Here is a 45,040-nt window from a genome sequence, read left to right as displayed (position 1 = left end):
AAGTCAAAGACGCCGAGGCCGCCCGCACCATCGCCGAACGCCATGTGTTGGAGGCCGGACGCTCGTTGGCGGCCTGGCTGGACGCCCAGGCCGCCACGAGCTGACCAGCTACCGGCTCCGCACCTCGGCTGCCGCAGCGACCATGTGCTTGAGCGACTCGGTCACCTCATCGGTGGTGCGGGTCTTCAGCCCGCAGTCGGGATTGACCCAGAGACGTTCGGCGGGAACGGTGTTGAGTGCCTCCCGCAGCGACGTGGCGATCTCCGCTACACCCGGCACCCGCGGTGAGTGGATGTCGTAGACCCCCGGCCCGACACTGTTGGAAAAGCCCGCCGCGTTGAGGTCACCGAGCACCTCCATGTGCGATCGGGCCGCCTCGATCGACGTCACGTCGGCATCCAGATCTGCGATCGCCCCGATCACCTCACCGAACTCCGAGTAGCACAGGTGCGTATGGATCTGCGTGGAGTCGGCGACGCCGGAGGTCGACAACCGGAACGCCTCCACCGCCCACGTGAGATAGGCCGGTTTGTCCTTGGACCGCAGTGGCAGGAGTTCGCGCAGTGCCGGCTCGTCGACCTGAATGATCGCGATGCCTGCCGCCTGCAGATCCACTGTCTCGTCGCGGATGGCGAGGGCAACCTGAAAGGCGGTGTCCGCCAAGGGTTGGTCGTCACGCACGAACGACCAGGCCAGAATCGTCACCGGGCCGGTCAACATGCCCTTGACCGGCTTCGCGGTGAGCGACTGCGCGTAGGTGATCCACTCGACGGTCATCGGATCCGGCCGGGCCACATCGCCGTACAGGATCGGCGGCCGGACGCACCGGCTGCCGTACGACTGCACCCACCCGTTGTGGGTGGCGAAGAAACCGTCGAGCTGCTCGGCGAAATACTGCACCATGTCGTTGCGCTCGGGTTCACCGTGCACCAGTACGTCGAGGCCCAGCTGCTCCTGCAGCGTGATGACGTCGGCGATCTCCGCCTTCATCCGGCGCTCGTACTCCGCGGCGTCGATCTTCCCGGATCGCAGCTCGGCGCGGGCAATACGGATGGCCGAGGTCTGCGGATAGGACCCGATGGTGGTGGTGGGCAGTGACGGCAGGTTGAGCCGGTCCTGCTGAGCGGCGCGGCGCTGCGCGGCGGGCCCGCGTGTGGTCCCGGAGGCGACGATCGTCGAGATACGGGATCGTACCTGGGCGTTGGTGATTCGCGGATCCGCCTTACGGGACGCGATCGCGGCGTCGGATGCCCCGACCTCGGCTGCGATGGCATCGCGACCGTCCTTCAGGCCACGTGCCAGCGCCACCACCTCGGTGACCTTCTCGAACCCGAATGCCAGCCAACTACGCAGTGCTGCATCGATATCCGGCTCGGCATCGAGGGTATAGGGCACGTGCAGCGTCGAGCACGACGTCGACACTGCCACCGCTCGGGCACTGCCGACCGAGGCGGCCAGGGTCCCCAGTGCCCTGTCCAGGTCTGTGCGCCAGATATTGCGGCCGTCGACCACCCCGGCGACCAGGAGCTTGTCGGACAGCTCGGGGACTGCGGCCAGGGCAGCGCCGGAGCCGGCCACCAAGTCGACACCGACGGCCTCGACCGGAGTACGGGCCAGCGCAGGCAGGGCATCGGTCAACTCACCGAAGTACGTCGCGACGAAGATCGCGGGCCGTTTGGTCAGATCACCCAGCCGGGCGTAGGTGCGCTCGGCAAGTTCGGCGGCGTTGTCCAGGATGTCGGTCACCAGAACTGGCTCGTCGAACTGGACCCAGCCGACACCCTCGTCGGCCAGTGCCCCCAGCAACTCGGCATACACGTCGATCAGCTCGTCCAGCCGGGAGATCGGTGCGTCAGCTCCGTCGACCGCCTTGGACAATGCCAGGAAAGTGATCGGCCCGACAATCACCGGACGAGCCGGAATCCCTTGGGCTCGCGTCTCTTCCAGTTCGCCGAGCACCTTGTCCGGGTTGAGGGAGAACGTGGTGTCCGGCCCGATCTCGGGGACGATGTAGTGGTAGTTGGTGTCGAACCACTTGGTCATCTCCAGCGGCGTGATCTCGTCGTTCCCCCGGGCCGCGGCGAAATAGCGGTCGAGGTCATCGGAGATGCCGGCGACCCGGGCCGGCAAGGCGCCGAGAAGAACCGCGGTATCGAGCACCTGGTCGTAGTAGGAGAACGTGTTGACCGGCACTGAGTCGAGCCCGGCCGCGACCAACGACTCCCAGGTGTCCCGGCGCAACGTTGCAGCGACCGATTCGAGTTCGTCGCGCTCCATCCGGCCCGCCCAGTACTTCTCGACGGCGCGTTTGAGTTCCCGGTGGGGACCGATCCGGGGCGATCCGAGGATGGTGGCGGTGAAGGGTACTGCGGTTGTGCTCATGACGACGTCCTTCAACGTGCGAAGAGGATGGCCACCGCCAGGAGACATCGAACCGAACACAGCCACCCGCCACGGTGAACCGCTTCGGCCACTGCCCATTCCGCGAGGCGATGCACCACCGGACGCGGCGCGCCCGGTACGGCTGGCAGGTCTTCGGACTCACAGGCGCGCACGAAGATCGTGCACCTACTGGCCGTCGCTTCCCAGCCCGTCGGGCCAGTGCTGATGACGGCGGTCGTTCCTGCATACCGCTGCGGGACAGTCCCGGATTCTCACCAGGTTCCCTCTCACGTCGCACCTGGAGCAGCGTGCGACGCTCGATGTCGCCCCAGCCGAAACCGGACCGACAAACCAACTGCGCTGTCCACGATACCCGCCATGGTCGCTGCCGGAACGCTCACCGCGGCATCGCAGCCCGGATCGCCTCGACCACATCGCCGGCCTGCGTCACCGTTGCGCGCGCGGGCTTGCAGGCTTGGACATCGATCACGAGATTGGCCGCGACGCCCAGCGCACGTTCACAGCTGCGCGTCTGGTCCCCGTCGACGCGGGTGAACGGCAGCGTGAGTTCGGAGTCGGTCTGGGTGAGGTCGCCGCTCGTCCACTTGGGCAGCGGCTCGCCGTTGAGGGTGATGTTCACGTGGTGATCGGTGCATTGCGACCAACGCATCGCCGACCGATCGAAGAAGTCGGTGGCATCCTGCGTGGACGGATAGATGGCCACCGACTGCACCAAGAGGTTGTCCCAGTGGTCGTTGTCCGGCGCCCGCAGTAGCACCTGACGCATGGCGGTCCAGTGATCGCCGTAGATGGCAGCCTCGTCGACTTGCCAGGCACCGAGACAATTCAGGTTGGGCAGCAGGTTGCGATGATCGCTCATCGCGGTGACCGGCGGGTGCGCCGTCATCCCGTCGATTTCCATCAGGGCGTCAACCTGGTGCGCATCGAGCAGCAACGACTCGAGTGCGGACTTGGGTACCTGGCGCGGTAGCCGCTGGGGCTGATCGCCGCCGGCCGCGCAAGCGGTCGTCGCCTGCACGAGAACGAGCGTTGAAAGCACCACCCGGATCAGGGTTCTTCCCGTTGCCGCCACGTCAGGCATGGGTCCCGGCCGCAGCGCAGGCCAGCTGCGCATTACCGGCGTCGTTGTTGAGCTGCGTGGCCGTGTCGTTGAGCGATTGCCCACCGCTGTGCAGACCCATCTTCAGCAGAAGCTTGGTGGCGCCGAAGGACCATGCCCGCATCGGATTGGCAATGTCCGGCGAAAGTCCCGGTGTGCCGGCGGCATTCAATGCTGACGCGGCGGCCTGACGCAAGGCGGTCCGGCCACTGGTGTTGGTGGTGCTGACCCCCGGATCCGCATAGTCGGGCCGCGCCACACCTTCGATCGAGTCCGCGAAATCGCCGTAGAACGTCGAGGCGGAATCGAGCGCGTCGGCGAAAGCCGTACACGCCGTGACCGCCGGCGCCGCAGGGTCATCCGCGACCATGACCGGGTCGGCTACCGGGTCGGTTACGGGATCGGCAAGGGCCGGCGCCACGGCGGCCAGCCCGATGCCGAACGCCAGGAGAAGCGATACCCATGCTCGCTCATGGACCTGAAGCCTCAACGTTTCCTCCGTCAGTCGGTGGCAGTTCGACGTATGCGCACGCCCGGACGCACACGGTCGGTGGTGCAGATGTCCGGAAGGTGAACGATGGGCCAACCCGGCCCCTATCCCGGCTGTCCATTGGACGCAACCTCGACCAACATCCACTGCGTCTCAATTACGTTGCCGCCCAGCTGTTCTCCAGAACATTCACAGGTTCCGGCATTGAGCTGGATGGAATCACGGCGGTCAACGTTGGCCCACCGTTCACCGTTCGGAAACCAGACCGGTCCATGCTTCGTCGCGACAGATTCCTTGGACCCCTTGACTTCTGACGACCACGACGCGTCGCGGACCATCTGGGTTCAAACCATGAGAGGCGTAAGTTCACGCATGTTGAGTCGTTTTGCCACCCTGGCTGCCGTCTGCATGTTGACCCCGGTGGCAATTGCGCCCCTGGCATCGGCGGATCCACCCCCGCCGGATCCCGCGGCTCCTGCCGCGGCCGCACCGCCGGCCGACAACGGTGCCGTTCCGTCGGCGCCGCCCGGGGCACTGGACACCCCGGACGGCTGGCACGTGACGGTGGTGGGCGCCAACGAATCTCTGTTGCCGGTGGCCCCGCTGACCACCGCCGTCTCCTCGCGCGAATATCTGGTCGGAGGAACTTTCACCGGCAAGGTGTCCGGAGGAGGAAAGACCAAGCTGACCGGCGGCACACTGGAGGCCGGAGCCCAGATCGGCTGCGGCATCATCACGGACGAAACCGAGATCAACCCCGGCATCAGCTTCACGCCGGGTATCAAGATTCCGTTCACCGGCTCGGCCGGTGATGTCAGTGGTGGCACCGGCATCAGCCTGCAGGGCAAGGTTTATCTCAAGCCCGGCACGGTCACCATCGTGCCGATCGACAAGAAGTCGTTCAAGGGCACCGGTACCCGCGTCACCATCTCGGGCGTCCGCGTCAAGTTCGACCAGTGCGCCGGTCAATCGTTCATCCGCACCTATGCCACTCTCACCAGCTCCACCGACAACACCGACGACGTGGTCACCTATCTTGGCGTGACCAAGGCCGTCTGACCGCGACACGGTAAGAGAACAAACATGATTCGCATCGTTCACGACACCGATCGCTCAGATCGGACCCCCACGAGAGGCACACGTTCGGCCATGTTGAATCGTTTCGTCACCTTCGCTGCAGTGTGCATGTTGGCCCCGGTGGCCCTTGCCCCGTCGGCCGCCGCCGACCCGCCGCCGGCACCGGTGGACCCGGCCGCACAACCGGTCGACGCCGGGCCGCCACCGGACAACGGGGTGGTCGCCTCCGCCGAACCGGGCGTGGTCACCACCCCGGACGGATGGAAGCTCACAGTGTCGGCGGCCAACGAGAGTCAGCTGCCCGTGGCACCGCTGACCACCGCGGCCTCGTCACGCGAATATCTGGTCGCCGGAACCTTTAACGGGACGGTGACCGGCGGCGGCTCGACCTCTCTGACCGGCGGCACGCTGGACACCGGTTACCAGATCGGCTGTGGCATCGAACTGGGTCAGGTCCGTCTCATCGGCTCGATCGGCCTGAGTACGTCCGGCTCGACACTCGCCGGTCTCGTTCCCACCGGGGTGAGCATGCCGATGTCAGGCACGCTCGAGATCCATCCCAAGCCCGGCACGGTCACCACGGTGTCGGTGGACAAGAAGTCGTTCAAGGCAGCTCCGGTGCGGGTTACGTTGAAGGATGTCCACATCAAGGTCGACGGTTGCGTGGGCCAGTCCTTCCTTCGGTCGTACGCGACGCTGACCAGTTCAACCACCGACACCGACGATGTGGTCGCCTACTACGGCGTCACCAAGTCGGTCTGACGCTTCACCGTGACAACGAAATACGCAGCAGCCAAAGACAAGCTGGCAGTCCTCGCGGCAGCCGGGCTGGCGATTGGCGTCGCGGTGGTGCATCCGGCCATCGCGGCCGCCGACCCGGCTCCGACACCCGCCGTCCCGCAACCCGGTCCGGAGGTGCCGCTCATGGGTGCTCCGTTGGGGCCCAACGGATTGTCGGTGCTGGGACAGACCGGTACGGAGACGGGGCCCGGCCGCCTGGGCGTCCCGGACGGCATCGACATGAGCCCCGGCGCCCTGCTCGGCCAGTACGCGGTGCCGTCGGCCCCGGGTGGAGCACCACCGACGGAGGCACCCAACCTCCGGGCATTCAACAACGGAAACTTCTTCCCGCAGAACGAGAAGCCGTCGGCACCCGGTGAAGGCACCGTCGTCGGTGTCGCACCCGGCCAGGAGAATTCCGACATCTCCGGGCTGGACTGGATGCGGCAGATGCACACCCTGTACCGCAACGGGAACCTGCGTGGTTCGATGCTCGGGCAGCTACCCAAAGAGCAACTCGGAGAACCACTTCCGGGCACCGCGCCGCCGCCGGGGACCAACATCCCGCCAGGCCTCGGGGAAAACCTGCCGGACCCGGGCGCCGGCCAACCATGAATCTCGTCACTTTCCGTTAACCTTCTGGACATCCGTAATACACTGAGGAGTGACGGCCGGGGCCACCACGACAGCGACGACACGAGATCCGACCGCCGGGAGGATCGAGATGTTGACGTGCGTGCGAAAGTCGGTGTCCGCCGGTGTGGCTGTGCTCGCGCCGGCGATGGCGATCGGTATGGCCCCGTCCGCGATGGCGGACCCGACGCCCGGTGGTCAGCCCGCCGACCAGATCATCCAGGAGCTGGATTCCGACGGCTACACCGTCGCCATCAACTGGGTGGGCGGTACCAGCACCTTGCCGTTGTCGAGATGCCGCGTCAACGCGATCCACAACCCCAATCGTGGAGAGCCGGCCCTGGCACAGTCGTCGGTCACGGTCTATGTGGATGTGCAGTGTCCCGACGAAGGCTCGAATTCCTGACCGCCACGGCACCGGGTTTAGGCTGAGGGCCGTGCCGGATTCAGTGTTGGTCAGCGTCGACGATCACGTCGCCGTCATCACCGTCAACGACCCCGATCGCCGCAATGCGGTCACCTTCGAGATGTCCGCGGCCCTGCGTGCCGCGGTCGAGGACGCCGAGGCCGATCCCGATGTGCATGCGGTGATCGTCACCGGGGCAGGCAAGGCGTTCTGTGCGGGCGCCGACCTCACCGCGCTCGGGGCGGCCACCGAGGATGGCCTGCGTGCGATCTATGACGGGTTTCTGGCGGTGGCGAATTGCACGTTGCCGACGATCGCGGCGGTCAACGGCGCCGCGGTGGGCGCGGGGTTGAACCTGGCCCTGGCCGCCGACGTGCGCATCGCCGGCCCGGCGGCCCTGTTCGATCCGCGGTTCCAGAAACTCGGCATCCATCCCGGCGGTGGCGCCACCTGGATGTTGCAACGGGGCGTCGGCCCGCAGGTGGCCCGGGCGGCGCTGCTGTTCGGCATGCGCTTTGACGCCGAGTCTGCGGTGCGCCACGGGTTGGCCCTGTCGATCGCCGAGGACCCGGTGGACGCGGCCCGCGCTCTCGCGGCGGGCCCGGCAGGGGCGCCGCGTGACGTGGTCATCGCCACCAAGGCCTCGATGCGAGCCACCGCCAACCCCGGCGTGGTCGACCTCGATCAGCATCGCCTCGCCGTCGACATCGAACTCGGTCCGCAAGCCCGATCCATCGAATCTCCCGAATTTGCTGCGCGTTTGGCTGCCGCCAAACGCCGGTAGCCGCTACGGCCCTGAGCTACAGGTCCAGGACGGCCAACTCGGGCGCCTCGATCAGCGTGCGCAGATCGCCCAGGAATGCCCCCGCCTGCGCACCGTCGATGATCCGATGGTCGAACACACACGTCAGGGACATGGTGGGGCGGGCCACCACGGCATCGTCGATCACGACCGGACGAGGCTTGATCGAGCCCATGCCGAGGATCGCGGCCTCCGGATAGTTGATCACCGGGACACCGTCGTCGATGCCGAGCGCGCCGAAGTTCGACACCGTGAACGTCGACCCAGACAATTCGGCCGGACCCAACGTGCCGGCCCGGGCCGCGTCGACGAGCCGGGCAACCGTACCGGCCAGCTTTCGGGTGGTCATCGTCTGCGCATCCCGCACCACCGGAACCAGCAGGCCGCGTGGTGCCGCCACCCCGAAACCCAGGTGCACGGCCGGATGCCGGTGGATCTGGGGACCGTTACTGGTCACCAACCAGGTGGAGTTCAGCAGCGGATGCCTTTCAAGTGCCGACACCAGCAGCCGCAGCACCAACACGAACGGCGTCACCGGCAGTTCGGCGTCGGCCACCGCGATCCGCTCTCGCAGCCGCAACAACGCACTGCAGTCGACATCGACGCGGGCGTGGGCATCGGGAATATCCTGATGCGACAGGGTCATCCGCCGCGCCATGACTGCCTGCACGCCGCCGACATCGACGATCTCCGAACTGCCCGCGGCGGCCAGCACATCGTCGCGGGTGACGATGCCCTCGGGCCCCGACCCTGGCGACAGCGTGTCGAGGTCTACGTGCAGTTCCGCGGCCAGCTTCCGGACCGGTGGTTTGGCGCGCGCCCGCCCGCGCAGACCGTCCGAGGCCGACCGGCGCCGACTGGCGTCCATGGTGTCGTCGGTGCCGTAGCCGACCAGCACCGACTTGCGAGGTGTCGAACCATTTTTCGCGGGTGCTGTTGCCACTTTGGCGGGTTCGGCCGGTTCATCTGTGGCGATCCGTACCAACATCGATCCGACGGTCAACGTCTCCCCCGCCGCGCCACCGAGTTCTGCCACCTGGCCGGCGAACGGACTGGGGATCTCTACCTCGGCCTTGTTGGTCTCGACGGTGCACAGCGTCTGGTTGAGCTCGACCCAGTCGCCCACCGCGACACTCCAACTGGTGATGGTGGCATCCTGCAGTCCCTCACCGAGATCCGGGACCAGGAACTCCCGGTTCACGGTTGACCCATCGCACGCTCGACACAGTCGAGTAAGCGGTCGACGCCGGGCAGCCACACCTTTTCCAGCCGGGCCGGCGGGTATGGTGTGTCGAAACCGGTGGCGCGCAACACCGGTGCCTGAAGGTCGTAGAAGCACTCTTCGGAGATGCGGGCGGCCAGCTCAGCCCCGAAGCCGAGAGTGCGGGGCCCTTCGTGCATCACCACGGCCCGGCCGGTGCGTCGTACCGACGCCGCTACCGTGTCGAAGTCCAGCGGGTTGAGCGAGCGCAAGTCGACGACTTCAAGGTCCCAGTCTCGTTCGGCGGCCAGGTCGGCGGCATTGAGCGCGGTGGCCACCAACCCGCCGTAGGTGATCACGGTGACATCGGTCCCGTTGCGGCGCACTGCTGCCCGGCCGATCGGCGGTGCGGGGCTGCTCGTATCGACGGGTTCGCGCGCCCAATAGCGTCGCTTGGGCTCCAGGAAGATCACCGGATCGGGACAGCTGATCGAATGGCGCAGCAGCCAGTACGCGTCCGACGCGGTCGACGGAACCACCACCTTGAGGCCGGCCGTGTGAACCCAGTAGGACTCCGTGGACTCCGAGTGGTGTTCGACCGCACCGATGCCACCGAAGGACGGAATCCGCACCGTGACGGGCATGTCCACGTCGCCGTGGGTGCGCATACGGTACTTGGCCAGGTGGCTGGCTATCTGGTCGAAGGCCGGATAGCTGAAGCCGTCGAACTGGATCTCGGGTACCGGAGTGAACCCGCGAATCGCCAGACCGATCGCCACCCCGATGATCGCGGATTCGGCCAGTGGAGTGTCGAAACACCGTCCTTCACCGAAGGTTTCGGACAGGCCCTCGGTGACTCGGAACACCCCGCCGAGGGTGGCGACGTCCTCGCCGAACACCAGTACCCGTTCGTCGGCGGCCATCGCATCGTGCAACGCGCGGTTGATGGCGGCGACCATGGTCAGCTCGGTGGCCGCCGTCATGGGTTTCAGTACGGGCTCCCACGGTTCCGGCGAATCACCTTGGGCCGCAGGCCGATCGATAATCTGAGTCATGTCACGCCTCCTTCGCCAGTTCCGCCGACAACTCATCACGTTGACGTGCCAGATCAGGGGTGATCTCGGCGTACACGGTGTCGAAAATCTCGGTCGGATCGGCGTCGGGTGCTCCGACGATGGTGTCGCGCAGTTCGGCGCACAACCGCCGGGACCGTGCGGTGACCCGTTGTTCCAGGCGCTCGTCGAGCACGCCGATGGTGTGCAGGTACGCGCGATATCGTGCGATCGGGTCGCGGGGCAACCACTCGTCGACTGCGTCAGCCGACCGGTAGCGGGTCGGATCGTCGGACGTGGTGTGCGGGCCCATCCGGTAGGTGATCGCCTCGATGAGCGTAGGGCCGCCACCGGCTCGGGCCCGCTCGGCGGCCTCGGCCATCACCAGGTAGCAGGCCAGGACATCGTTGCCGTCGACACGAATGCCGGGCATGCCGTAGCCGATGGCGCGGTGCGCGATCGAGGGGCCGACCTGCTGCTTGTGCACCGGCACCGAAATCGCCCACTGGTTGTTCTGCACGAAGAACACACACGGCGCGGCGAACACCGCGGCCAGGTTCAGCGCTTCGTGCGTGTCGCCCTCGCTGGTGGCACCGTCGCCGATGAACGCCACGGTCACGGAGTCCTCGTCGAGGCGCTGGGCCGCCATGGCCGCACCCACCGCGTGTAACGCGTGCGTGGCGATCGGGATCGCGATCGGCGCGACGCATTTGGCGGTGAAATTCTGCCCGCCGTGCCACACGCCCCGCCACACCGCACCCATCTGAGCCGGGGTGATGCCGCGCAGCAGAAATGCGCCGATCTCGCGGTACTGCGGGAACAACCAGTCGGTTTTGCGCAGGCAGGCCGTCGCCCCGATCTGCGCGGCCTCCTGCCCCCGACACGAGGCGTACAGCGCCAGCTCACCCTGGCGCTGCAGATTGACGAACTCGGTGTCCAGGTCGCGGGTGACGACCATGGACTCGTAGAGCCAGGCCAACGTCTCGTGGGGCAGATCGCGGCTGTACCGCGCCTCATCGGTGGGTGATCCATCGGCGTCGACCAGACGCACCGGATCAAGATCGACGCTCGTTACCTCGGCAACCGGCGTCGCAGATGACTCAGCCATACCGCCTCCTTCTCGGGTGGCGGCATGTTACGCCGCCAGTCCATGAGGTGCTCAGTACAGCGGCGGCACGTGCAAAACCCCTGGTGAGAGGCCTCCGGCTAGGTGCCTGGGTGTGGCGCTAGCTGGACGATCCGCTCGGCCCGTCGCAGCACTGGGGCATCCACCATTATGCCCTCGAACGCGAAAGCACCGCGCTGATCGGCCGCGGCGGCCAACACGTGTCGCGCCCACTGCACCTGCTCATCCGAGGGTGCATAGCCGTCCCGGATCACCGCGACCTGAGTGGGGTGCAGGGCCACCTTGATGTCGAATCCGACCGCGACGGCGTCGTCGACCTCACGGCGCAGGCCGTCGAGGTCCTTGATGTCGATGTACACCGAATCCAGTGCGAGCTTGCCGTAGGCCTTGGCGGCCAGCAGCGACTGCGACCGGATGTGCTGGGCGACCTCGCGATAGCTGCCGTCGGGGTAGCGGTTGGCGGTGCCACCGAGGAACCCGAACAGATCCTCGGCTCCCCAGAACACCCCGACGGTGTTGGCCGCTGCGGCGGACTCGGCGATCTTGAGCGCACCCAACGGGCTCTCGACGATGAACACCACGTCCAGCGGTGCCAGCGCGGTGATCTGCTCGGCCGATTCGCATTTGGGCAGCATCACGGTCGTGTACGGGGTGCGTTTCAGCGCTTCGAGATCCAGCCGCTGCTCCTCGGTGTCGGCCGGGTTGATGCGGATGACGGTGCGGCCGGGGTCGAGCGGGGTGTTGACGATCGCTTCGCGCGCCGCGGGCTTGTCCCCGGCGCCGTCCTCCAGATCGAGGATCACGACATCGGCTGCCGCTGCGGCTTTTTCGAAGCGTTCCGGTCGGTCGGCCGGGCAGAAGATCCAGGCCGGGCCGGCGTTGTCCAAGGGCACTTAGCTCTCCTCGCTGGGCTTCTTGCGCATCATCGCCTTGCGGGTGGCGGTGGCGACGACGTCACCGTGCTGGTTGCGTCCGGTGTGTACAAACGTCACGATCCCCTCGCCGGGGCGGCTCTTGGATTCGCGCTTCTCGGTGACGACGGTTTCGGCATACAAGGTGTCGCCGTGGAACATCGGCTTGGGAAACGCGATGTCGGAGAAGCCGAGGTTCCCGACGGTGGTGCCCTGGGTCATCTGCGTAACCGACAACCCCACCAGGGTCGCCAACGTGAACATCGAGTTGACCAGACGGGCGTTGAACGGCGGCTGCTCGTCGGACCAGGCGGCGTCGAGGTGAAGCGCCTGGGTGTTCATGGTGACGGTGGTGAACAGCACGTTGTCGGCCTCGGTGATGGTCCGGCCCGGCGCGTGCACGTAGCGCACGCCGGGTTCCAATTCCTCGTACCAGAGCCCGCGCTGCGCGATCACTTTCGCTTCGCTCTGGGCCTCGATGTTCGCTTCACTCTGGGCCTCGATGTTCGCTTCGCTCTGGGCCTCGATGTTCGCTTCGCTCTGGGCCTCGATGTTCGCTTCGCTCACAGACCCGCCTCCCGCGCGATCAGCATCAGCTGCACTTCCGTTGTCCCCTCACCGATTTCCAGGATCTTGCTGTCCCGGTAGTGACGTGCCACCGGGTATTCGTTCATGAATCCGTAGCCGCCGAAGATCTGGGTGGCGTCACGGGCATTGTCCATGGCCGCCTCGCTCGAGACCAGCTTGGCCACGCAGGCCGCCTTCTTGAAGGGCTTGCCGGACAACATGAGTGCCGCGGCGTCGTAGTAGGCGGTCCGGGCGGCGTGCGCCCGGGCTTCCATCCGGGCGATCTTGAAGGCGATGGCCTGGTAGGTCCCGATCTTGGCGCCGAAGGCTTCCCGTTCCTTGGCGTACTTGACGCATTCGTCGACGCATCCCTGCGCCGCGCCCACCGACAACGCCGCGATGGCGATGCGCCCTTCGTCGAGGATGCGCAGGAAGCCCGCATAACCCCGGCCGCGCTCACCGAGCAGGTTCTCGGCCGGCACCCGCACGTCGTCGAAGCTCAGCGGATGAGTATCCGAGGCGTTCCAGCCGACCTTGTTGTACGCCGGTTCCGCGGTGAAACCCTCGGTGGGCACCGGCACCAGGATCGACGAGATCTCCTTCTTGCCGTCGGCGGCCTCACCGGTGACGGCCGTGACGGTCACGAGCTTGGTGATGTCGGTGCCGGAGTTGGTGATGAACTGCTTGGAGCCATTAATAACCCAAGTTGATCCATCCATTTTGGCAGTGGTCTTGGTGGCGCCGGCGTCACTGCCGCCGCCGGCCTCGGTCAGGCCGAACGCGCCCAGCGCCTTTCCGGAAGCCAGCAGCGGCAGCCACTCTTCCTTCTGCGCATCGTTGCCGAAGCGGTACACCGGCATGGCGCCCAGCGACACTCCGGCTTCCAGCGTGATGGCCACGCTCTGATCGACCTTGCCGAGCTCCTCGAGCGCCAGGCACAGCGCGAAGTAGTCGCCGCCCATCCCGCCGTACTCCTCGGGGAACGGCAGACCGAACAGTCCCATATCGGCCATCCCGGAGACGACCTCGTACGGGAAGCTGTGATCGGCGTCGTGTTTGGCTGCCACCGGTGCCACCACACTCTGCGCGAAGTCACGGACGCTCTTGGCCAGCTCTGCATATTCCTCGGGCAGGTTCCCGGTAGACAGATAGTTATTCATCGGTCGATTCCTTTTGCGTTGCCTTGATTCGGGCCAGCGGCTGACCCACTTTGACCTGGTCGCCGACGGCGACGAGTAGTTCGGCCACACCGTCGGTCGGTGCGGTCAGGGCGTGCTCCATCTTCATCGCCTCCACGGTGACCACCATCGTCCCGGCGCTCACCTCGGCGCCGTTCGTGACGCCCACGGCGACAACGGTTCCCGGCATCGGGCTGACCAGTTCAGCATCCCCGCTGTGCGCGTCGTCGGGGCGCACCGGCGCCTCGCGGACTTCCTCGACGATGAAGCTACGCCCGCCGCCGGAAAGCCAGAGCTGGCCGATCCCGGCGCTGAGCTGCGTGGCGACCAGATACTCGGTACGCAGGCCGTCGAGGGTCACGGTGAACTGATCGTCGACGAAACCGGCACTCACGGTGTGGGTTTCGCCGTTCTCCACCGTGGCGGTGGCCTGTTCCGGGGTCCCGGTGAGGTACACGTGGTCAGTGCGGGTGCCGGCCCGCAGCCGGAATGCGGCCGGGGCGCGCTCGCCGACCCGCCACCCGGTCGGCCGGGCCCACAGGTCATCACCGGCCTGCGACCAGTCGCTGATCCACTGGTAGGCCGCCGCGGCGATCAACTCGGCGTCGCCGAGGACCTCGGGGGCGAAATCCGGCGCCCTTCGGTCCAACAGGCCGGTGTCCAATCGGCCCGCCGCCACATCGGGATCGGCCAGCAGAAAGCGCAGGAACTCGGTGTTGGTGGTCAGACCCAGTACCGCGGTGTCGGCCAGGGCCCGGTCCAGCTTGTGCAACGCCGATCTCCGGTCGGGGCCATGGGCGATGACCTTCGACAGCATCGGGTCGTAGTCACTGCCGACGACGGCGCCTGCGACCAGACCGGAATCAACCCGCACCCCGGGACCCGCGGGCTCACGCAGCCCGAGCACCGGTCCACCGGTGGGTAGGAAGCCGTTGGCCGGATCCTCGGCGTAGACCCGGGCTTCCACGGCGTGCCCGGTCATGACGATGTCATCCTGACCGAACGTGAGCTTTTCGCCGGCCGCAATGCGAACCTGCTGTTCCACCAGGTCGATGCCGGTGACCATTTCGGTCACCGGGTGTTCGACCTGCAATCGGGTGTTCATCTCCATGAAGAAGAACTCATCGGGCGCATCCGCGGACACGATGAACTCCACCGTGCCGGCGCCGGTGTAATCGACACTACGCGCGGTGTCGCAGGCCGCCGCCCCGATGCGTGCCCGGGTGGCCGGATCCAGCAGCGGCGAGGGAGCCTCCTCGATCACCTTCTGATGCCGGCGCTGCAGGCTGCACTCACGCTCCCCCAGATGAATCACGTTGCCGTGACCGTCGGCGAGCACTTGCACCTCGATATGCCGGGGCCGCAACACGAATCGTTCCAGAAACAGGGTGTCGTCACCGAAAGCGGCCGCGGCCTCGCGACGGGCGCTGATCAGCGCGGCAGGCAGATCGGCAGCCTGCTCGACCACACGCATGCCCTTGCCACCACCACCTGCCGACGGCTTCACCAGGACCGGGAAACCGACCTCGGGTGCGCCTGTGACCAGGTCTTCGTCGGTCAGCCCGGGACGTGAGATGCCGGGAACGACGGGCACGCCGAACGCCGAGACCGCGGCCTTGGCGGCGATCTTGTCGCCCATCGTGGCGATGGCCGGCGCCGGCGGGCCGATGAACACGATGCCCGCGGCCTGCAGCGCTGCGGCGAATTCGGCGTTCTCGGAAAGGAATCCGTATCCGGGGTGGACCGCCTGAGCGCCGGTGCGCCGCGCGGCAGCGACAACGGCGTCGATGTCGAGGTAACTCTGCCGCGCCGCGGCAGGTCCCAGGCGGACAGCCACATCTGCTTCCAAGACATGGCGTGCTCCGGCATCGGCGTCGCTGAACACCGCGACCGACCGGATTCCCATGGCCCGCAAGGTGCGAATGACCCGGACCGCGATCTCACCACGGTTGGCAACCAGGACAGTGTGGAACATCGGGCTTGAAGTCATCATCACATCCTGAAGACGCCGTAAGAGACCGGCTCCAGCGGAGCCTGGCCCACAACCGAAAGAGCAAGTCCGAGCACGGTCCTGGTGTCGGCCGGGTCGATCACCCCGTCATCCCAGAGCCGAGCGGTCGAGTAGTACGGGTTGCCCTGATGCTCATACTGGGCGCGGATCGGCGCTTTGAACTGTTCTTCCTCTTCGGCGCTCATGTCGCCGCGCACGGTGGCCAGCACGGAGGCGGCCTGCTCACCGCCCATCACCGAGATGCGGGCATTGGGCCACATCCACAGGAAGCGCGGGGAGTACGCCCGGCCGCACATGGAGTAGTTGCCCGCGCCGTAGGAGCCACCGATCACCACGGTCAGCTTCGGCACCCGGGCACAGGCCACGGCGGTGACCATCTTGGCGCCGTGTTTGGCGATACCGGAGGCCTCGTAGTCTCGGCCGACCATGAACCCGGCGATGTTCTGCAAGAACAACAACGGCGTCTTGCGCTTGTCACACAACTCGATGAAATGTGCGCCCTTGAGCGCGGATTCGCCGAACAGCACTCCGTTGTTGGCCACGATGCCGACCGGATGGCCGTGGATGCGGGCGAACCCGGCGACCAGAGTGGTGCCGTACTCGGCCTTGAATTCGTTGAACTCACCGCCGTCGACGATGCGGGTGATCACCTCGTGCACGTCGTAGGGCACCCGCGAATCCACCGGAACCACGTCGTACAGCTCGGTCTGATCGGCGACGGCGTCCACGGTGGGCGCCACCGCCCACGGCGGCGCCTCGGCCGGGCCCAGAGTGGCGACGATGTTGCGCACGATGCGCAGGGCGTCGCGATCGTCGTGGGCCAGGTGATCGGTGACCCCGGACGTCTTGGAGTGCAGATCCCCGCCGCCGAGGTCCTCGGCGGTGACGACCTCACCGGTGGCGGCCTTCACCAGTGGAGGGCCGCCGAGGAAGATCGTGCCCTGGTTGCGCACGATGACAGCCTCGTCGCTCATCGCCGGCACGTAGGCCCCGCCGGCGGTGCATGAGCCGAGTACCGCGGCGATCTGCGCGATGCCCTGCGCGCTCATCGTGGCCTGGTTGTAGAAGATCCGGCCGAAATGCTCACGGTCGGGGAACACCTCGTCCTGACGCGGCAGGAAGGCACCGCCGGAGTCGACCAGATAGATGCACGGCAGCTTGTTCTGCAGCGCGATCTCCTGCGCACGCAGATGCTTCTTGACCGTGACCGGGTAGTACGTGCCGCCCTTGACGGTCGCGTCGTTGGCCACGATCAGGCATTCCCGGCCCGAGACCCGGCCGATGCCCGCGATCATCCCGGCACCGGGACATTCGTCGTCGTACATCCCGTCGGCAGCCAGTGCGGCGATCTCCAGGAACGGGCTGCCCGGGTCCAGCAGCCCGTCGACGCGGTCCCGGGGCAGCAACTTGCCCCGGTCGACGTGGCGTTGACGGGCCCGCTCGGGGCCGCCGAGTGCGGCGGTGGCGAGCTTGGCGCGCAGTTGCTCCACCAGCGCCAGATGCTCGTCGCGGTGCGATGACAAGGCAGCTCCCATTTCGGTTAATGACAACTAACTCGTGATAGGTTAGTTTTCATTAACTGAGTTGTCTACCCCCGGAGGCGCCATGTCCGACAGCGCCGTCACCCGCCGCAGCAAGGCCAAGTCCGATCGCCGCAGCCAACTGATTGCCGCCGCCGAACGGCTTGTGGCCGAACGCGGTTACCTCGCGGTGCGGCTGGAGGACATCGGCGCGGCCGTCGGCATCAGCGGACCCGCCATCTACCGGCACTTCCCCAACAAGGAAGCCCTGCTGGTCGAGTTGCTCGTCGGCATCAGTACCCGGCTGCTCGCCGGGGCACAGGACGTCACTGCGGCCGACGACAATCCGGCCGACACGTTGGATCGTCTGGTGGACTTCCACCTCGACTTCGTCTTCGGCGAATCCGACCTGATCCGCATCCAGGACCGCGACCTGGCCCACCTGCCGGACACCGCCAGACGTCAGGTCCGCCGGTCCCAGCGCCAATACGTCGAGATCTGGGTGTCGGTGCTGACCCGGCTGGACCCCAACCTGGCCGAAGAGGACGCCCGGGTGATGGCCCATGCCGCGTTCGGGCTGCTGAACTCCACCCCGCACAGCGCGAGGCCGGCTGTACCCAAGGCGCATTCACGCGCTGTGCTGCGCCGCATGACGCTCGCGGCGCTCACCGCGTAAAGCTAGACGCCGAACGCCTTCGACAACCATCGGGTCGCGGTGTCGACCAGCACCGCACGGTTTTCGCGTTTGACGATCTCGTGCCCGTCGTCGTCGAAGATCAGCAGTTCGACGGTGCGGCCCAGTGCCGCCAGCGCGTCGTACATCTGCCGAGATTCGTCGGGTAACACGTTGGTGTCGTTGCCGCCGTGCACCAGGAGCAGCGGAGCGATGATCTGGTCCGCCTTCGGCAGCGGCGAAAGCCGTTCCAGCAGATCACGATCCGCCACCGGATGGCCGTATTCGGGATAGGAGGCCGCCGCGATCCACGGCTCGGTGGTGCGGTAGAAGGTGTTCAGGTCGCTCATGCCGCAGATGCTGATGCCGGCGACGAACAACTCCGGATGGAACGCCAGGGCCGCCTGGGTCAGGTAACCACCGTAGGACCAGCCGGTGCAGGCCAACTTGTCGGGCGGGGCGATACCGCGGTCGACCAGATATCCGGCGCAATCGGCGACGTCATCGATTGCAGCGAACCGCAATTCCTTGTCGTCCGCGTGCACGAACGCCCGGCCGAACCCGCCCGAGCCGCGCACGTTCGGCGTCAACACCGCGAATCCGGCGTCCAGTAGCGCGGGGAAGATCTCGTTGTATTCGGGGCGTGCCTGTCCCTCCGGCCCGCCGTGCAGAAACATCACGGCACCGACCGTCTCGGTCTGCGGGCGATACAGCCACGCGGTGAGCTCGAGCCCGTCGCGCGCGGTGATCCGTTCCAGCGTCGGCGCCGCGGTGAGCGGTCCACGGCTCGGTTCCCGGTCGATCCGCTCCCATTCCAGTGACCGCGGCTCGACGAGTTCGACGGTGCGCGGCAACGACGGTCCCTGCACGGTGACCGCCACCATCGACCCGCCGGCACTGATACTCAGTTCGCCGGCCACCGGCCCGGGCAAGGGAATCGGCGCCGACAGGGTCTCGTCGAGATACTCCAGAATCTGTAACTCGCTGCGGCCGTCGATGTTCCACAGCAACGCGACGGTCGACAAGTCGTCACTGACCACGAACTCGTCGAGGTCATAGCCCGGGCGTTCGGCCACCACGTGGTAGGACACCCCCTCGGCGGTGACGGTCACCTCGAGCAGACGGGCGTAGCCGGCTCCGTTGTCGCTGCGGATCAATGCCCGCACAAAGCCTTCCATGTTGTCCGGGCCGTACGTGCTGGCCGGGTGGTACAACCGGGTCTCACCGTCGATGCCACTGCGCAACCGACGGGGCGTGTGATCGTCGAGGATCACCCCGAAATCGGTGACCGAGCCGGGATCGGCGGGTAAAAGCGCGATCTCGGTGAGCCCCCACAACATGATGAGTTCGTGATAGCCGCGGGGGCCGACGCGGACCAGCGAGGCACCGGCCCAGGCGTCCACCAGCCGGCCGCCGGAACGGCGGTCGAGCACCAGGGTCTCTCCGGTGGCCGGATCGATCAGGCAGGAACTACCGACACCGTCCTCGCCGGTGAGGATCGCCGCCACCTGGGTGCCATCCCAGCCGATCAGCTCCGCGGTTCCCTCGGGCATCTCGGCCGGCCAGTAGTCGATACGACGCGCGTCGCGGTCGTCCGGGTCGGTGGTCACCACCCAGATCTGGCTGCGGGTTCCGCCTTCCGGAGCCACCTGGCACGCCAGCCAGTGGCCATCGGCGGAGTGGATGACCTTCGTCACGGGCCCGATGACCGGCAGTTCCACGTCACGCGACGAGCTGGCTCGCCATCCGCGCAGGAACCGCTGCACCGCCCGCGGGTATCCCCCGTCGTCGACCAAGTGGGCGAATGCCGTCGCATCCGGTGACAACGACGCGCCGTAATTCACCCGCACGTGTTGATCTGCGACCACCTCGCGCCCTCCTGCCTCATTCGCCGTGCACCCACCATCTTCCCGCCACCTGCGCATGACCTCGGTCGCGGCACACTGAGCATCCGCACAGGTACCCTCGCAGCCATGAGGTGGGCATGACCGATTCACCACGCCGCGACGGGTCCGATCCGACCCAACCGTTCGGTAGCGGCTCTCCCGTTGACTATCCAGATCCGGCGTACGCGAACCAGCCGCCGTATCAGGGTGCGTACCCGAATCCCACCCAGCAGCTGCCGTCCTACCCTCCCTACGGGTACGACGCCGCCGGCGCAACCGGTCAGTACGGAGCGGGTTCGCCACCTCCCGCCACGCCCACCCCTGACGAGCCCGACGGCCACGAGCCTCGGCTGTGGCTGTGGATCCTGGCCGGCATCGCGATCCTGGTGCTCGTGGGTCTGGTCGTCGCGTTGGTGATCACCAACGGTTCGCGCCAGGAGACGGTCGTCGCGCCTCCGATCGCGCCCGAGCCGAGCTTCAGCACGGCGCCGACGACCCCCACCACGACCTCGCGAGCACCCCGTCCGGTCCCCGCACCGACCATCGCGCCACCCACGACCACCGCAACCGGACCGACGGAGACCGTGACCTACGAGGTCACCGGTGAGGGTCGTGCCATCAACATCACGTACCTCGACACGGGCAACATGCTGCAGACCGAGTTCAACGTCCCGCTGCCCTGGACCAAGCAGGTGGAACTGGCTCAACCCGCGACCGAAACCGCCAGCGTGAGTGTGGTCAACTTCGGCCCCGAGGTGGCCTGCACGGTGACCGTCAACGGCGTCCAGACCCAGCACCGCACCGGTTCGGGCATCACGATCTGCGTGGGGACACGCTGAGCCGCGCCGGAACTCGCACGGCCAGCATCCCGGCCAATCCCAGCGCCATCACCACGCACAGTCCGCCCATACCGGCCCGGTCGGTGCCGAACAGATCGATGAAGGTGAAGAACAGCCACGGCGCCAGGAACGACGCCGCGCGACCGACGGTGGTGTAGAGCCCGAAGGCCACACCCTCCTTGCCGTCGGCGGTCAGCCGCAGCATCAGGGTGCGGGCCGACGACAGGGTCGGGCCGATGAACAGGCACAGCAGCAGCCCGCACACCCAGAAGGCCACCGCCCCCGCCAGCGCCAGCAGCGACAGCCCGACCACGAGCAGGCAGACCAGCGATCCGACGATGACGGGTTTGGACCCCAGGCGGTCATCGAGCTGCCCACCGACGACCGCTCCGACCGCGGCGATCACACACGCGCTCATGCCGAACAACAGCACGTCCGCCTCGGAGATGCCGTAGACGTTGACGCCCAACACGGCGCCGAACGCGAACACTCCGGCCAGCCCGTCGCGGAACACCGCGCTCGCCAACAGGTAGTAGACGACGTTGTGGTCGCGCTGCCATTCACCGCGGATCTCCGACCACAGGCGGCGGTAGGCGCCGATGAGACCGACGCGCTCGGCGGGGCCGGTGGCGGTCACCTTCGGTACCACGATGAACACCGGCAGCGCGAACAACATGAACCAGACCGCGGTCAGCAGCATCACCGCCCGCACGTTCTGTCCGTCGGCGGCCGGAATCCCCAACAGACCGCGGGTCTCGCCGTCACCGGCGATGAACCCGACATAGGCCAGAAGCAGCAACACGACGCTACCCGCGTAACCCAGCGCCAGGCCGAGGCCGGAGATCCGTCCGGACGTGTCCGGCGTGGACAACTGCCGCAGCATGGCGTTGTAGGGCACCGTGGCCAGCTCGTTGCACGCCGCTGTGCAGGCCAACAGGATCAGACCCGGCAACAGATAGCGGTGGTCATCGTGGATCAGGCTCATCGCCGATGTCAGCACCACAGCCGCTCCGGTCATCACCGCGAGCACCCGCCGCCGACGCTCCGGTGCGTCCACCCAGATCCCGGTCACCGGGGCCAGGAAGGCCACCACGAGACCGGCGACGGTCATCGCCCGGCCCAACCAGCTGGCCGGCGTGGTGTCCCCGGGAAGGTCCGACCCGACCGCACCGGTCAGATACACCGAGAACACAAAGGTGACGGCGATTGCGTTGAGGCCGGTCGCACCGCAGTCCCACAATGCCCACGCGAGCACCCTCGCCCGCCCGGGGTTAGTCATGACCGACACCTTATGGGTTTCGGCTCCTTCTAGGATTGCCCCATGCCCGTACCCGCACCCAGTCCGGATGCCCGTGCCGTCGTCACCGGCGCCTCACAGAACATCGGTGAGGCGCTGGCCACCGAACTCGCCGCCCGCGGCCACCACTTGATCATCACCGCGCGGCGCGAAGACGTGCTGACGTCCCTGGCGCAACGGCTCACCGAGCGCTACGGCGTGACCGTGGAGGTCCGGGCCGTCGACCTCACCGACCCGACGGCCCGCGACGTCCTGTGCGACGAGCTGGCCCAGCGCGAGATCTCGATCCTGTGCGCCAACGCCGGCACCGCGACCTTCGGGCCGGTGGCGGACCTGGATCCGACCGGCGAGAAGGCACAGGTGCAACTCAACGTGCTCGGCGTGCACGACCTGGTGCTGGCGGTCCTGCCGGGGATGGTCAAGCGTGGCGCCGGTGGCATCCTGATCTCCGGATCGGCCGCAGGCAACTCCCCGATCCCCAACAACGCCACCTACGCGGCGTCCAAGGCCTTCGCCAACACGTTCAGCGAGTCGCTGCGCGGTGAGCTCAAGGGCGCCGGCGTGCACGTCACCGTGCTGGCGCCAGGCCCGGTGCGCACCGACCTGCCCGACGAGTCCGAGCAGTCCCTCGTGGAGCGGCTGATCCCCGACTTCCTCTGGATCTCAACGGAATACACCGCCAAGCTGTCATTGGACGGGCTGGAACGCAACAAGATGCGCGTGGTGCCTGGCGTGACCTCCAAGGCCATGTCGATGGCCAGCGGCTACGCGCCGCGCGCCATCGTCACCCCGATCGTCGGCGCGGTCTACAAGAAACTCGGCGGCGGTTAGGTTTTCGCGGCCCCTTCTCGCCGAAATGGCATTCCAGCAGGGAAACATCGAGTGAGGGCCTGCTGGAATGCGGTTTCGGCGGGAGAAGAACTAGCGGCGGCGCCCCGTGCCGAAAATGCTTCGGGTGATCTCCCGGCCAATCACCGTGCCCGCCGAACGCATGGCGCTCTTGAATGCCGAACTCTTGAGCACCTGCTCGAGCATGCCCGGCTCTTGGGGCTGCGCCGGAGCGGGCGTCGGTTCGATGTCACCGGACGCCTCGACGCCGGCGAAGCCACCCGGATCCTCGGGCGAGGGCGGCGGGGCCAGCTTGGCGGCCAGCCGCTCGTACGCCGAATCCCGATCGACGGTCTGGCCATAGGTGTCCTGCAACGGGCTGGCCTTGGCCGTCGCGGTGATCGCGTCGGTGCCGATGGTGTCCATCAACGACCGCGGCGCCCGCATCCGGGTCCACGCCACCGGCGTCGGCGCGCCTCGCTCGGAGAGCACCGTGACGATCGCTTCACCGGTTCCCAATGACGTCAACGCCTTCTCCAGGTCGTAGACATCGGTCTTCGGGTACGTGCGGACCGTCTTCGACAGCGCCTTCTGGTCATCGGGAGTGAAGGCGCGCAACGCATGTTGCACCCGAGCGCCCAGCTGTGACAACACGTCATTGGGCACATCGGTGGGCAATTGGGTGCAGAAGAACACACCGACGCCTTTGGATCGGATCAGCTTCACGGTCTGCTCGACCTGCTCCAGAAACGCCTTGGATGCGTCGTTGAACAGCAGATGCGCCTCGTCGAAGATGAATACCAACTTGGGCTTGTCGACGTCGCCGACCTCGGGCAGCGTCGTGAACAGATCGGCCAGCACCCACATCAAGAACGTCGAGAACATCACCGGCCGCGTGGCCTGGGCGCCCAACTCCAGCAGGGTGATGATGCCGCGGCCCTGCGGATCGGTGCGCAGCAAATCCTTGGGCTCCAGCTCGGGCTCGCCGAAGAACGAATCGGCGCCCTCGGCCTCCAGGTTGACCAGCGCCCGCAGGATGACGCCGGCGGTCGTGGTCGACACCGCGCCCAAAGCCTTGAGTTCCGGCTTGCCCTCGTCACTGGTGAGGAACTGGATCACCGATCGCAGATCCTTGATGTCCAGCAGGGGCAGTCCCTTCTGGTCGGCCCAGTGGAAGATCAGACCGAGGGTTGACTCCTGAGTGTTGTTGAGCCCCAACACTTTCGACAACAGGATCGGACCGAAGCTGGTGATCGTGGCCCGCACCGGAACTCCGACGCCCTCGGTACCCAACGACAGGAACTCCACGGGGAACGCCGTCGGCGTCCAGGTATCGCCGGTGTCCGTGCCGCGCTGGTCGACCTTGTCATCGGCTTCTCCCGGCTTGGCCAACCCGGACAGGTCGCCTTTGACGTCGGCCATCATCACCGGGACGCCGGCTGCCGAGAGTTGCTCGGCGATCACCTGCAGCGTCTTGGTCTTACCGGTACCGGTGGCACCGGCGATCAGCCCGTGCCGGTTGACCGTGGCCAGCGGGATGCGAACCTGCGCGGCCGGGTCGACGGCGCCGTCCACCACGACCGTTCCCAACTCCAGCGCCTGGCCTTCGACTGCGTAGCCGGCAGCGATCTGCTGCGCGGGGGTGGCTGTCGATTCGGTGGTCATGCCGTGGTCCTCCCGTATTACGCGAACGAGCCGATCGGGCTCTGACACTACTTGCCGGGCGCCACGCGCGGTGGGTGTGACAGTTCTCCACCTAGCTATGGGAATACTGTGGGTCTTTGTGCGAGACGAACTGGTATGGATCGACTGCGAGATGACCGGCCTGGACCTGAAGTCCGATCGTCTGATCGAGATCGCGGTTCTGGTCACCGACGCAGACCTGAACATCCTCGGCGACGGCCTTGACGTGGTGATTCACGCGGACGACGCGGCGTTGTCCTCGATGGTCGATGTGGTCAAACAGATGCACGCCCGATCCGGCCTGACCGAGGAGGTGCGGCGGTCCACCGTCGACGTCGCCACCGCCGAAGAGATGGTGCTCGATTACATCCGCGGCCACGTCAAACAGGCCAAGGCCGCTCCCCTGGCCGGCAACTCGATCGCCACCGACCGCGGCTTCATCGCCCGCGACATGCCCAAACTCGACGATTACCTGCACTACCGGATGATCGACGTCAGCTCGATCAAGGAACTGTGCCGCCGCTGGTACCCGCGGATCTACTTCGGCCAGCCCGAGAAGGGCCTCGCACACCGCGCGCTGGCCGACATCCACGAGTCGATCCGCGAACTCAAGTACTACCGCTCGACGGCATTTGTCGCTCAGCCCGGGCCGTCTACCAGCGATATCGCCGCTGTCGCCGCCGAGCTCGGACCGCCCGAGGACGACGCGTCGGAAACCGATTCGGCAGTAGGACACCCGAGCAGTTAGTATCTACGAGCCGCACACGCTCCAAAGGCAACGCGGCGATGGTGGCTGTAGTTCAGTTGGTAGAGCACCAGGTTGTGATCCTGGCTGTCGCGGGTTCGAGTCCCGTCAGCCACCCCGATATCGGGAACGCCGTCTGCGCAAGCAGACGGCGTTTCTGCGTTCTGGCCGACCCGCTCAATCCTTGCGGTCGGTATCCCACGTCGACGGCAACAGCGGCTCCCTCGGACCATCGCCGAAATCCGCGCCGTCCAGCGTCGTCAACCCCGTCGTCGTCGCGTCCGTCTTGTCGAGCACCCCGGCGAATCCCAGTGGTCCGGCACCCTGGCGCGACGCGGTTGGCCCGGTGTCCTCTTGCGGGTCGGCGTCCAGGTCCATGAATTCGTTGCCGTGGCCCTTCTCCCGCAGCGCGGCGCGGCGGCGTCGGCGCGCCCGGGCCTCGCGGGCCGATTCCCCGGCAGCGGCCGCAGCGGCATCGGGTGCGGAAGCCTTCTTCTTGGCGAGGGCCGCAGCGCCGGACGTCGCCGCAGCGGGGACCCCGACGCCAGGAGCGCCGATCAGATACGGCGGGAAAAATCCCGGTCCCCCACCTGGCGCGGCCGATGGTGCCGGCGCGGCGGTGGCGGTCGCGGACGCCGAGGCACCGGTTGCGGGGGCTGCCGGCGCGGATGACGACGGAGCTGTCGACGGGCCGGCCGATCCGGTCGAAGTGGCCCCGGCGGCCGGCCAGGACCCGGGTTCGGTCCCGGCCGGGATCTCCGCGACGCCGGGGACCGCCGGCTGAATGGCGGCCAGACCGGCAACGGCCCAGCCCACGTTGGCGATCACCAGGCTCAGCGCCGGCTGAATCAGGGCCGGGGACAACTGGACTACCACCTGCAGCAGCTGCGACGCGTGGAAAGCCATGTCGGCGAGCACCATCGGCAGGTTGGTCAACAGTGCAGCAGGGTCGTTGAGCAGATTGTCGATCAGGAGGTGAATGTTCTCGATCTGCTCCTGGCCCACTTCCAGCCACCAGCGTGGGTCGAGTGGACTGAGGTCTCCGTGTGACCCGTGATCGTGATCGCCGTCGTGGTCATGGTCTCCGTCGTGATCGTGATCGTGATCGCCGTCGTGGTCATGATCGTGGTCGTCATCGTGGTCAGGGTCGTCGTGCTCGTCATGAGCGTGCTCGCTGTGCAGGATCTGCGGGGCCGCGGGTGTGGCCGGGGTGGTTGCCACCGCGACCTCGGCCACCCCGTGATATGCCTCCATCGTGACGGCCGCCAGGATCCACATCCGCACATAGTCGGCCTCGTTCAGCGCGATCGGAATCGTGTTGATGCCAAAGAAATTGGTAGCCACCAGCACGGCGTTCCGGGCATGGTTGGCGGCCAGCTCGGCCAGCGTGGGCATCGCGGCCAGCGCGGTGGCATATGACGCGGCTGCGGTTTCGTGCCGTGCAGCCGTCGCCGCACTATCGGCACTCACCTGGTACAGCCACGCTATGTAGGGAAGGTGAGCTAGCACGTATCGCTCGGCACTGACGCCCTGCCAGGCTCCTGCCTGCACGCCGCCCAGCACGGCCGTGAGTTCGTCTGCCACTGCGGCATATTCGAAGCTCAACGACGACCACCCGCCGGCGGCGGCCAACATCGGGCCGGGGCCAGGCCCGCTGCTCAGCAACGAGGAATGTACCTCCGGTGGTGAGGCCATCCAGATCGCGGCCATGAGACAACCTCCCCGTGCTGATGCAAGATCCCCAGTTATTGAGAATGGTTATCGTTATCAAAATTGACGCAGAAGCACAACTACACCGAGCAGTTCGGTTGGCGCAGCCCCCGCCGATGCTCGGTCATTTGTGCCGCCGAGCATCACTCGGGCGTTCAGCGAACGATCAGCGCTTTGCCATCGCGACTCGCGACCGGGGAAGTTCCCTGGTGGGTCGGGATCGAGGGAAATGGTTGTTTTGCTCCACGCTGCAGGATGAACTTGATCAATAAGACGCGGTATTTGCCGAACTTTCCCTCCGTCGCGCATATTCCGGCGTACCGCACGCCGGATTGCAATCGGCCGATCAGCCGGTCGACGAAATTGTTGGAAAACGCTTTGAGACAGCAGCAGGTCATTTGCCATATACCGATCCAGCCCCGGAAAACCTCGGTACCGACCTTGCTGTTCTTACGGCATCCGGCGATAGCCGAATGATCAACTCAGCCGCATAGCCAACGGCCCACACGACAAATTGCCAAGTACAGCAGTTGAATAGCTGATCTAGGCAGAGTCTGACTCCCCAGAGACCGGCTTGTTGCTGCCGGCGCCGACGTCATTCCACCGAAAACCTTGCTGCAAATGAAGATCACTGCGATTTACCGATAGCCTTTGCTGCGCAGGAATGGCACAACAGTTGGCGTCGTGATACTAAGTAAATCTGCCGCTTCATCTCACAAGGGGACGACTTGAGCGAAATCAGTGTTGTTCCGGTTGCCATCGTCGGAATGGCGTGCAGGCTCCCGGGCCAGATCAACTCGCCTCGGCAGTTGTGGGAGTCGTTAGCCAGAGGCGATGACTTCGTCACCGAGATCCCGATGGATCGGTGGGATGCCGAGGAGTACTACGACCCCGAGCCGGGTGTGCCCGGCCGATCGGTGTCGAAGTGGGGCGCCTTCCTGGACGATCCTGCGGCGTTCGACCCCGATTTCTTCGGCATCACCACACGCGAGGCCGCAGCGATCGACCCACAGCACCGCCTGCTACTGGAAACGGCCTGGGAGTCGGTCGAACACGCCGGCGTCAACCCGGCGTCACTGGCCGGTTCGGCGACGGGTGTGTTCATGGGTCTGACCCACAACGACTATGCCCACGTGGCCGCCGACGCCCGGGCCTTGGAGGGCCCGTACGGATTCACCGGCACGAGCTTCAGTCTGGCCTCCGGCCGTATCGCCTACGCGCTCGGTGTCCACGGCCCTGCGGTCACGGTGGACACCGCGTGCTCGTCGAGTTTGAGCGCCATCCACATGGCGTGCCGCAGTCTGCACCTCGGCGAAAGTGACTTCGCCCTTGCCGGCGGGGTTTCGGTCCTCCTCGAGCCGCGCAAGGCGGCGGGGGGTTCGGCGGCGGGCATGCTGTCACCGACCGGACGCTGCCGGGCCTTCGACGTGTCTGCCGACGGCTTCGTCTCCGCCGAGGGGTGCGTGGTGATCGCCCTGAAGCGACTCGACGATGCTGTCGCCCAAGGCGATCGCATCCTGGCGGTGATCCGTGGCACGGCGTCCAATCAAGATGGGCGGACGGTCAACATCGCCACCCCGTCAGCGCAGGCACAGGCCTCGGCATACCGGGCGGCGCTGGCAGCGGCCGGGGTGGACGCCGACAGCGTCGGCTTGGTGGAAGCACACGGCACGGGAACCCCCGTCGGTGATCCGCTGGAGTACTCGAGCCTCTCGGAGGTCTACGGCAAGGCCGGCCCGTGTGCGCTGGGTTCGATCAAGACCAACTTCGGCCACACCCAGTCGGCGGCGGGAGCCCTCGGGGTCCTCAAGGCAGTGCTCTCGTTGCAGCACGGCGTGATTCCACAGAATCTGCACTTCACCCAACTGCCAGAGGATCTGGCCAGTATCGACACCGGCCTCTTCGTCCCCGCATCGAAAACTCCCTGGCCGGAGAACGGTCGCAGTCCTCGTCGCGCAGCCGTGTCCGCCTACGGCTTGTCCGGGACGAATGTGCACGCGGTCCTGGAGCAGGCCCCCGACAGCGGGGCCGCGGCCGGCACCGCAGCATCGCCGACATCGGTCCGCCCACTGCTGTTTCCGATATCGGCCGGGTGCCCCGACGGCTTGCGGACGACCGCGGATCGCCTGGCGGACTGGTTGGGCACCAGCGGAGACGGCAACGGCCGTGGACCAGCGATCAATCTGTCCGATCTGGCGTACACCCTGACCCGTCGCCGCGGGTTCCGATCCACCCGCACCTGGGTGACTGCCGGCGCCCGTGACGAACTGATCACCTCGCTCCGGAAGGTCGCCGACGGTGAGGCCGTACATCAGGAGACGGTGGCCAACGACGACCGCGGCCCGGTCTGGGTTTTCTCGGGCCAGGGCTCTCAGTGGGCCGGGATGGGTGCCGAGTTGCTGGTCACCGAACCGGCATTCGCCGCCGCGGTCGCCGAACTCGAGCCGCTGATCGCGCTGGAATCGAACTTTTCGGTGACCGAAGCGATGTCGGCGCCGCAGACGGTCACCGGTATCGACCGGGTGCAACCCACGGTCTTCGCGGTCCAGGTGGCGTTGGCCGCGACGATGAGGTCCTACGGTGTGACCCCGGGGGCGGTCATCGGTCATTCGATGGGCGAGGTGGCCGCTGCGGTGGTCGCTGGAGCGTTGACACTCGCAGACGGCGTGAAAGTAGTCTGCCGACGTTCCCGGCTGATGTCGCGGATCGCCGGATCCGGGGCGATGGCAATGGTTGAACTGCCTGCCCACCAAGTACTTTCGGAGCTTGCCGGACATGGCGTGGAGGACGTCGCGCTCTCGGTGGTCGCCTCGCCGCAGTCCACCGTCGTGGGAGGTGCCACGCAGTCGGTTCGCGATCTGGTGGCCGCCTGGGAAGCGCGCGGTGTGATGGCTCGCGAGATCGCTGTCGACGTCGCCTCGCATTCACCGCAGGTGGATTCGATCCTCGACGAACTCGCCGAACTGCTCGACGACCTCACTCCCGCCGAGCCCCACGTGCCCTTCTACTCGGCGACCCTGTACGACCCACGCGAGCCGGCCGAGTTCGACAATTACTACTGGGTGGACAACCTTCGGCACACCGTGCGCTTCTCCGCGGCAGTACAGACCGCGTTGGAGGACGGGCACCGGGTTTTTGCCGAACTGTCGCCGCATCCCCTGCTGACCCACGCCGTCGAGCAGACGGCCCGCAGCCTCGACGTCCCGTCGGCCGTGTTCGCGGCCATGCGTCGCGAGCAGGAGTTGCCGCACGGGCTGCTCGGCTTCACTGCCGATCTGCACGGTGCCGGCGCGGCCGTGGACTTCTCGGTGCTCCATCCGCACGGGCAGCTCATCGACGCGCCGCTGCCGGCCTGGACCCATTCCTCGCTGCTGTTGGATCGTGACGACAGCGATACGTCGCGTGGCGCACACTCGATTTCGGCTCACCCGCTGTTGGGTGCACACGTCGTGCTGCCGCAGGAGCCGGCCGAACACGTTTGGCAGGGTGATGTCGGCACCGACAGCCATCCCTGGTTGGCCGATCACCGGGTCCATCAGGTCGCGGTGTTACCCGGTGCAGCCTATTGCGAAATGGCCTTGGCCGCTGTGCATCCGGCGCTCGGAGGTGCGGGCGAAGTTCGTGACCTCTCTTTCCAGGAGATGTTGTTGCTCGACGAGACCACGCCGGTGTGGGTGAGCGCCACGGTGGCCTCGTCGGGGACGGCCGAGTTCACGGTCGAGACCCACCAGGCCGGCACACGCACCCGGCGAGCTGCCGCAGGCCTACACCTCGACACCGGCACCGAGCGGCCGGCCCCGTACCCGATCGAGGCCCTGCTGGCCTCTCATCCGCGCCGTGTCGACGGCGAAGAGTTGCGGGCCGGATTCCACGCCGTGGGCATCGGACACGGCGCCGCATTCGCGGGGCTGTCCGAGGCCTACGTTGCCGACCTCTCCAGCGCCACCGTGGTTGCCGCCGTGTCGTTGCCCGGGCCGCTGCGATCCCGACAACGTGGTTATGAAGTACATCCGGCCCTGTTGGATGCGTGCTTCCAGTCGGTGGTTGCTCATCCCGATGTGCAGAACGTCGCTGACGGCATGCTGTTGCCGTTGGGGGTACGACGGCTGCGCGCCTACGGTTCGACCCGGAACACCCGTTACTGCTACAGCCGGATCAATCGGGCCGACGCTGCGGGTGTGGAGGCCGACCTCGAGCTGCTCGACGATCAGGGCGTAGTTCTGTTGAGTGTCACCGGTTTACAGCTGGGCACGGGTGGCACGGCACAGGCACAGGCAGATCGCGTGCTGGACGAACGGCTGCTCACCATCGAATGGCAACAGCGCGAGCTGCCCGGGCCCGACAACACCGAGGCCGGGACCTGGCTGCTGATCACCGCCGGAGAGCCGACCGACGTCGCCGCCCACACGCTGACCGCCGGGGTTGTCGAGGGCCTGAGATCGGCAGGCGCCGAACCTCTTACGATGGCCTGGGCCCCGCATGACGACCACGGGGACCGTCGCCTCGAGCTGACCTCCCATGTGGATGACCGGGCATTGTCCGGCGTGCTGGTGGTGATGCCCGACGATGACAGTGTGGGCGAGGCCGCCGGCCGACGCGGCGCCGGCCACGTACAACATCTGGTCCGGATCGCCGGCGCGCTCGCCGAGGCCACCGACGACGCACGAACCGGCGAGCCGCCACGCCTGTACGTCGTGAGCCGCAGCAGTCAACGGGTGCTGGACACCGACACGCTCAGGCTGGAACATTCGGGCCTGCGCGGTCTGATGCGGGTGATCGGGATGGAGCATCCGCGGTTGACTGCCACGCAGATCGACATCGACGACGCGACGGACGGCACACAGCTGGCACGGCAAATCCTGTCGCGGTCACCGGAGGACGAGACCGCGTGGCGTCACGGGCAGTGGTATGCGGCGCGGTTGTGCCCGGCCCCACTTCGCGGCGCCGAGCGGCGTACCGCGACCGCCGACAACGACAGTGACGGCATGCGGCTTCAGGTGCGCACACCCGGAGACCTGGAATCCCTGGAACTGGTTGCCTTCGAACGGGTTTCACCCGGTCCGGGACAGATCGAGGTCGCCGTCAAAGCGTCGAGTATCAACTTCGCCGATGTCCTCGTCGCGTTCGGCCGCTGCCCGAGCTACGACGGCCGCCTACCTGAACTCGGTTCCGAATTCGGTGGTGTTGTCACCGCCGTCGGTCCTGATGTCACCACACATCGCATCGGTGACCATGTGGGTGGTGTGTCGGCGAACGGCTGCTGGGGCAATTTCGTCACCTGCGAGGCCGACCTGGCCACCAAACTGCCGGCCGGACTCGGTGAACACGAGGCTGCCGCAGTGGGGCTGGCCTACAGCACGGCCTGGCTCGGGCTCCACGAACTGGCCCGGATCTCGTCCGGCGACAAGGTGTTGATCCACTCCGCCACGGGCGGTGTCGGCCAGGCCGCAATCGCCGTCGCGCGTGCCGCCGGCGCCGAGATCTTCGCCACCGCAGGTAGCGACGAACGGCGACAACTGTTGCGCGATTGGGGCATCGACTACGTCTACGATTCCCGTAGCACCGCGTTCGCCGACCAGATCCGGGCCGACACCGCCGGGTACGGAGTGGACATCGTGCTCAACTCGGTCACCGGGCCGGCCCAGCGCGCTGGTTTGGAACTGCTGGCCTTCGGCGGTCGGTTCGTCGAGATCGGCAAGCGCGACATTTACGCCGACGCCCGGATGGGATTGTTCCCGTTCCGTCGCAATCTGTCGTTCTACGCGGTAGATCTCGCGCTGATGACCGTCACGCATCCGGTCAAGATCCGTGATCTGCTGGCCACGGTCTATCAGCTGGTCGCCGACGGCTCGCTGCCGCTGCCGGACATCACGCACTTCCCGTTGGCGGAGGCGGCCACCGCCATCCGAATGGTGGGCGGGGCACGGCACACCGGCAAATTGGTGCTCGACATCCCCGATTCCGGACACAGTCAGGTGATCCTGCCGCCCGACCAGGTTCGGGTGTTCCGCGAGGACGGTGCCTACATCATCACCGGTGGACTCGGAGGTCTCGGACTCTTTCTCGCCGAGCGGATGGCCGCCGCCGGCTGCGGACGCATCGTGGTCAACTCACGCAGCGCGCCGTCGAGCAGATCGCACGAGATCATCGAGCTGATCCGCGCCACCGGTGCCGACGTCGTCGTGGAATGCGGGGACATCGCCGACCCGGACACCGCACGCCGCCTGGTGGCGGCGGCCACCCGGACCGGGCTGCCGGTTCGCGGCGTCCTGCATGCAGCCGCCGTGGTGGAGGACGCCACCCTGACGAACATCACCGACGAGCTCGTCGAGCGGGACTGGGCGCCGAAGGTGTACGGCGCGTGGAATCTGCACGAGGCGTTGCAGTTCCAGGCTCCGCAGCCCTCGGCACCACTGGACTGGTTCTGTTCGTTCTCCTCGGCCGCAGCACTGGTGGGCTCACCCGGCCAGGGCGCCTATGCCGCGGCCAACAGCTGGCTGGATGCCTTCATGCAGTGGCGTCGTGCCCAGGGACTGCCGGCCACCTCGATCGCCTGGGGCGCATGGTCCGAGATCGGTCGGGGCACGGCCATGGCCGAGGACGACAACGCCATCGCGCCAGAGGAGGGTGCGTACGCGTTCGAGGCCATCCTGCGCCATGCGCGGGTCTACAACGGCTACGCACCGGTCCTCGGCACCCCGTGGCTCACCGCGTTCGCCCACCGCAGTCCGTTCGCCGAGATGTTCCTGACCGAGGGCCACGGACCCTCGGAGACAAGAAAACTCAAGGCGGAACTGGCCGCGTTGCCACGTGACGAGTGGCCGACCCACCTGCGTCGCCTGATAGGCCAACAGGTCGGTCTGCTACTGCGTCGCACCGTCGACCCGGATCGTCCGTTGTCCGAGTACGGGCTCGACTCGCTCGGGCATCTCGAACTGCGGACCCGCATCGAGACCGAGACGGGCGTCCGCGTCAGCTCGATGGACATGACGACGATCCGAGCGCTGGCCCAACACCTGTGCCAGGCACTCGCCGACGACGAAGCAATGTCCGCCCCGTCAACTTAGGGAGGAGAGGAACACCGTGTTCGAGCTGACCGCAATACAGGACTGGGTTGACGCTCCCGGTAACCACGTCTCGTGGAACCCATCGCGAACAACGCTGAAGAAAGCCGCCGAAGCACCCGTGCACGATGTGCCTGTCAGTTATCAGCAGGCTCAACATCTGCGCAGCTACCGGGAGCACACCGCCAAGGGCGCTCAGATGGCGCGGCTGACCATCCCCGCGTGGAACATCGCCGGTCAGTGTGACATCCGCGCGATGACCTACGTGATCAACGCCTATCTGCGCAGGCACGACACCTACCGCAGCTGGTTCGAATTGACCGTCGACGACCAGATCGTTCGGCGAAAGATCGTAAATCCCAGGGACATCAGCTTCGTCCCGACCGATCACGGCGTGCACACCTCGACACAGTGGCGGGACCACATCCTGGCCACGCCCGGGCCTCTGCAGTGGGACTGCTTCCGCTTCGGAATCATCCAGCGCCCCGACCACTTCACCGCATACATGTGTGTGGATCACCTGCATGTCGATGCGACTTTCATGGGACTGATGCTGGTCGAGATTCATCTGATGTACGCAGCGCTCGTCGGCGGTGGTGCACCCATCCCGCTACCACCGGCAGGCAGCTACGACGAATACTGCATCCGCCAACGTCGTTTCACCTCCGCACTGCACGTCGACTCCCCCCAGGTACGGGATTGGGTCACCTTCGCCGCGGACAACGACGGCACGCTGCCCCGGTTTCCCTTGCCGCTCGGTGACCTCTCGGTACCGTGCGGAGGAGATCTCCTCAGCGTCCAACTCCTCGATGACAAACAGACACAACGGTTCGAATCCGCCTGTCTCACCGCCGGCGCCCGGTTCATCGGCGGGGTATTCGCCTGCGCCGCTCTGGCCCAGTACCAGCTGACCGGTACCGGCACCTACTACGTGATCACACCCACCTCCACCCGCGCCACCGAGGCCGAGACGATGACGACGGGGTGGTTCACCGGGACGGTACCGGTGACAGTGCCCATCGGAAGGTCATTCGCCGACACCGTGCGGGCCGCGCAGACATCGTTCGATTCGGGTCTTCACCTGGCACACGTCCCATTCGACCGAGTGCTGGAGTTGTCGACAGGGCTGCGGAGGCCCGACCCCGGTGTGCCGATGGTGTCCTACCTGGACGCCACCGCCACCCCGTTGTCCCCCGCCGTCATCGCGGAATGGAATGCCCTGAAGGGCCGCATCTACAGCGAAATGGGTACCGCAAATCAAATCGGCATGTGGGTGAACCAGTTCGGTAGCGGAACCTCCGTCACCGTCGCCTTCCCGAACAACGCTGTCGCACGTGAGTCCGTCGAGCGCTATGTCGAGGTGATGAAGTCGGTCTACCTCCGCGTTGCCGAGGGCCGCTGCGAGCAGCTGCCGGTGAACGAATTCACCGGCTCGGGCGTGAGATCGGCCTGAAGAACATGGACGACAGACTCTCGTTCACCGATCAGCTGCTGTTTCTGGGCCAGCGGGCCACCGGTCAGGAACTCCTCGCCCAGGTCGTGTGGCTGTATGAACGCCCCGTCGACGTCACGGGGCTGAACCTATTCCACCGGAATCTGGGCCACGGGCTGCTTGGCCGGCGGATCGAGCGGTCCCCGTTGCCATTTGGACGTCACCGCTGGGTCGCCTCGCCCGGAGCACCCTGCGTCCTCGACATCGTCGAGATGGCCCGTCCGCGAGCAGAATTCACCGACTGGGCCGATGAGCGGGCACAACTTCCGGTCGATCCGGAATACGGTCCCGGCTGGCACCTCGGGGTGCTGCCGATGACGGACGGGTCAACCGCGGTCAGCCTGGTGATGTCTCACTGTCTGGTCGACGGTCTCGGGGCGCTGCTCTCGATCGCCAACGCGGTCAACGGCGAGACGGACGATTTCGGTTATGCCGTACCGAATGCGCGGAGTCGAAGCGGTGCGGTGGCTGCCGACCTCGCCACGATGGTGCGCGAGCTGCCACAGACTTGCTCCACAATTGTGCAGGCAGGTCGGCTGACCTTCGCGCGTCGCCGAGAGGTATCGCTTTCGGCAAAGCCTGGTCACCACAAGCATTCCGGACCCGACGGCGGCGGCACCGTGGTGGCGCCGGCCATCGCCTGTTACGTCAATCTCGACGACTGGGACGAACGCGCGGCCGCCCTTGGGGGAAACAGCCACTCGCTGGTCGCCGGGTTCGCCGCCAAATTCGGCGAGCTGATGGGGCGGCGACGCGGCGACAGCGGAGCGGTCTGCCTCCACCTGCCGATCAGTGACCGGACGCCCGGAGACACCCGCGCGAATGCCGCGTTCATCGTCAACACCGACCTCGACCCCAGCCAGGTCACCTCTGATCTGTCCGGTGCGCGGCGGGCGATCCGCGAAGCGCTGGCGCGGAACCGGCAGACACCGGATGAGACTCTGCGACTGCTGCCGCTGACGCCGTACATCCCCAAACGGGTGGTGGCTCGCGGCTCACAGATGGTGCTGGGCCTCAACGAATTACCGGTGTCGTGTTCCAACCTGGGCGATATCGACCCTCGGGTCGCCGAGGTTGACGGGACACCGGCCGACTACCTGATCCTGCGCGGGGTGGACCGCCGCGTCAGCAGGGAGTTTCTGGAGAACAGAAACGGCCTGTTGACGGTGTTGGCCGGGCGGGTCGGTGACAAGATGTCGATCTCCGTCGTCGCCTATCAACCCGGCGGCTCGAATTCCAAGGCCGCGTTGCGGGAACTGGCCGCAAAGGCATTGGCCGAGTTCACCCTTTCCGGCGTGATCGTCTGATCGGTTGACGTAGTGGAAGTTTCAACATTGGCAATTCAGCCGTGCGTCGACAACCGGCTGACATTCATGGACCAGGCCGGCTTCGAGATCCTGCGCGCGACCGGTCGCCACCAGCTCATGCAGATCACCTGGGTCTACGAACATGCCGTAAACCTCGACGGGTTGAAGCGATTCCACCGAGATTTCGGCTACGGAGCGGCCGGGCGCAGGATCGAGCGGTCACCACTGCCGTTCGGACGCCACCGCTGGGTTTCCTGGTTGGGACCGCAGTCAGACCTTGACTTCGCCCCATTCCCGCGGCCGCGGGCCGAACTCGGCGATTGGGTCGACGAACGCGCACAACTGCCGGTCGATCCGGAGCTCGGACCGGGCTGGCACATCGGTGTGCTGCCGATGACCGACGGATCCACGGCGATAAGCCTGGTGGCGTCACACAATCTGGGCGATGGCGTCGCCGGCATGCTGACGATCTTCGACGGTGTCATGGGCACCAAGCGCCAGTTCGGCTTTCCGCCGCCGCGATATCGCAGTCGCCGGCGCGCGGTTGCCGCCGATCTCCGCGAAACCCTTCACGGCCTGCCGGAGATCGGTCGCACCCTGGGGCGAGCGATGAAACTGCTGTCACAGCAAGGATTTCCACGGCCCACCGACTCCCCGCCGCTCCCAGAGGTAACCGCTCCCGATGCGCCGGTGGTGGTACCGGCGATCTCCGTGTGCGTCGATCTCGACGCCTGGGATGCCCGAGCCGCGGCACTTGGGGGGACGAGTTACTCGCTGTTGGCAGGGTTCGCCGCACGGCTCGGTGAACGGTTGGGACGCCGCCGACCCGACGACGGCACGGTGACGCTGTCCATCGCGCTCAACGAGCGTCACAGCGCAGACGACACCCGCGCCCTGGCCATGTCTTTCGCCAGCGCCCCGGTCGACCCGGCACAGGCGGTGAGCGATCTGTCGGGAACCCGGTCGGCCATCCGACAGGCGATCGAGACGACGCGGACTACATCCGACGAGACCCTCGAACTGTTGCCACTCATCCCGTTGGTGCCCAGAAGCGCGCTGCGCGGCCTCGGCGGTCTGTTCTACGGGTCGTCCACCGAACTACCCGTCCATTGTTCGAATCTCGGCGATATCGACCCGGCGATCGGCTGCCCGGACGGCACCCGCGCCGAATACGTCCTGCTGCGCGGAGTCGACCAGAACGTCTCGCGCCGGGACATCGAGCAGCGAGGCGGCCAGCTGGTGCTGGTGTCTGCACGCATCAACGGCAAGATTTCGATCGGCATCGTCGCCTATCAACCCGATGCGGAGAATTCCAAGCCCCGATTGCGGGGCCTGGCGGCGCAGACGCTGGCCGATTTCGGTCTCACTGGCCTGGTCGACTAGGAAAGGAGACACTTCATGATCCGTTCGTCGATCACCGAGGTACTGCGTGAACGTGCCAGCCTGCAACCCGATGCCACGGCGTTCACCTTCCTCGATTACGACGCCGCCCAGGACGGCGTCGCCCACACCCTCACGTGGTCGCAACTGAGCCGTCGGGTGCTCAGCCTCGCCTACGAGCTCAGGCTCCGCGGCTCGGTGGGCGACCGGGCGGTCATCCTGGCTCCCCAGGGACTCGACTACATCGTTGCCTTCCTCGGCGCGCTGCATGCCGGGCTGATCGGTGTGCCATTGTCGGTCCCGGCGCCCGGCGTGCACGACGAACGCGTCACCACCGTGCTGCGAGACACCACGCCGACGATCATTCTCACCGCCTCCTCGGCGTCCGCACAGATCGCCGAATACGCCACGGCGACAGCGGATCAACCTGCGCCGGCGGTGATCGAGATCGACGGTCTCGACCTTGACTCCAGAAGAGGCCCGGTCAAGCGCGAGAAGTCGCCCGAAACGGCGTACCTTCAATACACCTCCGGGTCCACCCGAACCCCCGCCGGCGTCATGGTCTCGCACCGCAACCTGACCGCCAACTTCGAGCAGGTGATGGCCGGCTTCTTCCGGGACAAGATCGCCCCACCGGAAACCACCGCGGTCTCCTGGCTTCCGCTGTACCACGACATGGGTCTGATGCTGGGCCTCTGCGCGCCACTGCTGGGCGGCTGGCACACCGTGTTCACCACCCCGATGTCGTTCCTGGCCCGCCCGGCGCGCTGGATGCAACTGCTCGCATCCCACCCCGCCGCGGTGACTGCCGCCCCCAATTTCGCATTCGACCTGGCGGCGAAGCGGACCGCCGGTGAGGACCTGGCCGGACTGACCCTTGGCGACGTGCGGTGCGTGCTCAGTGGCAGTGAACGGGTGCACGAGGGCACGCTGAGACGGTTCTCCGAGCGCTTTGCCGGCCACGACTTCCGCCCGGAAGCCCTACGCCCCTGTTACGGGTTGGCGGAAGCAACCCTGTTCGTGGCCACCCGGGAGCCCGGCTTGCCGCCGCACGTGGTCCGGTTCGAATCCGAAAAGCTGGCCGAGGGACAAGCTTTGCCGTGCGAAACCACCGTGCCATTCGAAACCACCGTGCCATTCGAAACCACCGTGCCGCGCGAAACTGCGACGGGCACTGCGTTGGTCAGCTATGGCAGCCCGAAGTCGCCCGCCGTGCGGATCGTCGACCCGCAGACCAGGTCGGAATGCCCGTCCGGAACGGTGGGCGAAATCTGGGTCATGGGTGACAACGTCTGCGCGGGTTACTGGCGGCAACCGGAACGCACCGCGGCCACGTTCGACGCGAAGATCGTGGGCGCGCCCGCAGACACCTCAGCCGGAACCTGGCTGCGTACCGGTGATCTGGGCTTCGTCTCCGAGGGTGAGCTGTTCATCGTCGGGCGCATCAAAGATGTCGTGATCATTCGCGGGCGTAACCACTACCCCGATGACATCGAGGCCACCATTCAGGAGATCACCGGTGCCAGGGCCGCCGCGATTTCTGTCGACAACGGCGGTGCCGAGCAACTTGTGGTGATCGCCGAGGTCCGGACTTCTGGCGACGACCACCAGGATCCGGCCGAGGCGCTGGCCACCGTAGAACGTGAAGTCAGGTCTGCGATCGCCCAGTCCCACGGCCTCAATGCCACGGAACTGCTGTTGGTTCCGCGCGGTTCGATTCCGATCACCACCAGCGGAAAAGTCCGGCGCACCTCATGTGCCGAGCAGTTTCGCAACAATGAGTTCAGTCAGCTCGTGAACAAGTAGGCCGACGTGGGAAACAAGCTACCGGTCGTCGCGGCGATTCCGAATTACAACATGGGAGACAACCTTCAGCGGCTGCTTCCGCAAGTGCTGGCACAGGACTATGACGGTGTCTACGTTCTCGACGATGCCTCGACCGATCACAGCGCCGACGTGGTCCGCCAATTCGGTGACGACGTCACGTTTGTCCGCAGCCTCCACAACCAGGGGGCGGGAGCCAACCGCAATCAGATCATCGACCAGGTCGTCGATCGGTCACTCATCCACTTCATCGATGCCGACATGGAGCTGCAGACCGACGGTATACCCGCCACGGCCAGAGCGGTTTTCGCTCGGTATGCGCCGACCGGCATCGGTCTGATCGGCGGATTGGTGTGCAGACAAGACGGTAGCCAGGAACCACACAACTACGGTGCAGTGTTTTCCGCCTGGGGCGGCCTCACCTCCGGACTGCCGCTGATGATCGACCGGCTGCGGTCTCGTCCACAACTGGCCCAGGCCGTGCAACGAATCGTCGGACCGATCATGACGGGCTGGCCCGACATTCTCGCCACCCCTGCGCCCGCGCCCGCATACTGGCTCCACGAAGGCAACATGCTGGTCGATTCCGACGTACTCAGATCGTTGGGCGGATACGACCCGGTGCTGCGATGTCACGAGACTCAAGATCTGGCCATCCGGATGGAAAAACGCGGCATCAAAAGGCAATTCGATCCCGCGATCAAAGTGCTTCACCTGCACATCGACGTCAGGGGCAAGAACCGCAACAGATGGGCAAATCGGGCTGTGCTGCAGCTGATCCACAAACATGGGTTCTTCCGCTGGCTCTGTGACAGCTGACCCCGCACGGCGCAGGCTGAGTTCACCGTCCGACTCAGATGGTGGACACTCCACTGGCGACCATCAGCATCCCGAAGAGCCCGAGGATGCAGGCAAAGATCGGCCGACGGTAGGCGCAGATCCAGTCATGCATTTTCGCCACGGCCACGGTGGTCTTCTGCGGTGACGCCAGGTAGCCCACCAGCGGGATCTCGGCGATCGCAAACGCGACGAGGGAGAACACGATCGCCGCGCTGACTTGGGTGCTGAGGGCGGCTCCGGACGCCGCGATGGCCAGAATCGCAAAGCAGTACTCCAGCGGCGGCGTCGCTGACAGCAAGCCCGCGGCAAAAGCCAGCCCGATCGAATCGCCCCACCGACCGGCGAACAGTGCCGGCCACGAGAAGCGCGCCCATCGCGATCCGGCTTTAGAGGCCTGCCGGTCCACCGCGCCTGGGGAGTCGGCCGGTAAGACGGTGCTGCGGCGTCGGGCCCGCAGAGCGATGACCGCCGCGAGCGGCACCGCCACCATTCCGAGAGCGATCTGCAAAGGCGGCACGACCGGTTCCTCCGAGGCTGACACGACGAACCTGGTGACCGGAAAGACGAGGCCTGGCAGTAGCAAGAGAGCAGTAAGTGCGAGTCCCACCCCGGTGGCCATCAGTCCGAGCCAGTAGGCCAACAGATTCGCCACCGGACGCCGTCGCCCGATCAGCAGCATCGTGATACCGATCCGAACCGGGTCTACTGCCGATACGAGGGCGAGCACCAACACCGCGCTCCACATGTCAAGCCGTGCTACTCGGCATCCCGATCACCCCGTTTGGTGGACGAATGCTTCGGTCCCGTTGCTGTTTTGGCGCCGGTGGCCGACTTGGCCTGCCGCGACGTTTTGGCGTCAGTCTTCGACTTGGCTTCTGTCTTCGACTTGGCCTTTGTCTTGGATTTCGGTTCTGTCTTGGACCTCGCTTCGGTCTTGGATTTCGGTTCCGTCTTCGACTTCGCTTCTGTCTTGGGTTTCGCTTCCGTCTTCGAGGAGGCGTCGTTCTTCGACGGGGTATCGGCCTTCGACTTGGCTTGAGCGTCTTGGTCTTCAGTGCGACTGGTCACCGAGTCTTTGGTGGCGGGGTCCGCCTTCCGTGACGCAGGCTTGGCCCCAGCCTCGTCAGAAGCAGGCTTGGCCCCAGCCTCGTCGGACGTCGTCTTCGTCGGCGCATCCGTCTCGCCGGCCGGCTTCTTCGCCTGCGTCTCGTTCGCATCGGTTTCGAGCGTTTCGTGTTCGTCCGTGACCGCCGGCTGTTTCGTCGCCACCGCCTCGGGATCCAGCGACTCCGTCGGCGTCGACAGCTTCGTGGCAGCCAGGTCCGACGGGTCGGTGACAGTCTGTGCGGGCAGCGAATCCACCGAGCTCTTCAACTTTTGCGGCTGGCTGGACGGAACTTCGGTATCACTGGTTGCAGCAACCAGTTTGGCGTCCGCGTCGACGGGCGCCGACCGGGTTTTCCGTGCCACCAACGTGGTGGGCGTGGCCGATTCGGTGCCGGCTTCGGCCGGCTCGCTGGTCTCGTCTGACGGATTGAGGTAGTCGACGCTAGGGCCACCGACGCCATACGGGCCGGGTCGTTGAGTGCCGAACGGCCGGGTTCCGTTGATGTTCTCGATCGCGTTGTCCCATCCCGTCGGAATGGCAACCACGAAATCCACGGCGGTCTTGAGCGGGTTCTTCGCCGGGAACAGGCTCCAGGTCGTCGGCTTACCCGGACTTGTTGTTCGGTCGTAACCCGATTCGACGAGCACGCGCAGTGGCGCATCGAGCACGTCGGCCAAGAATCGCCCGATCCCTGGCATGTTGGCCACGTCGTGCAGCAGCGGCAGGGTGTCGGTGGCGACCATCAGGTATCGGGTGTCGCCGTACTGTCCCTGATCGATGATCCCGGGACCGTCGAGGCTCTGGTCAGCGTAATGCGGGTGCAGCAAGCGCTGCCCAGCATTGGCATTGGCAACGGCGATCAGATTGAACGGATTGACCGGCTGATCCGCCCAACCGTCGTACTGGATCGCAATGTCGACGGTCGCGTACTGGGTGTCGGTGCGCGTCGGTCCGCTGAAAGTCACCCCACCGCCGGGAAGTGGAAGCGGGATCGACAGGCCTTTCGGACCACGAGCCAGAAAGCCCCCATTGGGCCTGTTTCCGTTGGCCGTCAAGATGAACGAGACCTGCGGCCCCTCGCCGGGCGGATACCGATCGGCCAGGGCGGCCTTCTCGAACGAGGCGATGGTGGCGCTCTGCGAGTATCCGAACACCACCAACGAGTCGTCCGCACCGGGGGCGTCGGAACCGATGTCCTCGTTGTACTCGCACTGTGTCGCCGAGCTGATGCAGGTATCGAGATCCTTCGTACCTTCGGCGACCGAATGGTCGAACGTCATCGAATGGTCGGCCGGATCACCGGTGTTGAACTGCGCCGGCGTGATCACGGCCACCGCGTTGTACGGCCCGACCGGAATACCCAGACCGGGCCGCATCGAGGAGGGGGCGACGAAGTTGTCCACGACCTTGGTCGTGTATTGCCTGACGAAAGGGATTCCGTCTTTCTCGGTGGTGAGCGGATCCCCCGAGCCGCCCATGATCAACACGCTGGTGGCCGCTGCCGAGGCGACGGACGCCACCGTTGACATCACTGCCAGCGACACCAGCCCCACCAGGGCCATGAGTGTCACACCGATGGCTCGAACCGCTGTGCGCATCGAACATCCCTTCCCGCGGCATCGATCAGTGTTACGGAGTTACCGGATTCACTGGTGGACGGTAGTTTTCGAGATACGACTTGGGCTGACGCAAGCGCACCGCCGGCCACCGCGACAACGAGGCCGGCCCGACCGCGCTCCACAGGGTGACCGCCGGCCCCTTTGACGGGCGCAGCCCGAAATCACGGTACAGATGCGAGCGGTAAGGCATTGCCGGGCCGAACAAGATGTTGCCGGAATGGTTTTCACCGGTGTCGACGTGGTAAACGGCAGCCGGGAACGGTAGCGGTTCCAGAGTACGTCCGTGTTGTCGCCACCAGTCGTAGGCGAATCCGTGCTCCAGCACCTTTTCCAGCCGCACTCCGAAAGCGTCGAAGATCTCGCGCTGAGTGGAAGACACCGTGAGTACATCGGGAACCTGATAGGCGTCCCACGGAATGATGAACGACGTGCCGCAGTGCCGGTAGAACTTCCTACGTAGCGCATACGCGTTGCGCCGGCGTGAATAAATCCATCCGCGAGTGCTCACCCATCCGGCGGCTCCCGGGTGGCCGTGAACGAAGGCAGCGATGTCGCGGTGCACGAAATCATCGGCATCGAAGAGCATCACGTAGTCCGGCCGGTATTCACGCGCGGCGATCAGACCGATGGCGTTCTTGGTGCCCTTGTCCCAAATCACCGAGGCAGGTCCGGTGCGTGGTCCCTGGTGCAGCGACGGGGGCGGGAAATCGACTTCGACGAAAACGGTGCGGGCGGGGAGCGGGAATGACGGCGGTCGATTGCCGACGATGATGATCAGATATTCGTCGCAGCTCTGCCGACTGACCGACGCCAGGGTGTCCTGCAGCAGCGCTTCCACGCGGCCGTAGTCCGCTGCGTTCTGCGGATGCCGCAAAGTGGTTATGAATACCAACATTTGGGGTGCACTCTACCCACTCAGAACGGCTACAACGAGTCGAAAATAGGACGCGGAATTACGCCGATCGTGACCATTACGCGCAGTGCAGTTATAGCAATGTGATCACGTTTTGCGATCTTTGCAGCAAGTCAGGTGGCGGACAGTCCCAGGTGCCCGGCCAGCATCGAATACTGGGCCTGCAAACGCCGGCGCAACCCATCCACAGCAGCACCCGTGCGAGCCCGGATCGCCACCGAATCAGCCAACCCCGCCAACACCCGATCCACCACCACCGACCTGCGCACCTCATCAGTCCGCAACAACGACCGCTCATCATCAACCGACAACGCAAAATCACGACACTTCGGCTGATACTCCAACGAAATCACCGGCGTCGCAGACAACGCCGCCAAAATCCCCGCATGCAACCGACTCACAATCACTGCCGAACAACCAGCAAACTCACCCGCCGCAGCCACCGCATCCACCGGCCGCACAATCCGCGCACCCGTACCAGCCAACGCCAACTCCGTCCACCGCCGATCAGCCCCATTCATCAAGATCCCGACGAACTCAAACCCCCGCCCCGACAACTCCCGCACCGCCGCCGAC

35 protein-coding genes, 1 tRNA gene, 1 pseudogene and 1 riboswitch are annotated in these 45,040 nt (G+C 66.1%); of the genes and pseudogenes, 17 read left to right on the top strand and 20 right to left on the bottom strand.

The genetic code is table 11. The features are described 5' to 3' along the window. Positions 1-104 (top strand): annotated as a pseudogene (locus A5740_RS29105) (GntR family transcriptional regulator); the annotation flags it as partial. 4 nt (positions 105-108) lie between these two features. Here the strand turns inward: A5740_RS29105 and metE are convergent. From metE to A5740_RS13820, 3 genes are all read right to left on the bottom strand, one after another. Continuing rightward, the gene (gene metE, locus A5740_RS13830; protein ID WP_175616246.1) at positions 109-2,382 is read right to left on the bottom strand and encodes a 5-methyltetrahydropteroyltriglutamate--homocysteine S-methyltransferase; all 2,274 of its coding nucleotides are present in this window, start codon (positions 2,380-2,382) and stop codon (positions 109-111) included. Positions 2,383-2,508: 126 nt separating this feature from the next. Beyond that, positions 2,509-2,709: riboswitch (cobalamin riboswitch) on the bottom strand. A 70-nt stretch (positions 2,710-2,779) separates the two neighbouring features. After that, positions 2,780-3,421, bottom strand: coding sequence for a sensor domain-containing protein (locus A5740_RS13825; protein ID WP_254849184.1), 642 nt, complete (start codon positions 3,419-3,421; stop codon positions 2,780-2,782). A gap of 55 nt (positions 3,422-3,476) precedes the next feature. Next, on the bottom strand, positions 3,477-3,992 hold the full coding sequence (locus A5740_RS13820; protein ID WP_139335114.1) for a hypothetical protein: 516 nt from the start codon (positions 3,990-3,992) through the stop codon (positions 3,477-3,479). A gap of 372 nt (positions 3,993-4,364) precedes the next feature. Between A5740_RS13820 and A5740_RS13810 the strand changes: the two genes are divergently transcribed. The 5 genes from A5740_RS13810 to A5740_RS13790 all read left to right on the top strand — a co-directional run bounded on the left by A5740_RS13810 (position 4,365) and on the right by A5740_RS13790 (position 7,672). After that, positions 4,365-5,051 carry an MspA family porin gene (locus A5740_RS13810; RefSeq protein WP_076194883.1) on the top strand — a complete coding sequence of 229 codons (687 nt, stop codon included), beginning with the start codon at positions 4,365-4,367 and terminating at the stop codon, positions 5,049-5,051. A gap of 90 nt (positions 5,052-5,141) precedes the next feature. Then, entirely contained in the window at positions 5,142-5,831 is a 690-nt protein-coding gene (locus tag A5740_RS13805; RefSeq protein WP_076194881.1) for an MspA family porin, read from the top strand. Positions 5,832-5,840: 9 nt separating this feature from the next. Next, a complete protein-coding gene (locus A5740_RS13800) occupies positions 5,841-6,464 on the top strand; it encodes a hypothetical protein (protein WP_076194879.1) in 624 nt (207 codons plus the stop codon). 109 nt (positions 6,465-6,573) lie between these two features. Further along, positions 6,574-6,888 carry a hypothetical protein gene (locus A5740_RS13795; RefSeq protein ID WP_076194877.1) on the top strand — a complete coding sequence of 105 codons (315 nt, stop codon included), beginning with the start codon at positions 6,574-6,576 and terminating at the stop codon, positions 6,886-6,888. Between the two features lie 31 nt (positions 6,889-6,919). Next, positions 6,920-7,672, top strand: coding sequence for an enoyl-CoA hydratase (locus A5740_RS13790; protein WP_076194876.1), 753 nt, complete (start codon positions 6,920-6,922; stop codon positions 7,670-7,672). A 16-nt stretch (positions 7,673-7,688) separates the two neighbouring features. Here A5740_RS13790 and A5740_RS13785 read toward each other — a convergent pair whose 3' ends face one another. The 8 genes from A5740_RS13785 to A5740_RS13750 form a co-directional block, all read right to left on the bottom strand. Continuing rightward, positions 7,689-8,891: a dihydrolipoamide acetyltransferase family protein gene (locus A5740_RS13785; protein WP_076194874.1), complete on the bottom strand. Its 1,203-nt coding sequence runs from the start codon at positions 8,889-8,891 to the stop codon at positions 7,689-7,691. Beyond that, positions 8,888-9,946 (bottom strand): alpha-ketoacid dehydrogenase subunit beta, encoded by a 1,059-nt coding sequence (locus A5740_RS13780; protein ID WP_076194872.1) that lies wholly within the window; start codon positions 9,944-9,946, stop codon positions 8,888-8,890. The genes A5740_RS13785 and A5740_RS13780 overlap by 4 nt, the downstream gene beginning before the upstream one ends. Position 9,947: 1 nt before the next feature. Further along, positions 9,948-11,051 (bottom strand): pyruvate dehydrogenase (acetyl-transferring) E1 component subunit alpha, encoded by a 1,104-nt coding sequence (gene pdhA, locus A5740_RS13775; RefSeq protein ID WP_076194871.1) that lies wholly within the window; start codon positions 11,049-11,051, stop codon positions 9,948-9,950. Between the two features lie 98 nt (positions 11,052-11,149). Further along, positions 11,150-11,962 (bottom strand): CoA ester lyase, encoded by an 813-nt coding sequence (locus A5740_RS13770; protein WP_076194870.1) that lies wholly within the window; start codon positions 11,960-11,962, stop codon positions 11,150-11,152. Beyond that, positions 11,963-12,460: a MaoC family dehydratase gene (locus A5740_RS13765; protein WP_076194890.1), complete on the bottom strand. Its 498-nt coding sequence runs from the start codon at positions 12,458-12,460 to the stop codon at positions 11,963-11,965. Between the two features lie 83 nt (positions 12,461-12,543). Beyond that, positions 12,544-13,707, bottom strand: coding sequence for an acyl-CoA dehydrogenase family protein (locus A5740_RS13760; RefSeq protein ID WP_076194868.1), 1,164 nt, complete (start codon positions 13,705-13,707; stop codon positions 12,544-12,546). Next, complete coding sequence (locus A5740_RS13755; protein WP_076194866.1) at positions 13,700-15,700, bottom strand: acetyl/propionyl/methylcrotonyl-CoA carboxylase subunit alpha; 2,001 nt, start codon at positions 15,698-15,700, stop codon at positions 13,700-13,702. The genes A5740_RS13760 and A5740_RS13755 overlap by 8 nt, the downstream gene beginning before the upstream one ends. A gap of 17 nt (positions 15,701-15,717) precedes the next feature. Continuing rightward, positions 15,718-17,271, bottom strand: coding sequence for a carboxyl transferase domain-containing protein (locus tag A5740_RS13750; protein WP_076194865.1), 1,554 nt, complete (start codon positions 17,269-17,271; stop codon positions 15,718-15,720). Positions 17,272-17,341: 70 nt separating this feature from the next. Between A5740_RS13750 and A5740_RS13745 the strand changes: the two genes are divergently transcribed. Then, positions 17,342-17,932 carry a TetR/AcrR family transcriptional regulator gene (locus tag A5740_RS13745; RefSeq protein ID WP_076194863.1) on the top strand — a complete coding sequence of 197 codons (591 nt, stop codon included), beginning with the start codon at positions 17,342-17,344 and terminating at the stop codon, positions 17,930-17,932. A gap of 2 nt (positions 17,933-17,934) precedes the next feature. On the opposite strand, the gene A5740_RS13740 is transcribed toward A5740_RS13745, so the two are convergent. Beyond that, positions 17,935-19,854 carry a S9 family peptidase gene (locus tag A5740_RS13740; RefSeq protein ID WP_254849183.1) on the bottom strand — a complete coding sequence of 640 codons (1,920 nt, stop codon included), beginning with the start codon at positions 19,852-19,854 and terminating at the stop codon, positions 17,935-17,937. A gap of 59 nt (positions 19,855-19,913) precedes the next feature. Here A5740_RS13740 and A5740_RS28345 point away from each other — a divergent pair, with 59 nt between their 5' ends. Then, positions 19,914-20,654 (top strand): MmpS family transport accessory protein, encoded by a 741-nt coding sequence (locus tag A5740_RS28345; protein WP_076194861.1) that lies wholly within the window; start codon positions 19,914-19,916, stop codon positions 20,652-20,654. Here the strand turns inward: A5740_RS28345 and A5740_RS28340 are convergent. Beyond that, positions 20,629-21,933: an MFS transporter gene (locus tag A5740_RS28340; protein ID WP_076194859.1), complete on the bottom strand. Its 1,305-nt coding sequence runs from the start codon at positions 21,931-21,933 to the stop codon at positions 20,629-20,631. The genes A5740_RS28345 and A5740_RS28340 overlap by 26 nt on opposite strands. Before the next feature lie 42 nt (positions 21,934-21,975). On the opposite strand from A5740_RS28340, the gene cmrA reads away from it, so the two are divergent. Then, positions 21,976-22,782 carry a mycolate reductase gene (cmrA, locus tag A5740_RS13725; protein ID WP_076194857.1) on the top strand — a complete coding sequence of 269 codons (807 nt, stop codon included), beginning with the start codon at positions 21,976-21,978 and terminating at the stop codon, positions 22,780-22,782. Between the two features lie 90 nt (positions 22,783-22,872). Here cmrA and A5740_RS13720 read toward each other — a convergent pair whose 3' ends face one another. After that, on the bottom strand, positions 22,873-24,444 hold the full coding sequence (locus A5740_RS13720; protein ID WP_076194855.1) for a helicase HerA-like domain-containing protein: 1,572 nt from the start codon (positions 24,442-24,444) through the stop codon (positions 22,873-22,875). 118 nt (positions 24,445-24,562) lie between these two features. Between A5740_RS13720 and orn the strand changes: the two genes are divergently transcribed. Together orn and A5740_RS13710 are read left to right on the top strand one after the other, a co-directional pair. Continuing rightward, entirely contained in the window at positions 24,563-25,210 is a 648-nt protein-coding gene (gene orn, locus A5740_RS13715) for an oligoribonuclease (RefSeq protein WP_076194887.1), read from the top strand. 41 nt (positions 25,211-25,251) lie between these two features. Then, positions 25,252-25,324: transfer RNA gene (locus tag A5740_RS13710), tRNA-His, on the top strand. 60 nt (positions 25,325-25,384) lie between these two features. On the opposite strand, the gene A5740_RS13705 is transcribed toward A5740_RS13710, so the two are convergent. Together A5740_RS13705 and A5740_RS28930 are read right to left on the bottom strand one after the other, a co-directional pair. Beyond that, the gene (locus A5740_RS13705; protein ID WP_076194853.1) at positions 25,385-26,917 is read right to left on the bottom strand and encodes a PPE domain-containing protein; all 1,533 of its coding nucleotides are present in this window, start codon (positions 26,915-26,917) and stop codon (positions 25,385-25,387) included. 57 nt (positions 26,918-26,974) lie between these two features. After that, positions 26,975-27,322, bottom strand: coding sequence for a hypothetical protein (locus A5740_RS28930; protein ID WP_139335111.1), 348 nt, complete (start codon positions 27,320-27,322; stop codon positions 26,975-26,977). 323 nt (positions 27,323-27,645) lie between these two features. On the opposite strand from A5740_RS28930, the gene pks2 reads away from it, so the two are divergent. The 6 genes from pks2 (at position 27,646) to A5740_RS13670 (ending at position 40,803) form a co-directional block, all read left to right on the top strand. Beyond that, complete coding sequence (gene pks2 / locus A5740_RS13695; RefSeq protein ID WP_076194849.1) at positions 27,646-33,984, top strand: type I polyketide synthase; 6,339 nt, start codon at positions 27,646-27,648, stop codon at positions 33,982-33,984. Positions 33,985-34,000: 16 nt separating this feature from the next. Then, entirely contained in the window at positions 34,001-35,434 is a 1,434-nt protein-coding gene (locus tag A5740_RS13690; protein ID WP_076194847.1) for a condensation domain-containing protein, read from the top strand. A gap of 5 nt (positions 35,435-35,439) precedes the next feature. Beyond that, entirely contained in the window at positions 35,440-36,780 is a 1,341-nt protein-coding gene (locus A5740_RS13685) for a hypothetical protein (protein WP_083654105.1), read from the top strand. A gap of 66 nt (positions 36,781-36,846) precedes the next feature. Beyond that, complete coding sequence (locus A5740_RS13680; RefSeq protein WP_076194844.1) at positions 36,847-38,163, top strand: hypothetical protein; 1,317 nt, start codon at positions 36,847-36,849, stop codon at positions 38,161-38,163. A gap of 15 nt (positions 38,164-38,178) precedes the next feature. Continuing rightward, entirely contained in the window at positions 38,179-39,966 is a 1,788-nt protein-coding gene (locus A5740_RS13675) for an AMP-binding protein (RefSeq protein ID WP_076194842.1), read from the top strand. Between the two features lie 6 nt (positions 39,967-39,972). Further along, positions 39,973-40,803, top strand: a complete 831-nt coding sequence (locus tag A5740_RS13670) for a glycosyltransferase family 2 protein (RefSeq protein WP_076194840.1) — start codon at positions 39,973-39,975, stop codon at positions 40,801-40,803. 34 nt (positions 40,804-40,837) lie between these two features. On the opposite strand, the gene A5740_RS13665 is transcribed toward A5740_RS13670, so the two are convergent. From A5740_RS13665 to A5740_RS13650, 4 genes are all read right to left on the bottom strand, one after another. Then, positions 40,838-41,569: a GAP family protein gene (locus A5740_RS13665; protein WP_076194839.1), complete on the bottom strand. Its 732-nt coding sequence runs from the start codon at positions 41,567-41,569 to the stop codon at positions 40,838-40,840. A gap of 11 nt (positions 41,570-41,580) precedes the next feature. Beyond that, positions 41,581-43,530, bottom strand: a complete 1,950-nt coding sequence (locus A5740_RS13660) for a PE-PPE domain-containing protein (RefSeq protein WP_076194837.1) — start codon at positions 43,528-43,530, stop codon at positions 41,581-41,583. A gap of 31 nt (positions 43,531-43,561) precedes the next feature. Further along, positions 43,562-44,446, bottom strand: a complete 885-nt coding sequence (locus A5740_RS13655; RefSeq protein WP_076194836.1) for a glycosyltransferase family A protein — start codon at positions 44,444-44,446, stop codon at positions 43,562-43,564. Positions 44,447-44,577: 131 nt separating this feature from the next. Continuing rightward, positions 44,578-44,985 (bottom strand): polysaccharide pyruvyl transferase family protein, encoded by a 408-nt coding sequence (locus tag A5740_RS13650; protein WP_371454734.1) that lies wholly within the window; start codon positions 44,983-44,985, stop codon positions 44,578-44,580. Between the last annotated feature and the right edge of the window lie 55 nt (positions 44,986-45,040).

The sequence above is a fragment of the Mycobacterium sp. GA-1841 genome (genome assembly GCF_001954135.1).
Lineage (GTDB): Bacteria > Actinomycetota > Actinomycetes > Mycobacteriales > Mycobacteriaceae > Mycobacterium.
The sequence above is the reverse complement of the archived record's forward strand: the minus strand, read 5'-3'. Positions and strand labels throughout refer to the sequence as shown.

Excerpts from the sequence above, each read along its gene's own strand:
- metE (WP_175616246.1), bottom strand. The coding sequence starts at position 2,382 with ATGAGCACAACCGCAGTACCCTTCACCGCCACCATCCTCGGATCGCCC.
- A5740_RS13810 (WP_076194883.1), top strand. The coding sequence starts at position 4,365 with ATGTTGAGTCGTTTTGCCACCCTGGCTGCCGTCTGCATGTTGACCCCG.
- A5740_RS13805 (WP_076194881.1), top strand. The coding sequence starts at position 5,142 with ATGTTGAATCGTTTCGTCACCTTCGCTGCAGTGTGCATGTTGGCCCCG.
- A5740_RS13795 (WP_076194877.1), top strand. The coding sequence starts at position 6,574 with ATGTTGACGTGCGTGCGAAAGTCGGTGTCCGCCGGTGTGGCTGTGCTC.
- A5740_RS13780 (WP_076194872.1), bottom strand. The coding sequence starts at position 9,946 with ATGACTCAGATTATCGATCGGCCTGCGGCCCAAGGTGATTCGCCGGAA.
- pdhA (WP_076194871.1), bottom strand. The coding sequence starts at position 11,051 with ATGGCTGAGTCATCTGCGACGCCGGTTGCCGAGGTAACGAGCGTCGAT.
- A5740_RS13760 (WP_076194868.1), bottom strand. The coding sequence starts at position 13,707 with ATGAATAACTATCTGTCTACCGGGAACCTGCCCGAGGAATATGCAGAG.
- A5740_RS13755 (WP_076194866.1), bottom strand. The coding sequence starts at position 15,700 with ATGTTCCACACTGTCCTGGTTGCCAACCGTGGTGAGATCGCGGTCCGG.
- A5740_RS13750 (WP_076194865.1), bottom strand. The coding sequence starts at position 17,271 with ATGGGAGCTGCCTTGTCATCGCACCGCGACGAGCATCTGGCGCTGGTG.
- A5740_RS13745 (WP_076194863.1), top strand. The coding sequence starts at position 17,342 with ATGTCCGACAGCGCCGTCACCCGCCGCAGCAAGGCCAAGTCCGATCGC.
- A5740_RS13740 (WP_254849183.1), bottom strand. The coding sequence starts at position 19,854 with ATGCGCAGGTGGCGGGAAGATGGTGGGTGCACGGCGAATGAGGCAGGA.
- A5740_RS28345 (WP_076194861.1), top strand. The coding sequence starts at position 19,914 with ATGACCGATTCACCACGCCGCGACGGGTCCGATCCGACCCAACCGTTC.
- A5740_RS28340 (WP_076194859.1), bottom strand. The coding sequence starts at position 21,933 with ATGACTAACCCCGGGCGGGCGAGGGTGCTCGCGTGGGCATTGTGGGAC.
- cmrA (WP_076194857.1), top strand. The coding sequence starts at position 21,976 with ATGCCCGTACCCGCACCCAGTCCGGATGCCCGTGCCGTCGTCACCGGC.
- A5740_RS13720 (WP_076194855.1), bottom strand. The coding sequence starts at position 24,444 with ATGACCACCGAATCGACAGCCACCCCCGCGCAGCAGATCGCTGCCGGC.
- A5740_RS13705 (WP_076194853.1), bottom strand. The coding sequence starts at position 26,917 with ATGGCCGCGATCTGGATGGCCTCACCACCGGAGGTACATTCCTCGTTG.
- A5740_RS28930 (WP_139335111.1), bottom strand. The coding sequence starts at position 27,322 with ATGGCAAATGACCTGCTGCTGTCTCAAAGCGTTTTCCAACAATTTCGT.
- A5740_RS13685 (WP_083654105.1), top strand. The coding sequence starts at position 35,440 with ATGGACGACAGACTCTCGTTCACCGATCAGCTGCTGTTTCTGGGCCAG.
- A5740_RS13680 (WP_076194844.1), top strand. The coding sequence starts at position 36,847 with ATGGACCAGGCCGGCTTCGAGATCCTGCGCGCGACCGGTCGCCACCAG.
- A5740_RS13675 (WP_076194842.1), top strand. The coding sequence starts at position 38,179 with ATGATCCGTTCGTCGATCACCGAGGTACTGCGTGAACGTGCCAGCCTG.
- A5740_RS13665 (WP_076194839.1), bottom strand. The coding sequence starts at position 41,569 with ATGTGGAGCGCGGTGTTGGTGCTCGCCCTCGTATCGGCAGTAGACCCG.
- A5740_RS13660 (WP_076194837.1), bottom strand. The coding sequence starts at position 43,530 with ATGCGCACAGCGGTTCGAGCCATCGGTGTGACACTCATGGCCCTGGTG.
- A5740_RS13655 (WP_076194836.1), bottom strand. The coding sequence starts at position 44,446 with ATGTTGGTATTCATAACCACTTTGCGGCATCCGCAGAACGCAGCGGAC.
- A5740_RS13650 (WP_371454734.1), bottom strand. The coding sequence starts at position 44,985 with ATGAATGGGGCTGATCGGCGGTGGACGGAGTTGGCGTTGGCTGGTACG.